Consider the following 55458-nt stretch of genomic DNA (forward strand, 5'->3'; position numbering starts at 1 on the left):
CGCCTCCTCCAGGTAGGGCAGTACGGCTTCCGCGGCGAAGAAGTACGGGCCGTCCGTCCCGGAGACCGCGTCGGCCCATGCCTCGTCCGTCACCGAGCCGGCCACCATCGTCCTGCGCGGGGCGTCGCTGAAGAAGGACCGCCGCAGGTCGATGACGTCGGGCAGGTCCAGGTCGAACCATCGGGCGCGGCCGTTGTCGACGCGTTCGAAGCGAGTGTTGAGGCCGGTGCCGATCTCCACCACGGTCCCGGTGGGATGGGCGGTGAGGAAGTCCGTGATCCAGTGGTCGAACAGGCTCGTGCGCAGGACCGAGCCGAAGAGGCTGGGCTGGTTGTCGAAGCGGCTGAAGTCGTAGTCGATCGATGCGACGATCTCCTCCGCCCTAGGGTCGCGCAGGGCGGGTTCCGGCTTGCGGTTCTCCACCGCCCGGCCGTACAGGGGGATCAGGAGCGTTTCCTGGACGGTGCCCAGGCGCACGGCGTGTTCCGTCATGGGGCGACCTCCTCGTGGGTGGGTCCATGACTCTATATGAAAATGGGATCCATTATTAAGAGTCGGGGTTCGGCAGCCTCGACCTCTCCTGGTCAGCGAGGCCCAGCAGTCGCGTTGCGGTCGAGCTCTTGATGGTGGTGGCCTGTTCGGGCGTGAGGCCCGGGCAGCGTTCGATGAAGCCGACCGGGTCCGGGTCGCCTACCGGGTAGTCGCTGCCCAGGACGATCCGGTTGGCCCCGACGCGGCCGACGAGCGCCGTGAGCACCTCGGGGTCGTACACGCAGGTGTCGTAGTACAGGTCGCGCAGGTACTCGCTCGGCAGTCGGGTGATGTTGCGGGCGCTGTGAGGCATGTTGTGGACGTTGCGGTCGAGGCGGCCGCAGTAGTGGGGCAGGTAACCGCCGCCGTGGGAGACGACGATCTTCAGGGTGGGCAGGTGGTCGAGCAGGCCCTCGTAGATCATCGAAGACAGGGCGCGTGCCTCCTCGACCGTCTGGCCGATGGAGTTCCACAGCCCGTAGTCGAGGTACCAGGGGTCCTTGACCCCGTGCGGATGCATGAAGACGACCAGGTCGCGTTCGGCGATGGCCTCCCACACCGGCCACGTCTGACCGGAGCGGAGCTGGCCCGCCGTCTGACCGTCACCCCCCCAGGCGGTGGCGTCCCTGGTCGCCCGCCTGGAGAGCAAGGGCCAAGTGGAGCGCCACGCCCACCCACGCCACCGTCACGTCCAAGAACTCCACCTCACGGACACGGGCCGCGATGCGCTTCGTGCGGCCGACACCGTGATCACCCAGATCGAGCGGAAGGTCACGGACATCCTGGGCGCGGACGACGCCGCCCAACTGAAGGCCCTGCTCGACCGGGTGACAGAAGCGACTCGCGAACCACGCCCGTAAATCCGTCGCCGGGCGGCGCCCCTGTGGAGCCCGGAACAGATCTGCCAGGCTCTACGGGCCCAGTCCCCCGGCCGACCGGAGATGCGCGTGACCCACGAGACGATCGACCAGGCCCTCTACCTCCAGGGCCGCGGGGGAACTGCGCCGAGAGCTCGCCCGTGTCCCATGGTCATGATCAGCGAACGGCCCGCCTAGGCAGAGGGCCGAAGGGTGCCGACGGCGGAAGCACTGTCCTTGCCGATGATCAGGTCACCTTCCCAGCGGCCGGGCACCGCCCCGGCTCCAACGAGAACACCAACCGCCTGATACGGCAGTACTTCCCCAAGGGCACCGATCTCTCCACCCACAGCCCCGAACACCTGACCGCCGTCGCCGCCGAACTCAACGGACGCCCACGCAAAACGCTCGACTGGGAAACCCCAGCCGAGCGCCTGCACAAACTGCTCGCCGCCTGACCAACACGACCACGTGTTGCGACGACCCCTAGAAACCGCCCCCAGACCCCGGCGCAAAATACGCCAGGGTCTGGGCGTATCCGATCAGTGCCAGTCAGTGGGGGGCTCGGAGCACCGCGCCACCTGCACGTGAGCCCTGCCCCGGCAGCCGCCCTCGCATCCCGTTGCGACTGCAGCCCGATGTGACGTCGTCGTTCTGGGCAGCGGCGGACCAGAACGCTATGTTATTTCAGGTAATGACATGTGGCTTGGACGTATACGCCATAGCTGAGGTAGCCGGTGTTGCCTCCGCTCACTCGATGCAGGTCCGTAATCCCCCCGCCGGGGCATTTCTTGAACGCATCTGCACGGGCTGCATCGTACGCCTTGGCTTCAGTCTGACCGACGCCATAACCCGTTACCGTCTTGACGCGGTAGCCATAGTCATCGGCGCTGGCGCCGCCCGCCGAACCCAGCAGTGCGGCCAATCCGAGTATTCCGACCGCAAGCGCCTTGCCGGTCATGATCTTTGCTGTCACTTGCATATTCCGTTCATCTCCGGACTCCTTCCGACAACACGAAGATCCCGCGACATCGGGACTCGCGCCATCGTTGCGTGGGGGGTAGGTCCAGCTTCCTGGGCAAGCCGGAACAGTGCACCGTTCCGGTCGGTGGAACGCGCGGACGACTCGTTGTAGGTCCCCCGCGGTTCCGTGTACAACTATCGCCGCTGGTCAGGTGTTGGGGAATAGGAGATTGCCGATGCCGCGCATAGACGAGACCGATACCCCAGGGCAGTTGCAAGTTTCCGGGTCGTACGGCTGGTCGGGTAACGACCGGTTTGGGCGCAAAGCAGAGCAGGCGCGGCCTTCATGATCATTGCGGTGTCTGATGCCCAAATGACGGTGCGGAACGAACATCGCGCGCACTATCGCCCGGTCCGTACGCCCCTCCGTGGGAGCAGGCAGCTCGGCCTCCCAGGTCAGAACGTGGTACTTCTCCCAGCCGCCGTTGTCGGCGAGGAAGCCTTCCAGCAGAGCTAGGATCCCGCCGCCTACCGGAACGAGGGGGGGCGACGGTGTGGCGGCCCCTGGCGGCGCTGTACCGGCTCAATCCGCAAACGCTCCGGCCGGCACGCCGCTGTTCGAGATGAGCGGCGGCATGGCGGAAGCCGTGGCCGCCGAAGGGAACTGCCTCTCGTCCGGCTCCGCGAGTACGTCGCAGCCTCACCGCGGTCCTTCCCTGAGCGGGGGCGGTGTCCGGAGATCGTCGCGCCCCTGGCTGCGACGGTTGCCCTTGCGTTGAAGCGCGCTTCAACTCGTACGGTCGTCGTGTGGCGACCGAACGGATCGACGGGACTCTGACCATTGCCGAGACGTCCGAGCTGACCGGGCTCAGCCCTTCCACTCTCCGCTACTACGAACGCATCGGGCTGATCGACGGCGTGGAGCGCGGGCCGGACGGACGGCGCCGTTATCAGGCAGCGGATCTGGCCTGGATGGCGTTTCTGCTGCGGCTGCGGACGACCGGGATGTCCATCCAGGGGATGGTGGCGTTCGCGGAGCTGCGCCGGCACGGAAACGCCACCCTGCGGGAGCGGCTGGAGCTGTTACGGAGACACCAGGCACAGGTCAGCAGGAGGTATGAGGCCGTCATGCGCAGCCTCGACGCCATCGACAACAAGATCGCGCACTACGAGCGACTGGTGGAGGAACGGGATGGGGACATCGGACGACAGGCGTGACACACGGCGGGGGGACGAGGCGGGCAGGGGCAGGCGGGACCTCCTGCGGTACGGAGCTGTTGCAGGGACCAGCGCGATGGCGGCCACCCTGACGAGGCCGGGCGTGGCGGTGGCCGACAGTGCGGATCGTGGACCGTCCAAGCGGTACGCGCGAGGCGCTGCCCGTATGAAGGAAATTGCTGGCGAGGATGCCCTCGCCACGGTGGAGGCGCTGGAGGACATCGCCCCGGACCTGGGGCGCTTCGTGGTCGAGTTCGCGTACGGGGATGTGCACGCACGGCCAGGACTCGACGTAAGGCAGCGGCAGTTGGTGACCATCGGCGCACTGACCGCCGCCGGGGACACCGCCCCGCAGTTGCGGTTCCACATCGGCGCGGCGCTGCATGTCGGACTGGACGCGGCGCAGGTGGTGGAGGCGCTGATCCACCTCGTTCCCTTCGCGGGGTTCCCGCGGACGCTCAACGCGCTGGCCGCCGCACGCACTGTGTTCGAGGAGCGAGGGGTACGCATCGAGCCGATCGAGGTGGAGCCCGGCGGGGACCGTCATTCCCGGGGCGAGGACAAACTGCGGGAGGTCGACGGCGAGCACGGCATCGAGGTGATCGAGTCGCTGAACGACGTGGCGCCGGATCTCGGCCGGTACATCGTCGAGTTCCCCTTCGGAGACATCTACACACGACCGGGGCTCGACCTGCGGCAACGGCAGCTTGTCACCCTGGGCGGACTGATCGCCTTCGGTGACACGGCACCCCAGCAAAAGGTGCACTTCAACGCCGCGCTCAGGGTGGGGCTCTCACCGCGGCAGGTGATCGAGACGGTCATCCAGGCCGTCCCGTACACGGGATTCCCCCGCGCGCTCAATGCCGTCGGTGTCCTGCGCGAGGTCTTCGAGGACCGCGGGATCCGCCCCGTCTGACCGGTATGGGCACGAAGGAACGGATGGCGGGCCGCCCGGCTCATCGACACAGCCCATTTGCCCGAACACGAGGCCGTGGCTGACGGTCGCGGCCCGCCTGTCGATGTGCTGCACCCGGTCCGATCCCTTCCCAGGGCGTCCAGCCGAGCTTGTCGGGGATGGGCGGCGTGCGGGCGCGGGCCAGTTGGCGCTGGCCGTGGATCTGCCGGGCCCGGGTGTTGGTGTCCTCGGCGGGCACGGTTGCCTCGTGGGTGATGTTGGGGGTCAGGTGTGCGTGGCGTCGAGGCGGGCGAAGGCGCGCGGTGCCATCAGTTCCTGCCAGGTCGTGAGATCGTGGACGGCCCACATGTCGTGCTCTGCGGGATCGAGGCGGATCCGGCAGAGCTGGGTCGCGGTCAGCTGCCCTCCGTCGAAGATGAGCCCCACCTTGTTCAGCGGCTGGCGTGGCCCGGCGTGCAGGAAGTGCGTCAGGAGCAGCTTCGGCGTGTCCAGGGCGAGGTCGAGGCCGGTTTCCTCGACTGCCTCGCGCCGGGCGGTCTGCAGCGGGTCCTCGCCCGTGGCGTCGAGGTTGCCGCCCGGGAACTGCCAGAGTCCCGAGCCGTAGACCGAGCGGAGCTGGACTGGCCGGTCGTGCTCGTCGCGGATGTACAGGCAGCCGTACACCGTGTGGTGGGGGACGGTCTGTGCGTACTGCGTGGGCGTCATCGGCAGGGGGCGGCCGGGCCGGGCGGGGCGGTGGTCGAACGCGAGGGCGAGAACGCCGAGGGCTTCCTTGGCCGGCGGGTAGATGCTGCGGAGGTTGGCGAGCAGCTGTCCGGGCGGCCCGTCCGGGTCGATGCGCGCGTGTCCTCCGAGCTGAGCAGGTCCTCGAAGGAGGGGTACGGGGTGATCCGCTGCACGATGATGTCAAGTTCCCGTCCGGTGTCCCGGTCGTGGAAGACGACCGTGTCACCGACTGCGATGGCGCGCTTCTGCGGGGTGGCCACCCTCACTTCGATCGTCTTGCGACGGACGGAACACATCGAACGGAGGCACGCGTGCCTGACGACACCCAGCAGGCGATCCCAGCCGTCCCGGTCTTGGGATCGCAGGAGCGCCAGGGTGCGGTGCCCGCGCTCCTGTGTGTCCGGATCGGCGTGGGTGGCGAGGAAGTGGACGAGGCTGCCGGCGCTAGGGCAGTTGGATCGGTCCGTAGCGCGCGTGCGGCTCCTGCCGCATCAGCGCGTCGTACCGGTCCGCTGTCGAGAAGTGCCAGAACTCGGTCGCATAGTTGGTGAAACCTGCGTTCTCCATGGCGTTGAGCAGCAGCGTGCGGTGGTATCGCGCGCGATCGCTGAGGCCCGGGGCGTGGGTGAAGCAGGCGCCGTCGCTCTCCTCGGGGGAGGCGTTGACGCGGGTGCCGAGGTCGAGTTCGTGGCCGTCCTGGTCGGTGAGGGTTACGTCCACGGCCGCGCCCGCGGAGTGGGGCGCGATCTCCGGTGGTGACACGTACCGGCTGGCGGCCTGGTGCAGTTGCTCAGCTGTCCAGTCGGGGTGAGCGGTGGCCAGCTCGTCCCGGTACGCGGTGAAGTAGTGCCGCTGTAGGGCCAGCGGCCGGTAGCCCTCGATGAACAGCAGGTCGGTGCCGGCGGGCAGGAGCGAGCGGGCGTGCTGCAGCCGGGCGAGGACGCCCTCGCGGACGTGGGCGAAGGCGCCCAGCAGATCTTGCTTGCGGGGATCGACGCGGAAGTTGTGGTCACGCACGTCGACGAGCGGCTCCCCGCACTCGCGCACCGGGATCGCGGCGACCCGCGGATCGGACATCAACACCAGAGGGTTCATCGAGTCTCCCTGTGACGGCTTGCACTGCGGTGGCGGGATGGGGGAGGCACAGGCCAGGCCGGTTTCGCCCAGGATTCGCGCGACGGTGTCCTGCAGCGTGCTGTCGGCCGGGATCACGGTCTCCAGACCGCCGGGCAGCAGATCCAGTTCGCGGTACCAGGAGACGCGGTGGCTGTCGGTGATTTGCTCCAGGTACGCGGCGTCCGCCTTCGACGCGTGTCGGACAAACGTCGTTTCGAGCGGCACGTCCACGTAGTGGCAGCTGGAGACGCCGCGGTGGTCCCGTACCAGAGACGTGATCATGTAGGTGCAGTGGACAGACGACGGGCGCCGCTCGGTGTGCCGGTCACGCGGGCCAGCCCGTCTCGCTGTACAGCTCCCCGTTCTGGATCTTTGAGATGGCTTGGCGGGTGTAGGGGACGACGTTGTCGGGCAGCGCGGCGGGGTCCCAGAATTTCCACTGGGTGCACTTGTCCGGCTCGCGTAGTTCGGGCTCGCCGCTCCAGGTCCGGGCGCGGAAGAACAGGCCCATGCGGGGCCGGTCCCCGGCCTTGTCGATGTGGTGGACGACGTGGACGAGTTCGACATCCTGGCGCTCGATGTGCAGGCCGGCTTCCTCGCGTGCCTCCCTGATCAGGCAGGTGACGGCGTTCTCCTGTTCGCAGTGGCCGGCCAGGGCGTGCCAAGTGGATGGGGCGAACGTGGAGTCGGGGTGGCGCAGCCCGAGCAGCACTTTCCCGTCGGGCCGCTCCAGGTGGAGGTGGACGCCGATGACGTTGAGGACCGTGCCGTGTGGCGAAGCTGGGTGGCGCTCGTCGTGCGATGAGGGCCCGCTCTGCGGCGCGGTGCCGACGGGGTGGCCGGCGGCGTGGCGCCGTACGAGGTCGCTGGTGGAGGGCGCGATGCGCAGGCGGTGGAGGTCGTCGGGGGCGAACCAGGCCAGCATTACCCCTTCCGTCAGGTGGAGTTCGCGAGGGTCGCCGTTCCAGCGGCCGGCGTAGATGCCGATGGACACGGTCGCGCCGGCGTCGTCGGAGGCGTATTCGGTGCCGAACGGGGTCAGGTCGGCGATGTGAAGGCCGGCTTCCTCGGCCAGTTCGCGCCGCACGGTGTGTTCCAGGGTGGCGTCCTGGGGCTCTCGGCCGCCGCCCAGCAGGGACCACATGCCCGGCTCCCAGATCCGGCCGGGGAAGTAGTCACGCAGGTGGAGCAGGTACTCGCCGCGGTCGTTGTAGATCAGGGCGGAGGCGTTGGCCTTATCCGGTTCGGTCTCCGGCGGGAGCCTGAGCAGCTTCTCGCGCAGGGAAGGGGAGGTCACTCTGTCCACGGACCGCCATTCGATGCCGCCGACCTCTTCTTCCCGCAGTACCACCGGCGCCTCGGCGGCGGTGTGCAGGCGGAAGAGGAAGCGAAGGTCGAAGTGCTGGTGGCCGGGTTCGCCTTTGCCCGGGTGGGCGTCGATGTCGTGGATGTCGATGTCGAACGGCACCGTCTCGTAGCCGGGCCACGGCGTGACCGCCTGGGGCGGGATCCCGGTCTCCTCGTGCAGCTCCCGCAGCGCTGTCTCTGTCAGGGACTCGTCGGCGGGCTCGGTGTGTCCGCCGGGGGTGAGGACCCTCCCGCCGGCCAGGTGCAGCACGTGCAGGACGCGGCCGAGCGGGTCGACGACGATCGCGCCGCAGGTGACGTGTCCGGTGAAGGTGAAGCGGCTGGCGATGTCGGTGGGACGTTCGAGGGCGTCCAGGAGGGCGCCGAGCTGCTCGCGCTCGGGAGGGTGGCGAGCGAGGTAGGTCTCGACGGTGGTGCGGATGTGGTCGTGCGACAACGGCATGGGGCTACCTCACAGGGGCGTGGAGCGGGACGAATCGAGACGGGGCGGGTCGGTCGGTCAGGACAGCCGCATCCCCTCCGCCGGGATCTCCTCGATGGCGGCCGCGCGAGCGGTGGGCAGGTCCCACCTCATGTGTGCCGTCTCCACCGCGAGCTGGGCTTGCCGCGCGCCGGGCGGGCCCCAGCCCAGCAGGGCGGCTGCCTGGGCCGGGGTGGCGAGCAGGCGGGCGAAGGGGTGGCCAGTGGCGGGGTCGACGGCCGCCGGCCCGATGGCGGTGACCCGGGCGGCCAGACGGAGCCGGGCGTTGGGCCCCACACCGCCGTAGACCTCACCGGTCTCGTCCAGCACCCAGCCCAGTCGCACCGGATCGGTCAGGGTGAGCTGGGCTTCCTCGGCGGCTTCGCGGTACAGGGTGTCCTCGGGCGTCGCATCGGTGTCCTCCACGGTGCCGCCGGGCAGCATCGGCAGCGCGCCCCGCGGGCCGGGGTCGGCCACCACGACGACCCGGCCGTCGGGCACGAAGCACCACGCCCAGGCTTGCCGCACGGGCAGCCGGTCGGGGACGGGACCGCGGTGGAGAGGGCTGTCCCACAAGGGCCGGTAGCGGACATGGACGTCGTTCCGGTCCAGCGCCGGAACGTCGAGGATGTGCCGGCCGTCGGCAAGGTGAGCGGTGGCGGTGTTCCCGAGCCGGGCACGGTAGGCGGCGAGCATGATCTGCCCGTCCACGGGCCGCAGCCGCTGTACCGCGTCCCGGGTCTCCAGGAAGGCGTACTCGGACAGCTCCTCATGCGGCAGGCGGATCGACTCCACCTGGTCGGGGGTGAGGGTTCCCCCGTCGAAGACGAACCGGACCTCTCCCGGGCACAGGGTGCCGGGCTGAAGATCGGGGTGGTGCGCGGAGAAGGAGTGGACCGCGAGCACGGCCGACAGGGGCAGATCCAGGCCGAGTTCCTCGGTGATCTCGCGCCGGCACGTGACGTGTGGGTGTTCACCGGGTTCGACGACGCCTCCGGGCAGCAGCCACGAGTCGTCCTTGCGGTAGGTGGGATGCACCAGCAGGACCCGGCCGACATCGTCGGTGATGATCGCGGCGGCGCCGAGCCACGCCGCATGCCGGGATGCGGCGTACCGCGCTGCCGGTACTGCGGCACGCGGTTTGACGTGATCCGAAGGGGAGACGGGAGGGGGCACGTACTTCTGCCTTTCGCGACGGTGGACGGGCGAGTGGGCAGCGCGGAACGGCTGAGGGTGATCAGGGGGTGTCGCCGCTCATCCGGCGCTGCAGCTCCCACAGGGTCCGGAAGAGACCTGGCTGCTGGGTGAGCTGGGCGTATGTGCCTTCCTGGACGATCCGCCCTTGGTCCAGGACCACGATCCGGTCGGCGACGGCCACGTTGGTGAGCCGGTGCGTGATCAGCAGGATGGCGCGGTCCTTGGCCAGTTCCCGCAGGCCGGCGAAGATCCGGTGCTCCGCGCGGGCGTCGAGGGCGGCCGTGGGTTCATCCATCACCAGCAGTGCCGCCTGCCGGTGGAACGCGCGGGTAAGGACCAGGCGCTGCCACTGCCCGCCGGACAGCTGCTGTCCGCCGAACCACTCACTGGTCAGGAGGGTGTTGAGGCCGGAGCGCAGGCCCGGCAGCATCTCGGCGGCACCGGACGCCTCGCACGCGGCGAGCACGGCCGCGTCGCTGGTGTCGCCCTGCCCGAACGTGATGTTGTCGCGCATCGTCAGCGGCAGGTAGGTGAACTTCTGCGGCACCAGCGCCACGTGTTCCCACGACCCCCACGGGTCCAGGTCCGCGGTGGAGGCGTGGTCCCAGGCCACGTCGCCCTGGGTGGGCAGGAGCAGGCCGCACAGCAGGCGGGAGAGGGTCGTCTTGCCGGAGCCGTTCTCCCCGACCAGTGCCACGATCTCGCCGCGCCGTACGTGGAGGGAGACGTTGCTCAGGCTGTCCTCCGGGGCGCCGTCGTAGCGGTAGGTGACATCGCGGACCTCGAAGCGCTCCGGGGCCGCGGGCAGGGAGGCGGTGCCGCGGGAGTCGGTCATGGCCTGGCCGTGGGCGTTGTCGAGGAAGTTCTGCCAGTCCTGCACGTACCAGCCGGTGCGTACCAGTCGGGCCCCGCCGTTGATGATGCCGCGCACCGAGCCGGTGGCCGTCTGAAGCGCGAAGACGGCGCCGCCGCCGGCCGCCAGACTCATGCGGCCGGAGGCCAGGAGCCACAGCAGCGCCGCCCACACCGCGGTCGAGGCGATCCCGCCGGCGACAGCGCCGGCCAGTCCCATCCAGGCGCCCGTGTTCGCGGCCTTGCGTTCGGCCGCGTTGACCGAGGCGGCCAGCTTTCGGTACCGGCCGATCAGGAAGGGACCGGCCAGGCAGGCGCGCATCTCCTCGCTGGACTCCATGTAGGCCATGTGCCAGCGCAGCTTGCTCAGCATCCGGCGCCGCCCGGAGGTCTCCAGACCGGCGAGGTAGAGCACGCGTGCGGAGCGGACGTAGGCGGCGGCCTGCGGCAAGCACGCGAGGAAGAGAAGGGGAAGGAGCAGCGGGTGCAGGACGGTCAGGACGGCGGCGCCGGCCGTGAGCGTCGCGGTCGCCGCGAGTACGTCCTGTGCTTCCTCCACAAGGTCGGGGGTGACCTGGGCGCCGCGGTCGGCGATGTCGTAGGCGTCGTTGTAGCCGGGCTTGTTGTTGGCGGCCAGTTCGGCGCCGAGCGCGGCCTCGATCATCGTCAGCTCCGCTGCCCGGCCGAGAACCGGGCGCAGACGGCCGGTCAGCCAGACGACCGTGATGCCCAGCAGCGCGCGCAGGCCGGTGGCCGCGGCGATGACAGCCAGCTGCGGAGCGGCATTCCACAGCCGCTCGGTGATGTTCCCTGAGGAGATCAGCGCGGTGATCGTTCCCGTGACGGCCAGCAGGCCGAGAGCCGCGAGGACGCCCGTCGCGAGCTGGCACACCAGCAGCCCGGTGGTCGCACCGCGGTCCACCCGCCAGGCCATCTGCACCGAGCGCCGTACGAGCGCGGGCAGGCGCCGCGCCATGGTGCGGGAGGTCAGCAGGGAGCCGGCCTGGAGCCGGGACTCATCGCGGTAGAGGTATTCCTCCTCTCGAACACCGGCCTCCTGCGGTTCGTCGTCCGGCGCGGCCCCCCTTGGCGGTTGCGGCGGCTGGTCCTGCGTGATGGCCGAGGTCATCGTTCCCCCTAGGACGGTCGCTGCGGCAGAGTCGTGAGTTCTAACGACTTGGCTGCGATATCGAACACACGTCATTCGGTCGTGCTGGGGAGCCTGATATTTCCTGAGTCAGGGAACGCCGCGGGCGCGGGATCCCTGGTCTGGCTTGGAGCGGCCGCGGGCAGGTAATGGCCGAAACGCCGACACTGCCGAACAGCGTGGGCAGCACGGCGGGCCCATCCCGGTCGCCTCTCCTAGCCGGGATCTGGTTCGGCCTGTAGCAGTTCGGCCGCGGCGATCACCGCGTTCAGCGCGTCTGTCGCCCGGTCGCCCAGGGCGGCCGCGGCGACGGCGTGGTGCGGTGCGTCTCGTGCGGCGTAGGCGTTGAGTCGGGCAACGCTGACGAGGAGTCGAGTACGCGGGCGACATGGCGTCCGGCGCGGTCCAGTTCCAGGGCTGACAGGCCCGTCCGGGTCTGGAAGGCGGCGGTCGGCGGATCGGGATGGTCGAGGAGCTGGACGGCTGCCTCGACGGTGCGGTCGAGGTCGGGTTCAGGAACAGGCGTGTCTTCGGGCCGGCAGTGGGCGTGCAGGAGCAGGGCGATGGCTCCCTCCCACGACGAGGGCGAACTATGCGCGATTTATCGAGCTGCATCTGGGGCCGCAACTCGGAGGAAAGACTCTGGGAAGTGTCACTGGACGGGAAGGCTGTGAGGGATATTGCCGAAAAGATCCGCCCTGATTGGGAGATCTCTGTCTGGCTGATGGCGGGATGCGGTCTGCGGATCGGGGAAGTTCTCGCCGTTCGGCAGGCGGACTTCGAATCTGGCATGCTGCGACTTCGTCGTCAGTTTGTAAGGGTGAAACGGGCTGGTGGATACAAAGCCGAATTGGCGCCTCTGAAGGCTCGTGATGAAGGGGAGTGGCGCGACGTTCCTGTGCCCTCTTACTCGGCGAGGTGCTCGACTCGAACTATCGGACCGATTTCAAGGCAGCGGTCAAGAAGGCGGGATACGGTGACGAGCCGTGGACTGCGCACACGCTGCGTCACTTCTTTGCGAGTAGTGCCATCGCGGGTGGCGTCTCTCTCCTCGAAGTGTCGCGGTGGCTCGGCCACGCAACCATCCAGATCACCGCGGACATCTACGGCCATCTGACGCCGGATGCCGGTGCAAGACCGAGGTCCGTGATGGATCAGGTACTGACAGGCGTTAGCGTGGTCGGTGCCGACAGCGAGGACCGTGCTGGTTCGGTGCTGAGTCCAGGGGCGGAGTAGAGGGAAACATGCAGGTCGGAGCGGCGTCTTGAGAATTCTGCACACGTCCGACTGGCATCTCGGCCGGGCGTTCCACCGGGTGAACATGCTCGGCGCCCAGGCCGAGTTCATCGCCCACCTCGTCACCACCGTGCGGGAGCGGGCCGTGGACGCGGTCGTCGTGTCCGGGGACGTGTACGACCGGGCGGTGCCGCCGCTCGCCGCGGTCGAGCTGTTCGACGACGCCCTGCACCGCCTCGCCGACCTCGGTGTGCCCACCGTCATGATCTCCGGGAACCACGACTCGGCCCGCCGTCTCGGCGTCGGAGCGGGCCTGATCGGCCGGGCCGGCATCCATCTGCGGACCGAGCCCTCGGCGGCCGGCACCCCGGTCGTACTGTCCGACGCCCACGGAGAGGTCGCCTTCTACGGGCTGCCCTATCTCGAACCCGCCCTGGTGAAGGACGAGTTCGGGGTGGAGAAGCCCGGGCACGAGGCCGTGCTCGCGGCCGCCATGGACCGGGTCCGCGCCGACCTCGCCGCCCGTGCGCCCGGCACGCGCTCCGTCGTCCTCGCGCACGCCTTCGTCACCGGTGGCGAACCCAGCGACAGTGAGCGGGACATCACCGTCGGCGGCGTCGCCGCGGTCGCCGCCGGCGTGTTCGACGGCGTCGACTACGTGGCGCTCGGGCATCTGCACGGCTGCCAGACCCTCACCGACCGCGTCCGCTACTCCGGCTCCCCGCTGCCCTACTCCTTCTCCGAGGCCGCCCACCGCAAGAGCATGTGGCTCGTCGACCTGGCCGCCGACGGCTCGATCGACGCCGAACGCGTCGACTGCCCGGTGCCGCGCCCCCTGGCCCGGATCCGCGGCACGCTGGAGGACCTGCTCGCCGACCCGGAGCTGGCCCGCCACGAGGAGGCGTGGGTCGAGGCGACGCTCACCGACCCGGTCCGCCCGGCCGACCCGATGGCCCGGCTCACCGAGCGCTTCCCGCACACGCTCAGCCTCCTCTTCGACCCGGACCGGGACCGGGAGGAGACCGAGGTGTCGTACGCCCGCCGCCTCGCCGGGCGCAGCGACCAGCAGATCGCGGAGGACTTCGTCGCCCATGTGCGCGGCGCCGGACCCGACGCGCGCGAACAGGGCGTGCTGCGGGACGCGTTCGACGCCGTGCGGGCCGACGAGACGGTGCGGGAGGTGGCCCGGTGAGGCTCCACCGGCTCACGCTCACCGCCTTCGGGCCCTTCGGCGGCACCCAGAGCGTCGACTTCGACGAGCTGTCGGCGGCCGGGCTGTTCCTGCTGCACGGCCCCACCGGCGCCGGCAAGACGTCTGTCCTGGACGCCGTCTGCTACGCCCTGTACGGCTCGGTGCCCGGCGCCCGGCAGAGCGGCGGACAGGGCGCGACACTGCGCAGCGACCACGCCGCCCCCGGGACCCGCACCGAGGTCACCCTGGAACTCACCGTCGCCGGGCGGCGGCTGGAGATCACCCGGCAGCCGCCCTGGGAGCGCCCCAAGAAGCGCGGGACGGGCACGACCCTGGACAAGGCGCAGACCTGGCTCCGCGCCTACGACGCGACGGCCGGCACCTGGAAGGACCTCAGCCGTTCCCACCAGGAGATCGGTGAGGAGATCACCCAGCTGCTGGGTATGAGCCGGGAGCAGTTCTGCCAGGTCGTGCTGCTGCCGCAGGGCGACTTCGCCCGGTTCCTGCGCGCCGACGCCGAGGCCCGCGGCAAGCTGCTCGGCCGCTTGTTCGACACCCGCCGTTTCGCCGACGTCGAGAAGCGCCTCGCCGAGCGCCGCCGCGCCACCGAGGCACAGGTGCGGGAGGGCGACGCCGAGCTGCTGGCCGACGCCCACCGCATGCAGCAGGCCGCCGGCGACGCCATGGAGCTGCCGGACCTCGCCCCGGGCGAACCCGGACTCGCCGAGGCCGTGCTGAGCGCGGCCGCCGTCGCCCGCAGCACCGCCCGGGAACAGCTCACCGTCGCCGAATGCGGGCTCGCCGCCGCCGAGTCCGCGCACGCCGCGGCCGCCCGCGCCCTGGACGACGTACGCGAACTCGCCCGGCTGCAGCGGCGGTTCACCGAGGCCCGGGAGCGGGCCGCGCGGCTGGAGGAGGGAGCCGAGGCGTACCGGGAGGCGCAGGCCCTCATGGAGCGGGCCCGCAAGGCCGAGGCGGTCGCGCCCGCCCTGGACCTGCGCGAGTCCGCCGACGCCGAACACCGGCGCACGGCCGCGGCCGAGGCACGCGCGCGTGCCCTGCTGCCCGAGAGCTTCGCCGACGCGGGCGCGGCCGGACTCGCGACCGCCGCACGCCGCGCCGCCGAGGAACTGGGCGGACTGGACTCGGCCCGCCGCGCCGAACGGCGACTGGCCGACCTCCTCGACGAGCGCGCCGGCCTGGACCGCCAGGAGCGCGCCGACGCCGACCTCCTGCACGAGGCCGAGGCCTGGCTCGACGGCTGGGAGGAGAGGCGCACCGCCCTCCAGGCCCGGGTCGACTCCGCGCAGCAGGCCGCCTCCCTGGCCGAGCAGCTCGCCGTACAACGCGAGCCCGCGCAGCAGCGGCTCAAGGCGGCCCGGCTGCGCGACCAGCTCGCCGAGGACACCAACGAGGCCGTCGACCAGGTCAGCACCGCGCGGGAACAGGCCCTGCGCGCCAAGCAGCACTGGCTCGACCTCAAGGAACAGCGCCTGACCGGCATCGCCGCCGAGCTGGCCGCGCACCTCACGGACGGCGAGCCCTGCGCCGTCTGCGGCGCCACCGAGCATCCGGCACCCGCCCGCAAGGTCGCCGGGCACGTCGACCGCGAGGCCGAGGAACAGGCCCTCGCCGCCTTCCAGCGGGCCGACGAACAGCGCGCCGAGTCCGAGCGGCGCCTCGGCGTCGTACGGGAGGCGCTGGCGGCCGCCACCGCCGAGGCCGGTGACACCCCCACCGACCGGCTCGCCGCCGAGGCCGAGGAACTGGAGCAGCGGTACGCGCACGCCCGCGGCGCCGCCGCCGAGCTGCACGCCGCGCAGGAGCGGCTGCGGCAGGCCGGGCACGAGCACGAACGGCGCGTCGCCGCCCGGCAGGAGGCCGCCGTGCGGGCCGCCTCCCGGGTCGGTCACCGGGAGCGGCTGGACCGTGAACGGGCCGCCCTGGAAGAGGAACTGGACCGGGCGCGGGGCGCCCTGGACAGCGTCGCCGCGCGGGCCGCGCAACTGCAGCGGCAGGCCGCGCTGCTCACGGAGGCCGCCGACGCCGCCCGTGCCGCCGAGGACGCGGCGCAGCGGCTCAAGGACGCCGACGCCCGGCTCGCCGACGCCGCCTTCCGCGCCGGCTTCGACACCCCGCAGGCCGCGGCCGCCGCCCTCCTCGACGCCGCCGCCCACCGTGAGCTGCAACGGCGGCTGGACGCCTGGCAGAGCGAGGAGGCCGCCGTACGGGCCGTCCTCGCCGAGGCCGACACCGCGGCCGCCGCCCGGGAGCTGCCCGCCGATGTCGACTCCGCCCGGCAGGCGGCCGACGACGCGGCCCGCCGCCTGCGCGACGCCGCCTCCGCCCATGACGCCGCCGGGCGGCGCTGCGCCGAACTCGACCGGCTGTCCGCCCGGGCGGCCGCCGCCGTGCGCCGGCTGGCGCCGCTGCGCGAGGAGCACGACCGGGTCGCCCGTCTGGCCGGCCTCACCGCCGGCACCTCGGCGGACAACGAACGCCGGATGCGCCTGGAGTCGTACGTGCTGGCCGCCCGGCTGGAGCAGGTCGCCGCCGCCGCGACGGTACGGCTGCGGCGCATGTCGTCCGGCCGCTACACCCTCGTCCACTCCGACGACCGCACCGGACGCGGCCGCAGCGGGCTCGGACTGCACGTCGTCGACGCCTGGACCGGCCGCGAACGCGACACGGCGACGCTGTCCGGCGGCGAGACGTTCTTCGCCTCCCTCGCGCTCGCCCTCGGCCTCGCGGACGTCGTCACGGACGAGGCGGGCGGGGTGCGGCTGGACACCCTCTTCATCGACGAGGGCTTCGGCAGCCTCGACGACCAGACCCTCGACGAGGTCCTCGACGTCCTCGACTCTCTGCGCGAACGGGACCGCAGCGTCGGCATCGTCAGCCACGTGCCCGACCTGCGGCGGCGGATCCACGCCCAGCTGGAGGTCGTCAAGGGCAGGTCGGGGTCGGTGCTCCGGCAGCGCGGCACCGGCTGAGTCAGCGGCCGAGGGGGCGGCGGGGGAGGGGCGAGGAGTACACGACGCTCGTGGTGACCGAGCCCAGCGCCCCGATCCGCCCCGCCACCTCCTCCAGGTGCCGCATCGAGCGGGCCGTCACCTTGATGACGAAGCAGTCGTCGCCCGTGACGTGGTGCGCCTCCAGGATCTCGGGCGTGACGGCGACGAGGTCGTGGAAGGGCTTGTAGTTGCCGTTCGGGTAGCGCAGCCGGACGAACGCGAGGATCGGCAGCCCGAGGCGCTCCGGGTCGACCACCGCCGCGTAGCCCTGGATGACCCCGGCCTCCTCCATGCGCCGCACCCGTTCGGTGACCGCGCTCGCCGACATGGAGACGGCCCGGGCCAGCTCGGCGAAACTCGCCCGGCCCTCCCGCTGGAGGACGTCGAGGATGCGCCAGTCGGTGGCGTCCGGGGAATACTCGGTCATCACCGAGGAATAGCAGGGAAATCCCCGGCGGATCAAGCAGAACGCCGGGGAACGCCACTTCAGGAGGGCGGTCATCGGCCGTAGCTTTTCGGCATGACCACCACCGTGAACCCCGTGCTGCGCGTCGCCCCCGCCGCCCCGGCCGAGGCCGCCGCCCACTTCCGCGCCGGTCTCGCCTTCCACACCGACGTGTCCGACGTCGCGGCCGCACTCGCCGCGGGCGGCGACCCGGGCTTCGTCCTCGTCGACTCCCGCTCCACCGAGGCGTGGGACCAGGGCCACGTCCCCGGCGCGCTCCACCTGCCCACCACGCTCGTGACCGAGCAGGCCGGGCAGCTCCTGGACCGGTCGGTGCCGGTGGTGACGTACTGCTGGGGACCCGGCTGCAACGGGGCCGCCCGCGCCGCACTGGCCCTCGCCGAACTCGGCTACCACGTCAAGGAGATGCTCGGCGGCTTCGAGTACTGGGTGCGCGAGGGCCTCGAGTTCGAGACGTGGCGGGGCCGGGAGCGACGGGCCCCGGATCCGCTGACGGCTCCCGTGGACGCCGCCGACTGCGGCTGCTGAACCCCCGGTTTTTGGCCGCGAGTTGACCCTGTAGGTTCTTGCGCCATGGTGCGATACGCGGAGCCGGGCGTCGTGGAGTGGGTGGAGTCGGGCGGCGGGCCGCTGATAGCGGTACCCGAGACCGTCCTGCCGTTCTGGGCGGGCGCCGACGGCGAGGAGACGGCGTCGGACTACGACCGGGCCTGCGAGGTGGACGGACACGTCGGACTCCTCCCGGTCGGCGACTGCACGGCGCTGGTCCTGGGCGACGAACCCGCCTCGACGGCCTATCTGCCCGACCACGCGATGTTCGTCCGGTGGCGCGCAGGCAACTCCGAGGACGAGCTGCTGGCGAGCGTGCCGTCGGCCGTCGACACGGCCGAGTGGGAGCCGGAGGTGCACTGGGAGGTGCCCGGATCCGTGCTCCTCTTCGACGCGGCGTGGCCCGGGTCCGGCCCCTCGGGGAGCGAGGGCGTGCGGGTGGTCCTGGAACCCGGGCGCTACGAGGTGCGGGCGGCTCGGGTCCAGCCCGGGCCGGAGACCTGGCTGGACCTGGTGCGGCTCCGGCTGCTGGCGCCCAGGTGACCGTGGGCTGCCGGCTGTTCGGCGGGCGGGGGTTTCCGGCCGCTGGTCAGGCCCGAGCCCCTGGAGGGCGATATTCGCGTGCGTCCCTCATGAGGCCCGGACCACCATGATCTGTATGCCTCGACTTCCCCACCCCACCCCCGCGGAACTGCGCCGCGATCCCCTGCCCCTGCGCGGCCGGACGGCCCTCGTCACCGGTGCCAGCCGGCGCGCCGGTATCGGCCACGCCGTGGCCCGGCGGCTCGCCGCCTACGGGGCGAGCGTCTACCTGCACCATCACGTGCCGCACGACGCCGACCAGCCCTGGGGCGCGGACCGCCCGGAGGACGTCCTCGCGTCGGTGCGCGACGCGCTCGGCGACCCCGGGGCCCGGGTCGTCGCCGGCCCCGGCGACCTGGCCGATCCGGCCGTGCCCGCCGAACTCGTCGCCAGGGCCGCCGACGCGCTCGGCGGACGCCTCGACATCCTCGTCGCCAACCACGCGCAGAGCGGCTTCGACGGCACCCTCGACGAGATCGACGCCACGATGCTCGACCGGCACTGGGCGGTCGACACCCGGTCGGTCGTGCTGCTGATCCAGGCCCACGCCCGGCTGCGGCCCGCCGGCCCCGGAGGGCGCGTCGTGATGATGACCTCCGGACAGGACATCGCGAGCGGCATGCCCGGCGAGATGGCCTACGCCCTCCAGAAAGGCGCCCTCGCCTCGATCACCCGCTCCCTGTCGACCGCGCTCGCCGAGCAGGGCATCACGGTGAACACCGTCAACCCCGGCCCGGTCGACACGGACTACTTGAGCGGCGCGGACTACGAGGCCGTCGCCGCCGGCTTCCCCACCGGACGGTGGGGCATGCCCGACGACCCGGCCCGCCTCATCGCGTGGCTCGCGACCGACGAGGCGGGCTGGATCACCGGCGAGGTCATCAACTCCGAGGGCGGCTTCCGGCGCTGATCAGAGGGCGGACAGCTCGTCCACCAGGTCGTCCAGGCCCAGGGAGCCCTGCGACAGCGCCGCCATGTGCCAGGCCTTCGGGTCGAAGGCGTCCCCGTGCCGGGCGCGGGCCTTCTCGCGGCCCAGGAGCCAGGCCCGCTCGCCGAGCTTGTACCCGATGGCCTGGCCCGGCATCGACAGGTAGCGGGTCAGCTCGCTCTCCACGAAGTCCGACGGCCGGCTGCTGTGCGCGTCGAAGAACTCCTGCGCCAGCGCGGGCGTCCAGCGCTCGCCGGGGTGGAAGGGCGAGTCGTCCGGGATCGTCAGCTCCAGGTGCATGCCGATGTCGATGATCACCCGCACGGCCCGCATCATCTGGGCGTCCAGGTAGCCGAGCCGGCGCTCGGGGTCCGTCAGGAAGCCCAGCTCGTCCATCAGCCGCTCCGCGTACAGGGCCCAGCCCTCGGCGTTGGCGCTCACCATGCCGACGCTCGCCTGGTAGCGGGAGAGGTCCTGCGCCACGTGCTTCCACTGGGCCAGCTGCAGGTGGTGGCCGGGCACGCCCTCGTGGTACCAGGTCGACACCAGGTCGTAGACCGGGAAGCGGTCCTTGCCCATGGTCGGCAGCCAGGTGCAGCCCGGGCGGGAGAAGTCGTCCGACGGCGGCGTGTAGTACGGGGCCGCGGCGCTGCCCGGAGGCGCGATGCGCGACTCGACCCGGCGCACCCGCTCGGCCAGGTCGAAGTGGGTGCCGTCGAGCGCGTCCATCGCCTCGTCCATCAGGCCCTGCAGCCAGTCGCGCACCTCGTCGACGCCCTCGATGTGCGTGCCGTGCTCGTCGAGGTGCGCCAGCGCCACCCACGGTGTGGCCGCGCCCGGCAGGATCTTCTCCGCCTCGGCCTTCATCTCGCCGAGGAGACGGTGGTATTCGGACCAGCCGTAGGCGTACGCCTCGTCCAGGTCGAGGTCCGTGCCGTTGAAGTACCGCACCCAGCGCGCGTACCGCTCCCGGCCCACCACGTCCGGCGCGCCCTCGATCGCCGGCGCGTACACGTCCCGCATCCAGTCCCGCAGCGCCACCACGGCCCCGGTGGCCGCGCGGGCCGCCGCGTCCAGCTCCGTCCGCAGCGACTCGGGTCCGGCGGCCGCGTACTGCTCGAACCAGCCGTGGCCCTGGCCGTCCGCGTCGGCCCACTCGCCGAGCTGGTCCACGAACGTGGCCGTGGCGCGGGGCCCGGCGTACAGCTTCCGCTCCAGGCCGAGCGCCAGGGACTCCCGGTAGCCCTCGAGCGCGGCCGGGACCCCGCGCAGCCGCTCGGCGATCGCCCCCCAGTCCTCCTCCGACTGCGCCGGCGTCACCGTGAATACCTGCCGCACCGCGTGCGCGATGGAGCTCAGGTTGCTGACGGAGCGCAGGCTCTCGTCGGCCTCGTGCACGGCGAGTTCGGCGGTGAGCCGCTCGCGCAGCAACCGCGCGCACCGGCGTTCGATGTCGCTGTCCGCGCCGGGCTGCCGCTCGGCCTCGTCCAGCCGGGCCAGCGTCCGGCGCGCCAGCTCCGCGAGCGCCTCCTGGCCCGCGGGCGAGGTGTCGGGCAGCCTGCTGGAACTCTCCTTCACGCCGAGGTACGTGCCGGTGATCGGGTCGAGGGCGACGAGCTCGTCGACGAAGGCGTCGGCGACCTCTCGGGGCAGCGGGCTCTTGATCTCAGACATGCGGCCATCCTCGTACGACGGGCCGCGCGCGTCACGCGGATTGAGCCGTGGGCGAAGGCGGCAGCAGCGGCCCGCACTCCCACTGCTGGAAGATCAGCCGGGTCTCCACCCGGGCCACCTCCCGCCGGGCCGTGAACTCGTCCAGCACGAGCCGCTGCAGATCCGCCATGCCGGCGACCGCGACATGGACCAGATAGTCGTCCGGACCGGTCAGATGGAAGACTGTCCGCGACTCCGGCAGTGCCCGGATCCGCTCCACGAACGGCCCGACCAGCTCCCGCCGGTGCGGCCTGACCTGCACCGACAGCAGCGCCTCCAGACCGCGCCCCAGCTTGGCCGGATCCAGCTCCAGCCGGTGCCCGAGAATCACCCCCGAGCGGCGCAGCCGGGCCACCCGGTCCAGACAGGTCGACGGCGCCACCCCGACCTGCGCGGCGAGATCCCGGTAGGTCGCCCGGGCGTCGTTCTGCAACAGCCGCAGCAGATGAAGATCAACCGGGTCCAGTACGACAGATTCGGCCATCGGCCGAACGTAGCACGGGGTTCGCCCCCGGCGACCCGGCCGCTGTTCACCCTTCCGTCATGGACACAACGAGCACGGGCGCCTACGACGACGTACGCACCGCACCGCGAGCACTCGCCACCGAGGCCGTGCACGCCGGCCGGGACGACCTGGCCCGGCAGGGGCTGCACGCCCCGCCGATCGACCTGTCCACCACGTATCCCTCGTACGACAGCCGCGGCGAGGCGGCCCGGATCGACGCGTTCGCCGCCACCGGCGCCGAGCCGGACGGCCCGCCCGTGTACGGGCGGCTGGGCAATCCGACCGTGGCCCGCTTCGAGACCGCGCTGGCCCGCCTGGAGGGCACCGAGGCGGCGGTCGCCTTCGCCAGCGGCATGGCAGCGCTGAGCGCCGTCCTCCTCGTCCGCGGCGCGATGGGCCTGCGCCACGTCGTCGCCGTACGCCCCCTCTACGGCTGCAGCGACCATCTGCTGACCGCCGGGCTGCTGGGCTCGGAGGTGACCTGGACCGACCCGGCCGGTGTCGCCGACGCGCTGCGCCCGGACACCGGCCTGGTCATGGTCGAGTCCCCGGCCAACCCCACCCTCGCCGAGGTCGACCTGCGGGCCGTGGCGCACGCCTGCGGCTCGGTGCCGCTGCTCGTGGACAACACCTTCGCCACGCCGGTCCTCCAGCGCCCCGCCGAGCAGGGGGCGCGGCTCGTGCTGCACAGCGCCACCAAGTACCTCGGCGGGCACGGGGACGTGCTGGCGGGCGTGGTCGCCTGCGACGAGGAGTTCGCGGGCCGGCTGCGGCAGGTGCGCTTCGCGACGGGCGGCGTCCTGCACCCCCTGGCCGGCTATCTGCTGCTGCGGGGACTGTCCACCCTCCCCGTCCGGGTCCGGGCCGCCTCCGCCACGGCGGCCGAACTCGCCCGCCGCCTCGCCGCGGACCCGCGCGTGACTCGGGTCCACTACCCCCGCATCGGCGGCGCCATGGTCGCCTTCGAGGTCGACGGCGACCCGCACGAGGTCATCGCCGGGGTACGCCTGATCACCCCGGCGGTGAGCCTCGGCAGCGTCGACACCCTCATCCAGCACCCGGCGTCCATCAGCCACCGCATCGTGGACGCGGAGGACCGCAGGGGGGCGGGGGTGAGCGACCGGCTGCTGCGCATGTCCGTGGGCCTGGAGGACGTCGAGGACCTCTGGTCGGATCTCGACCGGGCCCTGAAGCGCCCCGGAAGGGGCGCGGGGCTGTGCTGATATGCGGCTCCGCCGCGTGGGCGCGACCAGCCACCACGCACCCGCGCCCGCCCACTGACGCACGCCCCTACGGCGCGGAGGCGCTGCCCAGTTCCTCCGCATCGGTCGTCAGCACGGATTCATCCAGCCGTGCCGTGATGACCAGCGTCCCCTCCTCGACCTGGTAGTCGAGCGGCAACCCGAGCCCCCGCATCGCGGCGACCATCCCCGTGTTGGACGCCTGCGTCACCGCGTACACACTCGCGCAACCGGCCTCGCGGGCCAGCGCGACCAGCCGTCCCAGCAGCTCCGCGCCCACGCCCCGGCGCTGCCACGCGTCCTCCACCAGCAGCGCGACCTCCGTCTCGTCCCCGTCCCACAGGAGGTGGCCGAGCCCGACGAGCCGCCCGGAGGCGGTCTGCACGGCGAGGGTGCGCCCGAACCGCGGGCTCAGCAGGTGGTTGAGATACCGGTCGGCATCGCCGACCGGCCCGTGGTAGCGCAGCTTCAGCGTCCGCGCCGAGCACCGCTCGTGCATCGCCCGCGCGGCCTGGAGATCACGCGTGTCGGCCCGCCGCACGGTGATGTCGCTGCCCTCGGCGAGGGTCAGCACGTCCCGGCCGCGCGGGACGCGCGGACCGAGCCGGGCGTCCAACTCGACCAGGGCCCGGGCCCGGGCGAACTCGGTCGGGGTGAACGGCAGATAGGGCCGCTCCACGGTGATCACCCCGCCCTCGGGGGCGCGCAGCCGCATCACCGTGTCGTCGAGGGCGCCCTCCACCGGAAGGCTCCCCGGCACACGGTCGCCGCCGGCCGGCGCCGGCTGTGAACGGATGGTGCAGCGGCCCAGCAACTGGCGCAGCGCCAGCGGGAGTTCCGCCGCGTCCAGGGCTGTGCGGGCGGCGAGGCCGAGGACCCGGGTCGGCGCGTCCACCAGGTCGTGCGCGTCGGCCCGCTCGATCCAGGTGTCGGAGCCGCCGGCCGACCGGACGGCCGTGGTGATCGCGGACGCCGACAGCTCGCCGGGGGCCCGCAGCAGGAACTCGTCCACCGTGCCCTCGGCCAGCGGATGCGTCTGGAGGCTGAGGATGTCGACCCGCTGCACGGCGAGGGCCGTGCACAGCGCCGCCAGCGACCCCGGCTCGTCCTTCACCGTGGTCCGCATCCGCCACAGCGTGTTCGCCCCCGGCACCGGCTCCGGTGCCGGGGACCCGGTATCGCCCGTCGGCGGCGCGTGTTCGTGGCGTCGTGTTCGCCAGGCCCGGAACGCCGCCGAGAGCCGCTGCCGACGGCCCGCCCGGCCGCCGTCCTCGAGGTGCGTCACTTCCGTCACTTCTCGCGTCATGCACCCACTGTGACGGAACGGTGTTGCGTGATCACGAACGCCTTGTGACTGGCGGGTAAAAAGGGCACCCTGCCCTCTTTATCGCCCCTTCAAACGTTGCGCTCCGTACCTACTGGCCGACCCGGCCCGGCTGGAGCACCTGGGTGAAGAGCACGGTCCCGTCCTGCTCGCGCAGACGCACCGTCAGCTCGCCGCTGCCGCCGTCGATGTCGACCTCGCCGAAGAACTGGTAACCGCCCGCGGGCGAGACATTGGCGGTGGTCGGGGCCTTCACGAAGACGCGCTCCGGGCCGAAGGTGCCGTCGAGCGTGTTCGCCGGGAAGGCACCGGCGTTGAGCGGGCCGGACACGAACTCCCAGAACGGCTCGAAGTCGGTGAAGGCGGCCCGCGACGGCTGGTAGTGCTGCGCCGAGGTGTGGTGCACGTCGGCCGTCAGCCACACCGTGCCCGTGATCCGCCGGTGCTTGATGAACCGCAGCAGCTCGGCGATCTGCAGCTCACGCCCGAGCGGCTGGCCGGGGTCGCCCTGGGCGACCGCCTCGATGTTCGTGCCGTCCGGCACGACCAGGCCGAGCGGCATGTCGGAGGCGATCACCTTCCACACCGCCCGGGAGCGGGACAGCCCGCGCTTGAGCCACTCCAGCTGCTCGCGGCCGAGGATGCCCTGCGGATCGGTGGGCTGGTCGTCGGGGGAGTTGGCGTTGCGGTAGGTGCGCATGTCCAGGACGAAGACGTCCAGCAGCGGCCCGTGGTGCTGCACGCGGTAGACGCGGCCGCCCGGGCGGCGCAGTGTCGAGATCGGGAAGTACTCCGAGAACGCCTGACGGGCGCGGGCGGCGAGCACGTCGACGTTCTTCTCCGTGTACCGGGTGTCGCCGAGGATCTCGCCCGGGTACCAGTTGTTGGTGACCTCGTGGTCGTCCCACTGGATGATCGAGGGGACCTGGGCGTTGAAGGCGCGCAGGTTCTCGTCCAGGAGGTTGTAGCGGAAGTTGCCGCGGAACTCCGCCAGCGTCTCGGCGACCTTCGCCTTCTCCTCGGTGGTGACGTTCCGCCAGGTCCGGCCGTCGGGCAGGGCCACGGTCGAGGTGATCGGGCCGTCGGCGTAGATGTTGTCGCCGCTGCAGAGGAAGAAGTCCGGGTCCAGGTCGGCCATCGCCCGGTAGATCCGGTAGCCGCCCAGGTCCGGGTTGATGCCCCAGCCCTGCCCGGCCAGGTCGCCGGACCAGACGAACCGTACGCCGTCACGGCGCTTGGCGGACGCGGTGCGGAAGGTGCCCGTGACCGGCTCGCCGGTGCGGCGCGGGTCGTCCGGGTCGGCGAGCAGCACGCGGTAGTGGATCTGCTCGCCGGGCGGCAGGCCGCGCAGCGGGGTCGTGCCGGTGAAGTCCGTGCCCGGGCCGAGCAGCGGGCCGTGCCATCTGCGCGGGTTGCGGAACGACTCGGTCGCCGAGGTCTCGACGATCATCCGGGCGGGCCGGTCGGAGCGCACCCACACCAGCCCGGAGTCGCAGGTCACGTCTCCGGCCTGCACCCCCCACTCCGCCTGCGGACGCCCGGACCGGGCGAAGGCCGGCGCCGCGCCGAGCGCGGTGGGCAGGGACAGGGCCGCCGACGCGGCGAGGGAGCCGCGCAGGACGCTACGGCGCCCGGGGAACGGACGGTGTGACATGGATACGCCTCCAGGGACGGGATCCGGCCAGTGTGCAGAGCCACAACTACTGGCACGCCGCAGCGCACACACGAACCCCAAGTGAACAACTGACCGCGGGGTGAGGGAACCGGGCCGGCACGCCGGTCACGCGGTGGCCGCCTCCGCCATCAGGCGGACGCCCTCGGCGATCCGCGCCGGAGGTACGTGCGCGTAGCCCAGGACGAGCCGCACCTTCTTCGCCCCGGCCGGGTCCTCGGGCCGCGTGTGGGTGCAGGAGGACAACGGGCGCACCGCCACCCCGGCCGCCGTCACGCGCGCGAGGAACCGCTCCTCGGGGCCGTACCGCTCCGGCAGCGTGGCGATCACGTGCAGGCCCGCGGCGATCCCCGACACCTCCGCGCCCGGGAAGTGCTCCTCCAGGGCGGCCACCAGCGCGTCACGCCGCTCGCGGTAGGCGCGCTGGCAGCGGCGCAACTGGCGGTCGTAGTCCCCGCGTTCCAGGAAGCGGGCGAACAGCGCCTGGTCGAGGGCCGGGTGGCCGAGATCCATGGTGCGTTTGCGTTCGACGATCTCCGCCGCCCAGGACTCGGGCACCAGCAGCCAGCCCAGGCGCAGGCCCGGGGCGAGGGACTTGCTGACCGAGCCCGTGTAGGCGACGTGGTCGGGGTCGAGGCCCTGGAGCGCGCCGACCGGGGCGCGGTCGTAGCGGAAGTCGCCGTCGTAGTCGTCCTCCAGGACGATGCCGTCCACGGACCGCGCCCAGTCGAGCAGTTCGGCGCGCCGGCGGGCCGAGTAGGCGATGCCCGTGGGGAACTGGTGGGCCGGTGTCGTCACGACGGCCCGTACGCCCGACTCCCGCAGCGGCCGGATCGCGATCCCCTCGCCGTCCAGGGGCAGCGGCACGGCCGTGACCCCGGCCGCGGCGTACAGGGCGTCGTGCTGGGGACTGCCGGGGTCCTCCACGCCGACGGCGCGCACCCCGCGCGCGTGCAGCGCGAAACCGAGCAGGGTCGTCGCCTGGGCCACCCCGGAGACGATCACGATCCGCTCCGGGTCGGCCACCACGCCCCGCCGCCGGGCGAGCAGTCCGGCCAGCGTGGTCCGCAGCCCGGGCAGCCCGCGCGGATCGGGGTACCCCAGGTCCTGGTGCGGTACGTCCGCCAGCACGGCGCGCTGCGCGGCGGCCCACGCCGAGCGCGGGAACAGCGACAGGTCCGGCGTCCCGGGCACGAAGTCGGCGCGGGCACCGGGCGCGCGCGGGGCGAGGTCCTGCGCGCGCGGCCGGGCGGCCCGCACGGCCGCGCCCACCCACGTCCCGGCGCCCCGGCCGCTGCGCAGATAGCCCTCCGCCGTCAGCTGCTCGTACGCCTCCGTGACCAGCCCCCGCGAGACCCCCAGGTCCGCCGCGAGGTCCCGGCTCGACGGCAGCCGCGTGCCCGGTGCCAGCCGGCCCGAGCGGACCGCCTCGCGCAGCGCCGCCTGGAGGGCACGGCCACGCGTGCGTGGCGGCGCGGAAGCCGCCGGGAGCAGCAACTCCCAGGCGGCGGACGCGGCACCCCTGCCCGGATCGCTCTGCGATGGCCTCATGAGGGGAGACCTTAGAACGCCCCTGCCGGTAGCGGCAGTTCCGGTTCAGCGGCTGCCGTCGAGCACCACCCGGGCGACCAGCGCCGGGTCGTCGTTCATCGGGACGTGGCCGCAGCCGGGCAGCTTCACCAGCCGGGCCCGCGGAATGACGCCCTTGGCACGCACGCCCTGGCGGGGGATCAGGAGCCGGTCGCGGTTGCCCCAGGCCACGGTGACCGGCGTGCCCACGATGTCGTCCGTGAACTGCACGGTCCGGCCGGAGCGGAGCGTCTCGGAGAACCCCTGGGCCCGGGCCAGCGCGAGCGTCTCGGCGATCACGGCCTCGGGGGAACGGCGGCCGGGGCGGGCGTAGATGGTGCTCGTCAGCAGGGTGCGGCCGAGCGCCGGGCGGGCCAGCCGCTCGACCACGGGCAGCGGCATCCGCTGGGCGATCTGCCGCATCGTCATCAGCACGGCGAAGGCGTAGCGGCGCTCGGCCGCGTTCCAGAACCCGGCGGGGGACAGGGCGGTGACGGAGCGCACGACGCGCGCCCGGGCCAGGTCCAGGGCCAGCAGGCCGCCCAGCGAGTTGCCCGCCACGTGCGGGCGGTCCAGCTCCAGCGCCTCGCACAGGGCCGCGAGGACGGCGTTCATCGTCGGCAGGTCGTGCGCCATGCCGTCGGGGAGCGCCGGCGACTCACCGCATCCGGGCAGGTCCACGGCGATGACGTCCCGCTCGGCCGCCAGCGCGGGGAGCACCGGGTCCCACACCTGCCGGTGGTGGCCGATGCCGTGCAGCAACAGCAGCGGTTCGCCGCTGCCCTCGCGTGTGTACGACAGGCTCACGTGCTGCTCGCCGCGCGGAGTGGCGACGTCGAAGGAGACGGTGGCGGACATGGGGTGCTCCTCGGCTGTGCTGGCTGACGGACGCTGTAGACAGCTTGTCAGCAATTGCTACCGCCGGGTAGCCCCAGGTTGTCGCCGCCTCCCGCCCCCTGCCGCTCACCGGGCCCGGCGCACCTCCAGGTTGAACTCCGCGTGCCCGAACTTCTGCAGCAGGCCGACCCACAGCGGCAGCCACATCTCCACGGCCCGGGCAGCCCGGATGCCGCCGAGGTCGAGCACCCGGTCCGCCGGCCAGCCGAACTCCCCGAGCAGCGCCGTCACCTGCTCCTTGGCGCCCGGGTCGTCCCCGCAGACGAAGACGTGGTGCCCGCCGGGCACCCGCGCCGGTTCCACCATCACCCGGCAGTTGACCGTGTTGAGCGTCTTCACCACGCGCGCGTGCGGGAAGGCCCGCTGGATCTGCTCGCCCACGCTGTCCGACTCGACGGGGGAGAGCCGCAGCTCGCCCTCCTCGAACGCCAGCGGGTTGGAGACGTCCACCAGCACCTTCCCGCCGAGGTTCTCCGCCCCCGCCGCCGCCAGCGCGGCGAGCGCCACCCGCCCGCCCACCGCGTTCACCACGACCTCCCCGAACGCCGCCGCGTCCGCGAACGTCCCCGCGTGCGCCCCGGCACCCGCCCCGGCGGCCCACGCCACCGCGGCCGGGTTCTCCCTCGTCCGCGAGCCGAGCGTCACCTCGTGACCCAGCTCCACCAGCCGGCCGCCCAGCGTGCGCCCGACTTCCCCCGTTCCCAGCACCGCGTACCGCATCGCCACCTCCGGGAGCCGCGCCGCCGATCACCGGCGTCCTGCCGGCCATTGTGTCCGGCGCGGGGAGAATCCGCCTGGACAGCGCCCCGGTGGTGGGCTGGGATGGAGCAGTGACCACCGACACCGCCACCGACGTCTTCGAAACACACCGCCCCGTCCTGCTGGGTGTCGCCTACCGCATGCTGGGGCGCGTCGCCGACGCGGAGGACGTGGTCCAGGAGGCGTGGCTGCGCTGGTCCGGCGCCGCCCGCGACGACGTCCGCGAACCGCGCGGCTATCTGGTGCGGATCACCACCCGCCTCGCCATCGACCGGCTGCGCCAGATCAAGGCCCGCGGCGAGACGTACATCGGCCCCTGGCTGCCCGAGCCGTACATCACCGACTTCGGCGACACCGTGCCGGACACCGCCGAGCGGGCCGTGCTCGCCGACTCCGTCTCCCTCGCCGTCCTCGTCGTCCTGGAGTCGCTGTCACCGCTGGAGCGGGCGGTTTTCGTGCTGCGCGAGGCCTTCGGCTTCCCGTACGGCGACATCGCCGCCATGCTCGACCGCGGTGAACCGGCGGTGCGCCAACTCGCGGGCCGGGCCCGCAAGCACGTGGAGGAGCGGCGGCCGCGCTACGAGGTCGACCCCGCCCAGCGCCGCGACCTCACCGAGCGGTTCCTCGCCGCCGCGGCCGACGGCGACCTGGAGGGCCTGCTGGCCCTGCTCGCCCCGGACGTCCGGCTCGTCGGCGACAGCGGCGGCAAGGCGCGGGCGCCGCTGCGGGTCCTCGAGACCGCCGACAAGGTGGGCCGCTTCCTCGCCGGCGCCGCCCGGAAGAGCCTCCCGGACCTGTCCGTCCGCTTCGTGGAACTCAACGGCGGCCCCGCCGTGCTGGTCCTGTCCGGCGACGAGCCCGACGCCGTCTTCCAGCTCGACATCGCCGACGGCCGCGTCCAGACGGTCTACGTCATCAGGAACCCCGACAAGCTGCGGCCGCTGGCCGGCCTGTAGACACCTCGGAGTAGTGCGGCCGAGGGGTCGTACGCATGTCCCGTGAACGTTCCCGGCCATTGGTATTGACCAAGGATCAGGGCCGCCTTATGGTCGCAGAGAAGTGCAACAACCTTTAATAAACAAGGGCGCGAAATAGCCGCCGACCACGGCGATTGCGGAGGACAGGGTGGGGACCACGCAGCTGGAATCGGTGCCGGAACCGAAGTACTGGCATCTCAAGACCGTGCTCAGTCAAGCGCTCGACTCGGAGTTCTCCGTGGGGGAGATCCTGCCCAACGAGCGCGACCTCGCGGCCCGCTTCGGCGTCGCCCGCGCCACGCTCCGCCAGGCCCTGGAGCAGCTCGAACTGGAAGGCAGGCTGCAGCGCCGCCGCGGCGTCGGCACGACCGTCGCGCCGCCCCGCATGGGCGTCTCCCTCGGCACCGGCCCGCACACCTGGCCGGGCGGCCCCGAGGACGCCTGGCAGCCCGTCGACTGCTCGGCGGCGGTGCCGCCCGCGGCCGTCGCCGACGCGCTGGGGACCGGCGACGAGCCCGTGCACATCGTGCGCCGCTCCCGCGTCTCTGCCGGCCGGCCGGTGGCCGCCGAGCTGCTGTACGTCCCGCAGTCCTCGGTGCCGGAGCTCTCCGCGATCGACGCGCCGTCCGGAGCGGCACGCGCGCGTGCGGTGCTGCGCGAGTTGCAGCGGGTGGAGCTGGAGCGGCAGGAGAACGCGGTGGAGCTGGGTTCCGCCGGGGCGGATGACGCGAAGGAGCTGGACCGGCTGCCGGGGGCGCCTGTTCTTGTCGTCACGACTCGGTTTGTCGCGGCCGGGCGGACGGCTGCGCTTTCGGTTGCCACGTATCGCGCTGACACGTGCCGGTTGACCTTCGGCGACTCGGGTGATGTGGAGATTCACGCCGGGGCGCAGCGGAGGGCGTCTTGACCTTGGCGCCGTAGGGGGATCGGTGCGTGGGGGGGCTGCGGGTGCGTTGTGGCTGGTCGCGCCCACGCGGCGGAGCCGCAAATCGAAACAGCCCCGCGCCCCTAAAGGGGCGTTGTTCTGCCCTCCACCGTGAAGAGTTGTTCCTCCACGTGGTCCAGGGCCAGGCGTAGGGCGCCCGTTGCCACTGCTGCGTCGCCGAGGCGGGAGAGGGTCACCTGTGGGGGGCGCAGGCAGTAGCGGGCGAGTTCTCGGCGGAGGGGGTCGAGGACGCCGTCGAGGCCCGCGGCCCAGCCGCCGATGACGACCAGCTCCGGGTCGAGCGCGAGGGCGAGGGCCGCCACGTCGTGGACCAGGCGCTGGATGAAACGGTCCACGGCGGCGCGGGCCCGCTGGTCGCCCTCGCGGGCCTGGGCGAAGACCTCGGCGACCGCCTGCTCGTCGAGGGGGTGCAGGGGCTCGTCCGTGGTGGACAGCAGCGTCTCGGGCGTCACCTCCCGGCCCAGCAGGTGCAGTGCCCCGATCTCGCCGGCCGCTCCGCCGTAGCCCCGGTGCAGCCGCCCCCCGATCAGCGCACCGGCGCCCGGGCTGAGCCCCGCCAGTACGAACACCACGTCGTCCGACTCGCCGGCCGCGCCCTTCCAGTGCTCGGCGACGACCGCCGCGTTGGCGTCGTTCTCGACCAGCACCGGGCACTTGAAGGACCGGCTGAGCCGCTCGCCCAGCCGCAGCCCCGTCCACCCGGGCAGCGCCGTGCCCAGCCGGACCGTGCCGTCCGCCTCGACGATGCCGGGCGTCGCCACACCCACGGCCCGCAGCGAGCCGCGTGCGACCCCGGCCCGCCGCAGCAGCTCGGCCACGGTCCCCCGCACCCGCTCCAGCCGCTCGTCGGCCCCCGCCGTCTCCGCCACGTCCTTGGCCTGGGAACCGATCACCCGGCCGTCCAGGTCGGCCAGCAGTGCCGCCACCCGGTGCGCACCGATCTCCACGCCCAGCAGATGCCCGGCCTCCGCCCGGAACCGGAACCGCCGCGCCGGCCGGCCCTGCCGCCGGGCCGCCCCCTCCTCGGCCGCCTTCTCGACGACGAGCCCCGCCTCGATGAGCCCTTCGACGACGCCCTCGACGGTCGGCCGGGACAGCCCCGTCACCCGGGTGATCTCGGTCAGGGTCGCGCAGTCCGTGGCACGCAGTGCGTGCAGCACCACCGCGGAGTTGATCCTGCGCAGCAGCGAGGGATCCCCGCCGGTCAGCCGCCCCACCGTCCGTCCTCCCAGGTCGTGCGCGTGTTGGCCGGATCGTACTTCGGCGCGGCGTACCACGGCGAGGGGCAGGGCCGGCGCCGCCGATCAGCCCGGCGCCACGAACCCCGACTCGTACGCGGCGATCACCGCCTGGGTGCGGTCCCGGGCGCCCAGCTTCGCCAGCACGGAGCTGACGTGCGACTTCACGGTCTCCGTCCCGACGACCAGCCGGGCCGCGATCTCCGCGTTCGACAACCCCCGGGCCATCAGCCGCAGCACCTCCGCCTCGCGCTCGGTCAGCTGGGCCCGCTCCATCGCGGCCCGCGCCGCGCGGTTCCCGCCGCCCTCGCCGTACTCGGCGGCCAGCTGCCGCACCGAGGCCGGGAACAGCAGTGACTCGCCCTCGGCGATCAGCCGCACCGCGTGCACGATCTCGGCCGGCCGGGCCCGCTTCAGCAGAAACCCGTCGGCACCCGCGCGCAGCGCCTCGTACACGTACTCGTCGTTCTCGAAGGTCGTCACCACCAGGATCCGCGGCGGCTCGTCGACCGTCCGCAGCAGCGCCCGGGTGGCCTCGATACCGTCCAGCAGCGGCATCCGGACGTCCATGGCGACCACGTCCGGCCGCAGCTGCCGCACCAGCGGGATCACCGCCGCACCGTCCGCGGCCTCCCCGACGACCTCGATGTCGGGCTGCGCCTCCAGCACGGCCCGCAGACCGGCGCGCACGAGGGGTTCGTCATCGACGAGGAGAACGGTGACCGGCATCGGCCCAGCGTAGATCAACTCAACGGCAGCTCGACATGCACCTGCCAGTCGCCCTCGTCGGGGCCGGTCCGGGCCTGGCCGCCGAGCAGGGCCGCGCGCTCCCGTATGCCGCGCAGGCCGCTGCCGCGACCGGGGCCCGGTGTCCCGGCCGGGCACGGATTGCGGATCGCTAGGACGAGAGAGCCGTCGGCGACGTGCACGCGCACGCGTACCGGGACCGCCCCCGCGTGCCGCAGCACGTTGGTCAGCGACTCCTGGAGGATCCGGTAGCCCTCCCGGGAGACCGGCCCGGGCACGGTGTCCACCGGCCCGGTCACCTCGGCGTCGACCTTCGCCCCGGAGGCGCGCGCGGACTCCAGCAGGCGGTCGGCGTCCGCGAGGGTCGGTCTGCCGCTCACCGGTTTCTCCGACTCGCGCAGGATGCCGAGGACGCGCTCCAGGTCCTCCAGGGCGGCCCGGCCGGTCTCCTCGATGGCGCCCAGCGCCCGGTCGGTGAAGGCCGGATCGCCCGCCGCCCGCGCGGCCCCCGCCTGCACCACGGCGACCGTGAGCGCGTGCCCGATGGAGTCGTGCAACTCGCGGGCGATCCGCGTGCGTTCCAGAAGCTGCTCCGTGCGCTCCTCCAGCGCGGCGAGCCGCTCGGCGGGGGAGGGGCCCAGCAGCCGCAGGGCGAGCCTCGTGGCGAGGTGCCCCGAGCCGACCACGAGGGCGGCCGTCAGCACCAGGAGCAGGGGCGCGAGCGGCACGTACCACCAGTGGTGGCCCCTCACGGGAATCCAGGAGCCGCCGGCGCGCTCACCGCTGAGCGCCATCGACACGAGGTCCACCGAGAGGAACAGCAACTGGAAGGTGAAGTGGGACACCACGGCGCCGAGGAGCAGCCGAAGCTCCAGCCACACCACCGTCCGTCCCCGGTCGGCCCACGTGGCCGAGGGAGAGACCATGATCTCCCTGCTCGCGCGCTCGTCCCGGGGCCCGAACAGCAGCAGCCGGGCCTGGAAGCCCTCCACGACCCGCGCTGCGGGGATCAGGCCCGCGAGCCCGAGCAGCACGACCGCGGTGACCGGAGTCCACCACGCCTCGTCGATGAACAGCCACAGCGCCGGCCACACGATGGCCATCGCGAGATGCAGCCACCGTGTGTACGTCACCGCCCGGCCGAACGGGCGCAGCATGCGGACCATTGCGTCATCGTGCCAGCCACCACTGACGACGAGCCTCCCCCGCACGGGGGAGACGATCTCCACCGCCGGGGGAGGCCCGGACCCCGCCCCGGCGGTCACGCTGTCGCCATGACCAGCATCGACGTCCAGAACCTCACCAAGGAGTTCGGCGGCCGGCGAGCCGTGGACGACCTCACGTTCCGCGTGCTGCCCGGCCGCGTCACCGGCTTCCTCGGCCCCAACGGCGCCGGGAAGTCCACCACCATGCGGCTGGTGCTCGGCCTCGACCGCCCGACGGCCGGCCGCGCCACGCTCGGCGGCCGCGCCTACGCGACCCTGCGCGAACCCCTGCGCCAGGTGGGCGCCCTGCTCGACGCGCAGGCCGCGCACGGCTCCCGCACCGCCCGCGACCACCTCCGGGTGCTGGCCGCGAGCAACCGCATCCCGGACCGCCGGGTCGACGAGGTGCTGGAGCAGACCGGCCTGGCGTCGGTGGCCCGCCGCCGCGTGCGGACCTACTCCCTGGGCATGCGCCAGCGGCTGGGCATCGCCGCCGCCCTGCTGGGCGACCCCGAGGTCGTCATGCTGGACGAGCCGTCCAACGGCCTCGACCCCGAAGGCATCGTGTGGATCCGGCAGCTGCTGCGCCGGCTCGCGGACGAGGGCCGCACGGTCCTGGTCTCCAGCCACCTCATGAACGAGACCGCGTCCTTCGCCGACCACCTCGTGGTGCTCGGCCGGGGCCGGCTGCTGGCCGACACCCCGATGCGGGACTTCATCCACGCGCGCGTGCAGCCCCGCGTCCGCGTCCGCACGAGCGACCCCGTCGCCCTCAAGAGCGCCCTCGAACGGCACGGCCACGACGCCGTGGAGCACGAGGACGGCCACTGGACCGTGCACCACGCGCGCGTGGACGACATCGGCCGCATCACCTCCGCGGCGGGTGTGCCGGTCCTGGAACTCGCCGCCGAGGAGGGCACGTTGGAGCAGGCCTACTTCGACCTCACCGGCGCCGAGACCGAGTTCGCCGCCCAGCCCCAGGAGGCCTGACCATGGAATTCACCCCCGTACTCCGCTCCGAGTGGCTGAAGATCCGCACGCTCCGCTCGCTGCCGGGCACCCTGCTGGCCCTGTTCGCCGCGACCACGGCGTTCTCCGCGATCGCCGGTGCCTCCGACACCTCGGACCCGGGCTTCGACCCGCTGTTCACGGCGTTGTCCGGCGTCATACCGGGGCAGATCGCGGCCGTCGCCTTCGGGGCCATGGCGGTGTCGTCCGAGTTCCACTCGGGCGCGCTGCGGATCACGCTGGCGGCGGTCCCGCGGCGCGGCCGGTGGTTCGCGGCCAAGGCGGCCGTCATCGCCGTACCGGTCCTGGTGGTCGGCCTGGTGACCGCACTGACCGCGTTCCTGGTGGCGCGGGCCGGGCTCGGCACGGCGGCCGACGGGCTCAGCTCCGGTGAGCAGGTGCGCGGTGTCGTGGGCTGCGGCGTCTACCTCATGCTGATGGCCCTGTTCGCCGCCGGGCTCGCCGCCCTGCTGCGCAGCGGCGTGGCCACACTGTCCCTGATGATCCCGTTCATCCTCGTCGTGTCGTTCGTGATCGGCGACGCGACGGGCACCGTCGCCGACTTCCTGCCCGACAAGGCGGGACAGCTCGTCCTCCACGAGACGTACGAGGGAACCCTCGGGCCGTGGTCGGGGCTCGCGGTGACCGCGCTCTGGACGGCCGCCGCCCTGCTGGTGGGAGCCTGGCGCCTGCGTCGCCGGGACGCCTGACCGGAACCGGGCTGATGCCCCGCCAAGTGTCAGTGGCGGCGGGTTTACTGGACCCATGAACATCGCACAGCACATCGCCCTCATCGACGAGCTGTGCTACCGCCCCTTTCCGGCGGAGCACGGCCCGTCGGACGTCGGCGTCTCGGGTCCCGGCCACCACGTCGCGGTGTTAGAGGCCGCCGCGGACGACGACCCGGCGCGGTGGGCGGTGGTGGTCGACCAGTTCGAGAAGGACCGGGACGCCGTCTACGAGTTGCTCGCCTCACGCTGGGGCGACACCCCGCCCTACAACCTGCAGACCGTCCTCCTGCGCACCGAGCGCGAGGAGATACCCCGGCCGTGGGCCGAGCTGAGCGAGCGCGCGAACGTCGCCCACCTGTGGGAGGTGGAGGGCACGGGTCGCTGGGTCGCCGTGGCGGTGACCGACCGGGACGCGTCGCGGGAGGTCCAACTGCTGGCCCTGGTGACGGAGTTCGACCCGCCCTGAGCGATCAGCCCCCGGCGGCTTCCCGCAGCCGACCGAACTCCTCGGCCATCGTCTCGGCCGTCCAGTGCGCGTTCAGCCCGCTCGGGTTGGGCAGCACCCACACGCGCGTGTCCCCGATCGTCCGCGCCTGCGGCCCGACCTGGGCCTTCCGGTCGTCGAACGCGGCCCGGTACGCGGTCACGCCCACCACGGCCAGCCAGCGCGGCCGCAGCCGCCCCACCTTCAGTGCGAGCAGCCGCCCGCCCTCCCGGTACTCCTCCGCGCTCAGCTCGTCGGCCCGGGCGGTCGCCCGCGCCACGACGTTGGTGATGCCGAGCCCGTACGACAGCAGTTCCCGCTGCTCGGACGGCTTCAGCAGGCGCGGTGTGAACCCGGAGCGGTGCAGCACCGGCCAGAAGCGGTTGCCCGGGCGGGCGAAGTGATGGCCCGTCGCGGCTGTCATCAGACCGGGATTTATGCCGCAGAACAGCACCCGCAGACCGTCCGCGACCACGTCCGGCACGACACGGTCGCGGGCGGCCTCCAGCTCCTCGGGCGTGAAACGGGGCATCGCGCGCGGCGCGTCAGAGGATCGCGCCGGGCGTGTAGCCCGCGGCCTGGGGGTGCTGCTTGACGATCTCCTCGACCCGGGCGACGACGGCGGCGACCTGGTCGCCCGCGGCACCCGTGAAGGACAGCTTGTCGGCCATCAGCGCGTCCAGCTCGGCGCGGTCGAGCGGGATGCGCGCGTCGGCGGCCAGCTTGTCGAGCAGTTCGTTGCGCTCGGCGCCCTGCTCGCGCATGGCGAGCGCGGAGGCGACGGCGTTCTCCTTGATCGCCTCGTGTGCGAGCTCGCGGCCCACGCCCGCGCGCACGGCGCCCATGAGGACCTTGGTGGTGGCGAGGAACGGCAGGTAGCGGTCCAGCTCCCGGGCGACGACCGCCGGGAACGCGCCGAACTCGTCGAGCACCGTCAGGAACGTCTCCAGCAGGCCGTCCAGCGCGAAGAACGCGTCCGGCAGCGCGACCCGACGCACCACCGAGCAGGACACGTCGCCCTCGTTCCACTGGTCGCCCGCCAGCTCGCCGGTCATCGAGGCGTAGCCGCGCAGGATCACCATCAGGCCGTTGACGCGCTCGCAGGAGCGGGTGTTCATCTTGTGCGGCATGGCGGAGGAGCCGACCTGGCCGGGCTTGAAGCCCTCCGTGACCAGCTCGTGCCCGGCCATCAGCCGGATCGTCTTCGCCAGCGACGACGGGGCCGCCGCCAGCTGCACCAGCGCGGTGACGACCTCGTAGTCCAGCGAGCGCGGGTAGACCTGGCCGACCGAGGTGAACGCCTGCGAGAAACCCAGGTGCGTGGCGATGCGCTGCTCCAGCTCGGCGAGTTTCGCGGCGTCCCCGCCCAGCAGGTCGAGCATGTCCTGCGCGGTGCCGACCGGGCCCTTGATGCCGCGCAGCGGGTAGCGGCCCAGCAGCTCCTCGACGCGGCCGTAGGCGACGAGCAGCTCGTCGGCGGCGGTCGCGAAACGCTTGCCGAGGGTGGTGGCCTGCGCGGCCACGTTGTGCGAGCGGCCGGCCATGACCAGCTCGCCGTACTCGCCGGCCAGCTTGCCCAGGCGCGCCAGGACCGCCACCGTGCGGTCGCGCATCAGCTCCAGCGACAGCCGGATCTGCAGCTGCTCGACGTTCTCGGTGAGGTCGCGGGAGGTCATGCCCTTGTGTACGTGCTCGTGCCCGGCGAGGTCGTTGAACTCCTCGATCCGTGCCTTCACGTCGTGCCGCGTGACCTTCTCGCGCTCGGCGATGGAGGCCAGGTCGACCTGGTCGAGGACACGCTCGTAGTCGGCGAGCGCCGCGTCCGGCACCTCGATCCCGAGGTCCTTCTGGGCGCGCAGCACGGCGAGCCAGAGCTGCCGCTCCAGCCTCACCTTCTGCTCGGGCGACCAGAGCGTGGCGAGCTCGGCGGAGGCGTACCGTCCGGCGAGGACGTTCGGGATGCGGGGCTTGGCGGGAGCGGAAGTCACGTGGACGGATTCTACTGGCGATTCGTGCAGGCCAGCGCCGCGGGTGTCCTTGTCGGAACCTACGAGAGCGGCCGATCCGTCCCCACCTGCGGCTACGCGAGGTCCTCGTACGGCAGGAGCTCCGGCCGCTTCGGCGGCAGGCCGTCGCCCGAGGAGCGGCCCGTCAGGCGGCGGCCGATCCACGGCAGCAGGTGCTGCCGGGCGAACCGTATGTCCGCCGCGCGCCGCATCACCCAGCCCGGCGGCAGCGTCGCGGGCATCGGCGTGCGCCACTCGGTGTCCTCGGGCTCGTAGCCGAGTTCCTGCCACACGGCCTCGGCGACCCGGCGGTGGCCCTCGGCGGTCAGGTGCAGCCGGTCCACGTCCCACAGCCGCGGGTCGCTCAGGGACGGCGCGCCGTACAGGTCGACGACGATCGCGCCGTGCCGCGCGGCCAGCTCGTCGACGCAGGCGAACAGCTCCTCCATGCGCGGCCGGAACCGCTCCAGCACCGGACCCTGGCGGCCCGGGCTGCGCATCAGCACGAGCTGCCGGCACGAGGGGGCCAGCTTCTCCACGGCCTCCTCCAGCAGCCCGCGCACCCGGCCCATGTCGCACTTGGGCCGCAGGGTGTCGTTGAGCCCGCCCACCAGCGTGATCACGTCGGCGCCCATGGCCGCCGCGACGTCCACCTGCTCGTCGACGATCTGCCGGATCAGCTTGCCGCGCACCGCGAGGTTGGCGTACCGGAAGCCGGGCGTACGGGCCGCCATCCGCGCGGCGAGCAGGTCGGCCCAGCCCCGGTAGGTGCCGTCGGGCAGCAGGTCCGACATGCCCTCGGTGAAGGAGTCGCCGACCGCTACCAGGCTGCTGTAGGTGGGGTTCGTGTCCATGGCGGCGGAAATGATATCCCGTGCACATACCCAGCGGTCGGTCACCCGCTGGCGAGCACCGGCGGCCGGTCCCTCACGCCCGCTGACCGAACAGCTCCCGCAGCACGTCCTCCATCGTCACCAGCCCGGCCAGCCGCCCGTCCGCCCCGAGGACCGCCGCGAGGTGCGTACGGCTGCCCCGCATCGCCGTGAGGACGTCGTCCAGCGGCGTGCCCTCCCGCACGCGCGCGATGGGCCGCATGTCCCGCAGCCGGAACGGCACCTCGCGCCCGGCGGCGTCCAGGGCGTCCTTGACGTGCAGATAGCCGACGATCCGCCGCCCCTCGTCCACCACCGGGAACCGCGAGAACCCGGACTCCGCCGACAGCCGCTCCAACTGCTCCGGAGTGACGCCCACGCGCGCGTAGACCACGCGCTCCAAGGGCAGCACCACGTCGCGCACCGGGCGGCGGCCCAGCTCCAGCGCGTCGTGCAGCCGCTCCTGGGCGCGGTCGTCGATGAGCCCGGCCTCGCTTGAGTCCTTCACGATCTGCGCGATCTCCGCGTCCGAGTAGGAGGCGGCCACCTCCTCCCGGGCCTCCACCCGCAGCAGCTTCAGCAGCGTGTTGGCGAAGGCGTTCACCGTGAAGATCACCGGCCGCAGCGCCCGGGACAGCGCCACCAGGGGCGGTCCGAGCGTCAGCGCGCTGCGCACCGGCTCCGCGAGCGCGATGTTCTTCGGCACCATCTCGCCGAGCAGCATGTGCAGATACGTCGCCAGGGCCAGCGCGATCACGAAGGACACCGCATGCCCCGCGCCCTCGGGCACGCCCACCGCGTGGAACACCGGCTCCAGCAGGTGCGCGATCGCTGGCTCGGCGACCACGCCCAGCACCAGCGTGCACAGCGTGATGCCGAGCTGCGCGGCCGCCATCAGCGCGGACACGTGCTCCAGGCCCCACAGCACACTCTTCGCACGCCGGTCGCCCTGGTCGGCGTACGGCTCGATCTGGCTGCGGCGCACCGAGATCAGCGCGAACTCGGCGCCGACGAAGAAGGCGTTGACGACCAGCGTCGCCAGACCGATCAGCAGCTGTACGGCGGTCACAGCTCGACCCCCTTCTCGTCGGGCTTCTCGTCGTCGAGGGGCGCGCACAGCAGGACCCGGGCCGCCCGGCGGCCCGTGGCGTCCAGGACCTCCATCCGCCAGCCGGCGACCTCCAGCCGGTCACCGGCGGCCGGTATCCGGCCGAGCACCGTCGCCACCAGCCCGGCGAGCGTCTCGTACGGCCCCTCCGGCGCGCGCAGCCCGACGCGCTCCAGGTGGTCCACGCGCGCGGAGCCGTCCGCCGAGTACAGGGCGTGGCCGGACTCGTCCGTGCCGGCCGGCGCGAGGTCCGGCAGTTCGTGCGGGTCGTGCTCGTCGCGCACCTCGCCGACGACCTCCTCGACGATGTCCTCCAGGGTGGCCACACCCGCCGTGCCGCCGTACTCGTCGATCACCACGGCCATGGTGCGCTTGCCGGAGAGCCGGTCCAGGAGGCGGTCGACGGTGAGCGTCTCGGGGACCAGCAGCGGCTCGCGCATCAGCTCGGAGACGAAGACCCGGGTCCGGCGCTCGGCCGGAACCGCCAGCACGTCCTTGACGTGCGCGGTGCCGACGACCGAGTCGAGCGTGCCGCGGTAGACGGGGAACCGGGACAGGCCGGTGGCCCGGGTCGCGTTCGCCACGTCCTCCAGGGTCGCCTGCACCTCCAGGGCGACGACCTGCACCCGCGGCGTCATCACGTTCTCCGCGGTCAGGTCGGCGAGGTTCAGCGTCCGCACGAACAGCTCGGCGGTGTCGGCCTCCAGGACGCCCTCCCTGGCGGAGTGCCGGGCGAGCGCCGCCAGCTCCTGCGGCCCGCGCGCCGAGGCCAGCTCCTCGGCGGGCTCCACGCCGATCCGGCGCACGACCCGGTTCGCCGTGTTGTTCAGGTGCGTGATGAAGGGCCGGAACGCGGCGCTGAACCAGCGCTGCGCGTTGCCCACGGTCTTGGCGACGGTCAGCGGCGAGGAGATCGCCCAGTTCTTCGGCACCAGCTCGCCGACGACCATCAGGAACACCGTCGACAGCGCCGTGCCCAGCACCAGCGCGAGGCTGTGCGACGCCGAGCGCGAGACGCCGAGGTCCTCCAGCGGCCCGGCGATCAGCGCGGCGATCGACGGCTCGGCGAGCATGCCGACGACCAGGTTCGTGACGGTGATGCCGAGCTGCGCCCCGGAGAGCTGGAACGTCAGGTTCCGTACGGCCTTCAGCGCACCCTGCGCGCCCCGTTCGCCGCGCTCCACCGCCCGCTCCAGCTCGGCGCGCTCGACCGTGGTGAGGGAGAACTCCGCCGCCACGAAGGCGCCGCAGGCGAGCGAGAGCAGGATCGCCGCGAGGAGGAGGAGCACTTCGGTCATCGGTTCACCCCCGTTCCATGGTTGTCCAGGACGGGGCCGGACGCGCGGTGTCGCGGACTGGGAGGCTCGCCCATGGGCGGACGCTCACAACCTTTCATAGGGAACCGAGTGGCCATCCCAGGGTAAAGGATGGGCAAAGTCCTGCGGCCGGTGTGCTCAGTGGGAGTCGGCGGGGGCGGGGACGAGCCGGTACGCGCCCTCGTGCGCGACGACGTGCCCGGCGGTGGGCGGTGCGAAGTGGGTGCCCAGGAGGAGGGTGTCCGTACCGGCGAGCGCGCCGAGCAGCTCGCGACGTGAGGCCTCCGACCGCCCGGGGTCGATGTCGACGCAGGCGCCGATACCGGGGTGGGCGAGCTGGACGGGGTGGTGGAGGCAGTCGCCGGTGATCAGTGCCGTCCGGCCGCGGCTGGTCAGTTCGACGGCGACATGGCCGGGGGTGTGCCCGGGCGTCGGGAGCAGGCGCAGTCCCGGGGCGACTTCGAGGTCCTCTGCGGGGACGTCGAGGAGGTCCAGCAGCCCCGCCTCCTCCACCGGGATCACGGAGTCGCGGAACATCTGCCGGCGCGCCTCGTCCATGGCGTACCCGGCCCAGAACTCCCGCTCGGTGCGCGAGGTCAGGTAGCGGGCGTTCGGGAAGGTGGGCACCCACGCGCCGTTCACCTCCCGGGTGTTCCAGCCGACGTGGTCGGCGTGCAGATGGGTGAGGATCACCAGGTCGACGGAGTCCGGGGGGAAACCGGCGGCGGTGAGGTGCCGGAGGTAGTCGGTGTCCAGGTCGTGCCAGCCGGGGTTGGCCCGCTCCTTGCCGTTGCCGATGCCGGTGTCCACCAGGACGCGCAGCCCGTCGGCCGTGAAGGCGAAGCTGTGGCTGTCGGCGCGCAGGACGCCTTCGTCGTCGGCGAAGTGGGGGCGCAGCCAGTCCTGCCCGGCGACGACGTCCGGGGTGGCGTCGGGCAGCAGCCAGGCTCCGGTGGCGGGCGGCAGCGGGATCTCGTCGATGCGGTGAACGGTGATGTCGCCCACGGTCCAGGAAGCGGGTGTCGGCAAGGGCCCTCCTCGGTGCGCTTAACGCAATCTGTTTGCGTTAAGGCGACGGTAGATCCTAAAGTCTCGTAACGCAAACAATTAGCGTTTACAGGGGAGCCTCATGTCCTGTCCCGCACTCACGCCACCCGAAACGGCCCGCTGGGCCCATCGCGCCGGGCTCGTGCTGCCCGCCGACCGCCACGCGGCGGTCGCGGCCACCGCGGACCACATCCACTCCGTCGTGGCGGTCCTGCGGGAGCTGGACTTCGGGGACACCCCGCCCGCCCCCGCCTACCGCGTGGCCGTCGCGAAGGGCACGCACGATGCAGCCGTATGAACTGACGCTCGCTGCCGCCGCCGACGCGATCGGGGCACGCCGGCTGTCCCCCGTCGAGCTGACCGACTCCGTACTGGAGCGCATCGAGCAGGTGGAGCCCCGCCTCCGGGCCTACGTCACCGTCGACGCCGAGGGCGCGCGCCGGGCGGCGCGCCAGGCCGAGAACGACATCGCGGCCGGTCGCCACCGCGGTCCGCTGCACGGCATCCCGATGGGCCTGAAGGATCTGATCGACGTCGCCGGTACGGCCACATCGGCCGGTTCCCGGGTGCGGTCCGGCCACCGCGCGCAGGCCGACAGCACCGTCGCCGCACGCCTGTCCGTGGCCGGAGCGGTCCTGCTCGGCAAGACCCACACGCACGAGTTCGCCTACGGACTGACCACCCCGCAGACCCACAACGCCTGGGACCCCGGCCGGGTCGCGGGCGGCTCCAGCGGCGGATCGGCCGTCGCCGTCGCCGCCGGCACCGCCACCTTCGCCCTGGGCACCGACACCGGCGGATCCATCCGGGTGCCCGCAGCGCTGAACGGGGTCGTCGGCCTCAAGCCGACCTACGGCCTCGTCCCGCGCCACGGCGTCACGTCCCTGTCCTGGTCCCTGGACCACGTCGGCCCGATCGCCCGCACCGCCGAGGACGCGGCCCTGGTCCTCGCGGCCCTGGCCGGCCACGACCCCCGCGACCCCGCGTCGCTGACCGCATCCCCGGCGCACTACCGGCCGGGCCCGGACCCGGATCTGACCGGCCTGCGGATCGGTGTGCCGCGCACCTACTACTTCGACCACGTCGACCCGGAGGTGGCAGCCGCCGTCCGGAGCGCGATCGACCGGCTCCAGGCACTCGGTGCCCGTCTCGTCGACGTCGACATCCCCATGACCCGCTACATCCAGGCCACCCAGTGGGGCCTGATGGTGCCCGAGGCCACCGCCTACCACGAGGGCAGCCTGCGCACGGTCCCCGAGCTCTACCAGGCCGACGTCCGGATCCTCCTGGAGGCCGGAGAACTGATGCCCGCCGGGGACTACCTGCGGGCCCAGCGCTCGCGCACCCTCATGAGGCGGGAATGGGCGCGGCTGCTGCGGGAGGTCGACCTGATCGCCGCCCCCAGCGTGCCGATGACCGCCGTCGCGGCCGGCCAGGAGACGGTCACCTGGGCCGACGGCACCGTCGAGGGCGTCTCCGACGCCTATGTGCGGCTCTCGGCCCCGGCCAACATCACCGGCCTGCCCTCCCTCTCGATCCCGGTCGCCCACGACACGGCGGGGCTGCCGATCGGCATGCAACTCCTCGGGCCACCGCTCGGCGAGAGCCTGCTGCTGCGGGTCGGGCACGCCTGCGAACAGACAGGACCGGCCCACGGTCTCGCGCCCGCGACCCGAGCAGCGCTGCGCTAGAAGCAATGGGTTCGCTTTAGGGTGGGTTCCGTGAGCAGGCAGATGGTGCGCCCCGGCGGGCGCAGCGCCCGGGTCCAGGCGGCGGTGCACACCGCCGTGCGCGAACTCGCCTCGGAGGTCGGCCGCGACGCCCTGACGGTGCCGATGGTCGCCCAGCGCGCGGGCGTGACGCCGTCCACGATCTACCGCCGCTGGGGAGACCTGCAGGTGCTGCTGTCGGACGTGGCGGTCGAGCGGCTGCGGCCCGACACCGAACCCGGCGACCACGGCACCCTGGCATCCGACCTGACGGCCTGGGCCGAGCAGTTCCTCGACGAGATGTCCTCGCCCGCCGGCCGCGCCTACATCCGCGACGCCCTCCTCGGCGACCCGGACGGCGGCAACGCAGGCCAGTGCTCCGCCTACGCCGCCGAGCAGATCGACGTCATCCTCCGTCGCGCGTCCGAGCGGGGGGAGCCGGCCCCGGGTGCCGAGACGGTCATCGACCAGGTCGTCGCGCCCATGATGTACCGCATCCTGTTCCGGCCGGACGGGCTCGACGCCGCCTACGCCCACCGGCTCGTGGCAGGAGTCCTCAGCCGATGAGGGGCTTCACCCAGCGCCGCCACCGCTCCTCGGGCGCGTAGCCGGCGGCACCCCACGCCCGGTGCGCGGTCTCGTTGCGCGTGAGCACCATCGCGTCCGCGCGCCGCCCGCCGAGCCGTACGAACCGCTCCTCGGCCGCGGCGAGCAGCGCGGAGGCGACGCCCCGGCGACGGTGGTCCGGATGCACGGCCAGCCGGTAGAGATGGCAGCGCCAGCCGTCGAACCCCGCGATCACCGTGCCGGCCAGCTCGCCGCCCCGCTCGGCCAGGAGCAGGGCCTCGGGGTCGCGCGCGACCAGCCGCTCCACGCCACCGCGGTCGTCGCTGATGCTCGTGCCCTCGGCGGCCACCTTCCAGAAAGCCAGCACGGTGTCGAGGTCCTCGGGCGTCGCGGCCCGGATGCGCAGCTCCGTCATGCCGTGATCACATCACGCACTACCGGCCGGGACAGGCCGTTCCACCATGCGGACGTCAGGCCTCGCGCACCCGGGCCATGACCGGAGCGAACGCCTCCATATAGGGCTCCAGGACCGTGAAGTACGTGAAGCCGTAGCGCTTGCGCCGGGCCAGGACCTGCTCCGCCAGCTCGTCCGGCGTGCCGACCAGGGAGACGGGAAGGTCCAGCACCTGCTCCACCGTCAGGTCCGGCACCAGTTCCAGGAACGGCTGGACGGCGGCCTCCCGGTCCTCCGTGCCGATCACCAGCTGCAGCAGCAGGTTGAGCTCGGGCTGCTCCTCGCGGTGCCGCGCGAACTCCAGCCACCGCGCCACGCGTTCGTCGAGCTCCTCCGCGGTGATCGGCGTCAGCTGCCCGGTCGTGCTGCCCGGCACCGTACGCGCCCCGGTGAACGCCGCGATGTCGGCGTGCTCGGCGCTCAGCCGCAGCATGCGGTCGCCGTTCCCGCCGATCAGCAGCGGCACCCGGGGCCGCTGCGCCGCCTGCGGCCGGTGCTCCTGCGAGCCCAGCAGCCGCCCCAGCTCCTCGACCGTGCGCCGCAGATGGTCCACCCGCTCGCCCGGCGAGCCGAACGGCAGCCCGGCCGACTCGTGCTCCGCCCGCACATAGCCGGTGCCCAGGCCGAGCTCCAGACGGCCGCCCGTCAGCGCGTCCGTCGTCGCCACCTCGCGGGCCAGCAGCGTCGGGTTCCAGAAGCCCGCGTTGAGCGTGAAGGTGCCCAGCCGCGGACGCTCGGTGGCCTCCGCCGCCGCCACGAGCGCGGGAAAGGGCGCGGGCATGCCCAGATGGTCGGGGACCAGGATCACGTCGTACCCCAGCTCCTCGGCCCGGCGGCACTTGGCGCGCCACTCCCCGGCGGACGCGGGTTGCAGCAGGTTGACCCCGAAGCGGAACGGACGCGACATGAACTCTCCTCACACAGAAGCGACTTGAGTACCCGCCGCGATTCCATCACTCGTGTGCGATGGCCGCCAGTACGTTCATGCGGGAGGCACGCAACGCCGGCAGCAGCGCCGCCACGACCCCGATCACCGCCGAGCCGATCACCACGGCGACGATCGTGACCCACGGGATCGCGAGGGCCGTCATCCCCTGGAGCGCGAGCACCTGCTGCGTGCACACGCCCCACACCAGCCCCAGCGCGAGCCCCAGGACCGCGCCGAACACGGCGATCACCACCGACTCCAGCCGGATCATCCGCCGCAGCTGACGCCGGGCCAGGCCGATCGCCCGCAGCAGCCCGATCTCCCGGGTGCGCTCGACGACCGACAGCGCGAGGGTGTTGACCACTCCGAGCACCGCGATGATGATCGCCAGTCCCAGCAGCGCGTACACGAGGTACAGCAGGACGGCGATCTGGTCGTGGACGAGTTGCTTGTAGTCGGCCAGGTCCCGCACCTGCACCTGCGGATACGGGTCGAGGGCCGCCTCCAGGCGCGCGCGCAGCTCGTCGTCGCCCGTGCCCGGGGCGGCGTTGACGTACAGCGCGGAGTCCTGCCCGCCCGGCGCGTACCGCTCCAGCGTGCCGAGACCGAAGTAGAGCCCGCCCTGCGTGCCGAACCCCTCGGCGGAGTCCTGGTCGGTGAGGGCGCCGACCGTCAGCTCGGCCGAGCGTCCGCCCTGGAACTCCACCGGGACCGTGCTCCCTGCCCGTACGCCGTGGTCGCGGGCGAAGTCCCGGTCCATGGCCAGGCGTCCGTCCGCGAGCGCGGCCGCCGAGTCCCCCGCCGTGTAGGTGATGTTGGCGACCTCGTCGAGCCGCGGGTCGTAGCCCGCCGCGGTCGTCTCCACGCGGTCGCCGTCCGGCAGCCGCACCGCGACCGGCGTGAACCGCCCCCGCACGACGAGGCCCACACCTTCGGTGCCGCGCACCTCGTCGGTGACCTCCTTGGGGAACGGCAGGAAGTTGGTGTTCTGGATGACGAAGTCGGCACCCAGCGTCCTGTCGATCTGCCGGTCGAACGACGCGGTCATCGACTCGCTCGCCACCGACATGCCGCCGACCAGGGCGAGACCGACCATCAGGGCGGCCGCGGTGGCTCCGGTACGGCGGGGATTGCGCAGGGCGTTGCGCTGGCTCATCCGGCCGACCGACCCGAACAGCGCGGGGAAGGCCCCGCCGAGCACGCGGATCACCGGGCGTACCAGCAGCGGACCGGCGATCACCGTCGCGATCAGGGTCAGCACGACCCCGAGGCCCAGCAGGGACGCCGCCGACGCCGTCCGCTCGGACACGGCGCACCCGGCGAGCGCCGCCGCCCCGGCCGCCCCGACGACCGCGCCCGCCACCGCGCGCACCCGCAGCGGCCGGCCCACCCCGGCGACCTCGGCGTCCGACAGCGCCGCCATCGGCGAGACGCCCGCGGCCCGCCGCGCCGGCAGGTACGCGGCGACGAAGGTGACGCCGAGACCGACGACATACGCCGCCACGGGCGTCACCCAGCCGATGACCATCTCGTCGGCGTCGATGTTCATGCCGAGCAGACCCATCAGCTCGATGAGCCCGGCGGCGAGCCCGATGCCCACGGCGAGCCCCAGCGTGGAGCCGGCCAGGCCGAGCAGGAGGGCCTCGGTGAGTACCGAGCGGCGGACCTGGCGCCGGTCGGCGCCGAGCGCGCGCAGCAGGCCCAGCTCCCGGGTGCGCTGCGCGATGAGCATGGAGAAGGTGTTGACGATCAGGAACACGCCGACCAGCACGGCGATCCCGGCGAAGCCGAGCATCACGTACTTGATGACGTCGAGGAACCCGCCCAGCTGCTCGACGTCGGACTCGGCCTGCTCGTCGGCCGTCCGGAAGTCGTAGGTGTGCGGGCCGAGCGCGGCGGCCACGCGCTGCTTGAGCTGCTCGTCGCCGACCCCGTCGGCCGCGTCGACCGAGATGCTGGTGGCGGCCCGCGGGTCGCCCAGCAGTTTCGTCCGCGCGGTGGACGGGTCGAGGAAGACCAGCGCGGCGCCCGGGTTGGTGGTGGTGAACGTGACGATGCCGACCACCCGGACCTCGAACGACCCGGGCGGCGCGATCACGGTGAGGGTGTCGCCGATCGCCACGTCCTTGCGGTCGGCGGTCTCCGAGTCGAGCAGCGCCTGGCCGGGTCCGCGCGGAGCGTGGCCGGAGGTCAGCTCCACGGGGCTGCGCTCGTTCGGGTTCCAGGCGTTGCCGAGCGTGGGTGCCCCGGTGGTCGGGCCCACCGGCTCGTTGTTCTCGTCGGCGACCGTGAGGCCGTTCACGTCCACCTCGGCCCGTGCCGCCGCGACCCCGTCGATCTGCCGCACCCGTTCGGCGAGCGCGGCCGGCAGGGTCGCCGTCCGGCCGGAGGGCACCGCCTCGTCGAGGTCCTCCTTCGGGCTGACGGTGACATCGGCGGCGGTGGAGGCGAACAGCCGGTCGAAGGTGCGGCTGACGGTGTCCGAGAAGATCAGGCTCCCCGTGACGAACGCGACGGACAGCAGGACGGCGAGCGCGGAGAGCAGCAGCCGCCCCTTGTGCGCCAGGAAGCTCCTCAGGGTCGCCTTGAGCACGGGATCAGCTCTCCTCGAAGCGCGTGCGGATCACGTCGAACCTCTTCATCCGCTCCAGCACCGCTTCCGCCGTCGGCCGCGGCATCTCGTCGACGATCCGGCCGTCCCCGAGGAAGAGCACCAGGTCCGAGTGGGCGGCGGCGCCCGGGTCGTGGGTGACCATGACGACGGTCTGGCCGAGCTGGTCCACCGCCTCGCGCAGGAAGCCGAGCACCTCCAGACCGGCGCGCGAGTCGAGGTTGCCGGTCGGCTCGTCCGCGAAGATCAGCTCGGGCCGCGAGGCCAGCGCCCGCGCACAGGCCACGCGCTGCTGCTGACCGCCGGAGAGCTGGGAGGGCCGGTGCCCGAGCCGGTCCCGCAGACCGAGCGTGTCGATGACCTGGTCCAGCCACTTCTCATCGGGCTTCCTGCCCGCGATGTCCATGGGCAGGGTGATGTTCTCCAGCGCGTTCAGGGTGGGGATGAGGTTGAACGACTGGAACATGAACCCGATCCGGTCCCGGCGCAGCCGGGTCAGCTCGCGCTCCCGCAGCCCGGTGATCTCGGTGTCGCCGAGCCACACCCGGCCCGCCGAGACGGTGTCGAGCCCCGCCAGGCAGTGCATCAGCGTGGATTTCCCGGAGCCCGACGGCCCCATCACCGCGGTGAACCGGCCGCGCACGACGTCCACGTCCACCGAGTCGAGCGCCAGCACGGTCGTCTCGCCCGAGCCGTACGCCTTGGTCAGACCGCGGGCGCGGGCCGCGATCCCGTCGGCCGGCGCGAGGCCGGGGGCGTGCTCCGCAGCAGGTGTGGACAAGGCCGCCTCCTTGAGGGTCTGCGTCGGGACCTCCTGGCTCTACCCGAGGGTAATGTGACCCGGCCCACACTCGGCATCCTCCGTGGGTCGGACTCCCGCCCTTGCCGGTGCTAGCGTCCGCGCGCTAGCTTCGAGGTATGGCGAAGACCCAGCTGAACGTGCGCGTCGACGAGGGCACCGCCCGCGCCGCCCGCGAGCGCGCCCTGGCCCGCGGGATGAGCGTCAACCGCTACATCGAGGAGCTGGTCAGACAGGACACCGGCGAGGTGGGCCACACGTTCGTGGAGGCCGCCGCCGACTTCATGAAGCAGTACGAGTCCGTCTTCGCCGAGGAGTTCGGCCCGGACCGTGAGGGCACGCGCGAAGGTCGCCACTGAACCGTTGAACAACCTCGAGATCGACCTCGCCTGGCTGCTGATGCTCGCCGAGCAGAAAACCCCCGGCGACCCGCAGGTCACCGACTGGGGAGCCCTCGTCGCCGCCGTCGCCCGCCACCAGGCCCGGATCTTCGACGTCCCCGTCTACGACGGCCCGCACGCCCGCGCCGCCGCGCTGCTCCAGCTCCTCATCCACGTCCCCGCACTGGAACGCTCCAACGCCCTGTTCGCCTCCGCCGTCGCCTACGCCTACCTCGTCGCCAGCGGCGCCAAGGTCGTCACCTCGCCCGAGCAGGTCCGCGACCTCGCCCGGCTGATCAAGAGCGGCGAGGCGTCCGTACGGGACATCGAGCGGGAGCTGCGCCAGTGGAGCCTGTGACTACGCGCCGGCCCCCGGGCGCCAGGCCGTGCCCATGACGCAGTACGAGGTGGGCAGCACCGGCCCCTGCTCCGGCATCATCACCCGCCGGTAGGGGCCGAGCTCGAACCCGGCGTCCCGCAGCGCCCGCACGGGCTCCCGCGACAGATGGCAGCCGCCGTTCAGCACCGGCCACAGCGTCCGGTCCAGCGCGTGCTGCGTACAGGTCATGACCCGGCCGCCGCCCCGGCCGTGCTCGAAGAACCGCACCTCACCGCCCGGCCGCAGCACCCGCCGCAGCTCCCCGAGCGCCCGGGGCACGTCCCGCACACTGCACAGCACCAACGACACCACAGCCGCGTCGAAGCCCTCGCTCTTGACCGGCAGCGCCTCGGCCGCCCCCGGCACCACGTCCACCGGGACGTCGGCGCGCAGGGCGGCCTCGACGGCCAGCCGCCGCAGCCGCCGCTCCGGTTCGATGGCCACGACCTCCGCGACGGTGCCCGGGTAGTGCGCGAAGTTCAGCCCGTTGCCCGCGCCGATCTCGATCACCCGCCCGGACAGCCCGCCGAGCAGCCTCTCGCGCACCCGGCCCATGCCCAGCCGGGTCTCGGCGTGCACGCTGACCCGGGCGTAGTAGCGGGCGAACAGCGGATGGCGCACGGCATCCCGCGGCACCTTGCCGGAGCGGAGCGGCATGGGGACCTCCCTGACGAGGCGGGCTACCGCGATTCTCCCCCGCGGGGACCCGGCGCACCCCTGCCCGCCGGGGACGCCGACGATCCAGGTGGCCCGCGGCGGCCCCTCCTCGACCCGCCGGTCAGGCGAGTTCCGCCGCCAGCAGCTCCGCCGTCCCGGCCACCAGCGGGTTGTCGGCCGGGGCGTCCTCCTCCGGCTGGGTGGTCAGGACGGACATCACGACCGGGGGACCGTCCGGCGGCCAGGCGATGCCCACGTCGTGGTTGCCGCCGTACCGCCCGCCGCCGGTCTTGTCGGCGATCAGCCAGTCGGCCGGCAGGGCCTTGCGGAACTTCTCGGCGCTCGTGGTGTTGCGGAGCAGCCAGTCCGTCAGCCTGGCCCGGTCCCGCGGCTGAAGCGCGTCCCCGAGCACCAGGCGGGCGTAGGTCAGGCCGATGGCGCGCGGGGAGGTCGTGTCGGTCACGCGCCAGGGTTCCGCGCTGTTGAGCTCGGGCTCCCATCGGTCGAGCCGGGTGACCCCGTCACCGATCGAGCGGGCGAACCGCGTGATCGCGGTCGGTCCGCCCAGCTCCTTCAGCAGCAGGTTGCCCGCGGCGTTGTCGCTGAACCGGATGGTGGCGTCGCAGAGTTCGGCGACGGTCATGCCGGTCGCGACGTGGTCCTCGGTGACGGGGGAGTACCCGGAGTCCGTGACGTACTCCTGGGTGTAGTGGATGCGCCGGGCCAGGAACCCGCCGTCGCGGTCGAGGTCGCGCAGGACGGCCGCGGCGGCGAGCGTCTTGAAGACCGAGGCCATGGGGAAGAGTTCGTCGGCCCGGTACGCCACCGTCCGGCCCGTGCGCAGGTTGCGGGCGTACACCCCCAGGCGGGCGGTGTGTTCCTGCTCCAGTTGCCGCAGCCGCGCGGTGACGCCGCCGGTGCGCGGTGAGGCCTGGGCCGTGCCGCCGCCCCACGAGAGAGCGGCGGCCGCGCCCAGCACGAGGGCCGCGCGGCGGGACGGGCGTGAGTGTCGGGTGTGCACGGTGTTCCCTTCGGGAGGTGATCACGTACGTAGGTCAACACGTGAGGAACGTCCGCGCCGGTTTCACCGCACGGCCGCGGGACTCTCAGGAGGCCGGCGGCGCCTCCCGCACCCGGAACGCCTCCGCGTCCCACGTGCCGTCCAGGCGGGGCGCCAGCCAGTGCGGCGCGGCCGCCCGGAAGGCGGCGGGGGCGAGGGCCCCCGACCCGGCGGGCACCGAGCCCAGCAGCGGCGCCCCGGCCACGTCCGGCAGGTCCGCGAGATTGCAGCGCGCGGCGAGATCCGGTTCCGCGGGCCAGCTCCCGATCACCACACCCGCGGGCTCCAGCCCCCGGGAGCGGAGTTCGCGTGCCGTCAGCTCCGTCGTGTTCAGCGTGCCGAGCCCGGCCGGTGCCACGATCAGCACCGGCGCCGACAACAGCCCGGCCGCGTCCGCCAGCGTGCCGCCGGCCGCGTCGAACCGTACGAGCAGCCCGCCCGCCCCCTCCACCAGCACCAGGTCGTGCTCGGTGGCCAGCTTGGCGGCGGCCTCCGCGACCTCGTGCGGATGTACCGGGGCGCGACCGGCCCGGCGGGCTGCCGTGGCCGGCGCCAACGGGTCCGGATAGCGGTCGAGTTCGGCCGTCGTCACCGCTCCCGCGAGACGCGCGACCTCCGCCGCGTCCCCCGGTTCGTCCGGGCGCACGCCCGTCTGCGCGGCCTTCAGCACGGCCACCGAACGGCCGGCCGCCAGGGCCGTCGCGGCGACGGCGGCGGTCACCACCGTCTTGCCGACCTCCGTGCCCGTGCCCGTGATCACCAGTACCGGCATGTCATCACCCCGCTCATCCTTCCCGCGCCGCCGCGCACACCGCCCGCGCGATCCGCGCCAGGTCCGCGTCGCCCGTGACGTACGGCGGCATGGTGTAGATCAGATCGCGGAACGGGCGCAGCCACACGCCCTCGCGCACGGCCGCCGCCGTCGCCGCCTCCATGTCCACGGCGTGGTCGAGCTGCACGACCCCGATGGCGCCGAGGACCCGTACGTCCGTCACGCCCGGCAGGCCCGAGGCCGCCGCGAGCCCGTCCCGCAGTCCCGCCTCGATCCGCTTGACCTCCGCGAGCCAGTCCTGGCCCAGCAGCAGCTCGATCGAGGCGCAGGCCACGGCCGCCGCCAGCGGGTTGCCCATGAAGGTCGGCCCGTGGGCGAGCACCGGGACCTCGCCCCGCGAGATGCCGTCGGCCACCCGCGCGGTGCACAGCGTCGCCGCCATCGTCAGGTAGCCGCCGGTCAGCGCCTTGCCCACGCACATCACATCCGGCGTCACCGCCGCGTGCTCCGCCGCGAACAGCGCGCCCGTGCGGCCGAAACCGGTGGCGATCTCGTCGAACACCAGCAGCACGCCGTGCGCGTCGCACGCCTCCCGCAGCACCCGCAGATAGGCGGGGGAGTGGAACCGCATCCCGCCCGCGCCCTGCACCACCGGCTCGACGATCACCGCCGCCAGCTCGTCGGCGTGCCGCCCGATCAGCGACCGCAGGTGCTCGGCGTACGTCTCGTCGTACTCCGCCGGGGGCGGGTCCGCGAACACCTGGCGCTGGAGCACCCCGGTCCACAGCTCGTGCATCCCGCCCTCGGGGTCGCACACCGACATCGGCTGCCAGGTGTCGCCGTGGTAGCCGCGGCGCCAGGTCAGCAGCCGCTGTTTGCCGGGGTGGCCCAGCGAGCGCCAGTACTGCAGGCACATCTTGACCGCGACCTCGACCGACACCGACCCGGAGTCGGCGAGGAAGACGTGCTCCAGGCCCTCGGGCGACAGGTCGACCAGGAGCTTCGCCAGCCGTACGGCGGGCTCGTGGGTGAGCCCGCCGAACATCACGTGGCTCATCCGCCCGAGCTGCTCGCGCGCGGCCTCGTTCAGCACCGGGTGGTTGTAGCCGTGGATCGCCGACCACCAGGACGACATGCCGTCGACCAGTTCCCCCGAGCCGTCGGCGAGCCGCAGCCGCACCCCGCTCGCCGACTCCACGACGAGCGGTTCCTGCCGGCCGGGCATCGGCCCGTACGGGTGCCACACATGCCGCCGGTCGAGCTCCAGCAGCTCGGGCACCGTCAGTTCGGGCACCGTCAGCTCAGGCACCGTCTGCTCGGGCACCGTCCGCTCAGGCATTGGGCGCGAGGTCCGTCCCGGCGCCCCGGCGGCGTACGGCGACCAGGTCGGTACGGGGCTCACCGGCCTGCGCGGCGACCTGCGGGCCGGCCTGAGAGGCGGTCTGCGACGCGGCGTCGGAACCGCGCGCCCCGTCACCCCCGGAGCCGCACACGCCGCCACCGTCGTGGCAGCCACCGGCGGCCCGGTGCTCCGGCAGCGTCACCTGGTCGGTGCCCTCCACCTCGAACCCGGCGTCCGCGATCATCTCCAGGTCGGCCTTGCCCGCCTGGCCCTCGCTGGTGAGGTAGTCACCGAGGAAGATCGAGTTGGCCAGGTGCAGGGCGAGCGGCTGCATCGTGCGCAGATGGACCTCGCGCCCGCCCGCGATGCGGACCTCCACGTCCGGGCAGACGAACCGCGTCATCGCCAGGATCCGCAGGCACCGCTGCGGCGTGAGGTTCCACTCCTTGCCCAGCGGGGTGCCCTCGAACGGGATGAGGAAGTTGACCGGAACCGAGTCCGGGTCCAGCTCACGCAGCGAGAAGACGACGTCGACCAGGTCCTCGTCCGTCTCGCCCATGCCGGCGATCAGCCCCGAGCAGGCGGACAGGCCCGCCGCGTGCGCCTTGTTGACCGTGTCGACGCGGTCGGCGTACGTGTGCGTGGTCGTGATGTCCCCGTACGTCGCCTCGGACGTGTTGAGGTTGTGGTTGTAGGCGTCGGCGCCCGCCTCGCGCAGCCGCTCGGCCTGGCCGTCGGAGAGCAGCCCGAGGCAGGCGCACACCTCGACGCCCTCGTTCTTCTCCTTGATCGTCCGGATCGTCTCGGAGACCCGGTCCACGTCCCGGTCGGTCGGGCCGCGCCCGCTGGCCACCAGGCACACCCGCTTGGCGCCCCCCGCCACACCGGCCGCCGCCGCGTCGGAGGCCTGGTCGGGTTTGAGCCAGGTGTACTTCAGGATCCCGGCCTCGGAGCCGAGCCGCTGCGAACAGTAGGAGCAGTCCTCGGGGCACAGACCGGACTTCAGGTTGACGAGATAGTTGAGTTTCACCCGCCGGCCGAACCAGTGCCGGCGCACCTTCCCGGCCGCGGCCACCACATCGAGCAGGTCGTCGTCGGACGTCGCGAGGACGGCCAG

Annotated in this window: 54 protein-coding genes and 1 pseudogene (2 of these 55 only partly in view); 21 read left to right on the forward strand and 34 right to left on the reverse strand. The window is 72.8% G+C overall.

The annotated features are described in order from the left end of the window. Both ABZ386_RS05715 and ABZ386_RS05720 read right to left on the reverse strand, forming a co-directional pair. Positions 1-492, reverse strand: partial view of a class I SAM-dependent methyltransferase gene (locus ABZ386_RS05715; RefSeq protein WP_351344797.1) — the 5' portion only. The gene continues 333 nt to the left of window position 1, outside the view; the window shows 492 of its 825 coding nt (coding positions 1-492); its start codon is at positions 490-492; its stop codon lies off the left edge, out of view. Between the two features lie 55 nt (positions 493-547). Further along, positions 548-1090, reverse strand: coding sequence for an amidohydrolase family protein (locus tag ABZ386_RS05720; protein WP_358963781.1), 543 nt, complete (start codon positions 1088-1090; stop codon positions 548-550). 58 nt (positions 1091-1148) lie between these two features. On the opposite strand from ABZ386_RS05720, the gene ABZ386_RS05725 reads away from it, so the two are divergent. Together ABZ386_RS05725 and ABZ386_RS05730 are read left to right on the forward strand one after the other, a co-directional pair. Further along, the gene (locus ABZ386_RS05725) at positions 1149-1391 is read left to right on the forward strand and encodes a MarR family winged helix-turn-helix transcriptional regulator (RefSeq protein ID WP_351344791.1); all 243 of its coding nucleotides are present in this window, start codon (positions 1149-1151) and stop codon (positions 1389-1391) included. Between the two features lie 281 nt (positions 1392-1672). Then, positions 1673-1846 (forward strand): annotated as a pseudogene (locus ABZ386_RS05730) (IS30 family transposase); the annotation flags it as partial. 224 nt (positions 1847-2070) lie between these two features. Here ABZ386_RS05730 and ABZ386_RS05735 read toward each other — a convergent pair. Then, positions 2071-2364 carry a hypothetical protein gene (locus ABZ386_RS05735; protein WP_351344788.1) on the reverse strand — a complete coding sequence of 98 codons (294 nt, stop codon included), beginning with the start codon at positions 2362-2364 and terminating at the stop codon, positions 2071-2073. A gap of 794 nt (positions 2365-3158) precedes the next feature. On the opposite strand from ABZ386_RS05735, the gene ABZ386_RS05740 reads away from it, so the two are divergent. Then, complete coding sequence (locus tag ABZ386_RS05740; RefSeq protein WP_351344785.1) at positions 3159-3569, forward strand: MerR family transcriptional regulator; 411 nt, start codon at positions 3159-3161, stop codon at positions 3567-3569. Positions 3570-3735: 166 nt separating this feature from the next. Further along, a complete protein-coding gene (locus tag ABZ386_RS05745; protein ID WP_351344782.1) occupies positions 3736-4485 on the forward strand; it encodes a carboxymuconolactone decarboxylase family protein in 750 nt (249 codons plus the stop codon). Positions 4486-4749: 264 nt separating this feature from the next. Here ABZ386_RS05745 and ABZ386_RS05750 read toward each other — a convergent pair whose 3' ends face one another. From ABZ386_RS05750 to ABZ386_RS05770, 5 genes are all read right to left on the reverse strand, one after another. Continuing rightward, the gene (locus tag ABZ386_RS05750) at positions 4750-5190 is read right to left on the reverse strand and encodes an NUDIX hydrolase (protein ID WP_358963783.1); all 441 of its coding nucleotides are present in this window, start codon (positions 5188-5190) and stop codon (positions 4750-4752) included. Positions 5191-5655: 465 nt separating this feature from the next. Next, entirely contained in the window at positions 5656-6609 is a 954-nt protein-coding gene (locus ABZ386_RS05755) for a M15 family metallopeptidase (RefSeq protein WP_358963785.1), read from the reverse strand. A gap of 43 nt (positions 6610-6652) precedes the next feature. Then, positions 6653-8137: an NUDIX domain-containing protein gene (locus tag ABZ386_RS05760; RefSeq protein WP_358963788.1), complete on the reverse strand. Its 1485-nt coding sequence runs from the start codon at positions 8135-8137 to the stop codon at positions 6653-6655. Positions 8138-8194: 57 nt separating this feature from the next. Beyond that, positions 8195-9331: an NUDIX hydrolase gene (locus ABZ386_RS05765; RefSeq protein ID WP_358963791.1), complete on the reverse strand. Its 1137-nt coding sequence runs from the start codon at positions 9329-9331 to the stop codon at positions 8195-8197. Positions 9332-9392: 61 nt separating this feature from the next. Further along, positions 9393-11333 (reverse strand): ABC transporter ATP-binding protein, encoded by a 1941-nt coding sequence (locus ABZ386_RS05770; RefSeq protein WP_351344767.1) that lies wholly within the window; start codon positions 11331-11333, stop codon positions 9393-9395. Positions 11334-12269: 936 nt separating this feature from the next. Here ABZ386_RS05770 and ABZ386_RS05775 point away from each other — a divergent pair. From ABZ386_RS05775 to ABZ386_RS05785, 3 genes are read left to right on the forward strand one after another with little or no spacing between them, the layout of a single operon-like run. Beyond that, positions 12270-12587, forward strand: a complete 318-nt coding sequence (locus ABZ386_RS05775) for a tyrosine-type recombinase/integrase (protein WP_351344764.1) — start codon at positions 12270-12272, stop codon at positions 12585-12587. A gap of 28 nt (positions 12588-12615) precedes the next feature. Then, positions 12616-13779: an exonuclease SbcCD subunit D gene (locus tag ABZ386_RS05780; protein ID WP_356617872.1), complete on the forward strand. Its 1164-nt coding sequence runs from the start codon at positions 12616-12618 to the stop codon at positions 13777-13779. Further along, the gene (locus ABZ386_RS05785; protein WP_358963794.1) at positions 13776-16772 is read left to right on the forward strand and encodes an SMC family ATPase; all 2997 of its coding nucleotides are present in this window, start codon (positions 13776-13778) and stop codon (positions 16770-16772) included. The genes ABZ386_RS05780 and ABZ386_RS05785 overlap by 4 nt, the downstream gene beginning before the upstream one ends. Position 16773: 1 nt before the next feature. Here ABZ386_RS05785 and ABZ386_RS05790 read toward each other — a convergent pair whose 3' ends face one another. Beyond that, entirely contained in the window at positions 16774-17220 is a 447-nt protein-coding gene (locus ABZ386_RS05790; protein WP_114250739.1) for an Lrp/AsnC family transcriptional regulator, read from the reverse strand. A 93-nt stretch (positions 17221-17313) separates the two neighbouring features. Between ABZ386_RS05790 and ABZ386_RS05795 the strand changes: the two genes are divergently transcribed. The 3 genes from ABZ386_RS05795 (at position 17314) to ABZ386_RS05805 (ending at position 19300) form a co-directional block, all read left to right on the forward strand. Next, positions 17314-17787 (forward strand): rhodanese-like domain-containing protein, encoded by a 474-nt coding sequence (locus ABZ386_RS05795; protein WP_358963797.1) that lies wholly within the window; start codon positions 17314-17316, stop codon positions 17785-17787. Positions 17788-17832: 45 nt separating this feature from the next. After that, positions 17833-18351: an immunity 21 family protein gene (locus tag ABZ386_RS05800; RefSeq protein ID WP_351344751.1), complete on the forward strand. Its 519-nt coding sequence runs from the start codon at positions 17833-17835 to the stop codon at positions 18349-18351. A 115-nt stretch (positions 18352-18466) separates the two neighbouring features. Next, positions 18467-19300, forward strand: a complete 834-nt coding sequence (locus ABZ386_RS05805) for an SDR family oxidoreductase (RefSeq protein WP_356500605.1) — start codon at positions 18467-18469, stop codon at positions 19298-19300. On the opposite strand, the gene ABZ386_RS05810 is transcribed toward ABZ386_RS05805, so the two are convergent. Continuing rightward, positions 19301-20992, reverse strand: coding sequence for a DUF885 domain-containing protein (locus ABZ386_RS05810; protein WP_356500607.1), 1692 nt, complete (start codon positions 20990-20992; stop codon positions 19301-19303). Between the two features lie 31 nt (positions 20993-21023). Next, the gene (locus tag ABZ386_RS05815; protein ID WP_355722324.1) at positions 21024-21515 is read right to left on the reverse strand and encodes an Lrp/AsnC family transcriptional regulator; all 492 of its coding nucleotides are present in this window, start codon (positions 21513-21515) and stop codon (positions 21024-21026) included. A gap of 59 nt (positions 21516-21574) precedes the next feature. On the opposite strand from ABZ386_RS05815, the gene ABZ386_RS05820 reads away from it, so the two are divergent. Next, the gene (locus ABZ386_RS05820) at positions 21575-22759 is read left to right on the forward strand and encodes a PLP-dependent transferase (protein ID WP_356617874.1); all 1185 of its coding nucleotides are present in this window, start codon (positions 21575-21577) and stop codon (positions 22757-22759) included. 67 nt (positions 22760-22826) lie between these two features. Here the strand turns inward: ABZ386_RS05820 and ABZ386_RS05825 are convergent, their stop codons facing one another. The 5 genes from ABZ386_RS05825 to ABZ386_RS05845 all read right to left on the reverse strand — a co-directional run bounded on the left by ABZ386_RS05825 (position 22827) and on the right by ABZ386_RS05845 (position 28959). After that, positions 22827-24083 carry a GNAT family N-acetyltransferase gene (locus ABZ386_RS05825; RefSeq protein ID WP_358963802.1) on the reverse strand — a complete coding sequence of 419 codons (1257 nt, stop codon included), beginning with the start codon at positions 24081-24083 and terminating at the stop codon, positions 22827-22829. Between the two features lie 109 nt (positions 24084-24192). Then, on the reverse strand, positions 24193-25755 hold the full coding sequence (locus ABZ386_RS05830; RefSeq protein ID WP_358963805.1) for an alkaline phosphatase D family protein: 1563 nt from the start codon (positions 25753-25755) through the stop codon (positions 24193-24195). 126 nt (positions 25756-25881) lie between these two features. Further along, entirely contained in the window at positions 25882-27324 is a 1443-nt protein-coding gene (locus ABZ386_RS05835; RefSeq protein WP_358963808.1) for a PLP-dependent aminotransferase family protein, read from the reverse strand. A gap of 45 nt (positions 27325-27369) precedes the next feature. After that, positions 27370-28200 carry an alpha/beta fold hydrolase gene (locus ABZ386_RS05840; protein ID WP_358963811.1) on the reverse strand — a complete coding sequence of 277 codons (831 nt, stop codon included), beginning with the start codon at positions 28198-28200 and terminating at the stop codon, positions 27370-27372. Positions 28201-28305: 105 nt separating this feature from the next. Further along, complete coding sequence (locus ABZ386_RS05845) at positions 28306-28959, reverse strand: NAD(P)-binding domain-containing protein (protein WP_351344724.1); 654 nt, start codon at positions 28957-28959, stop codon at positions 28306-28308. A gap of 110 nt (positions 28960-29069) precedes the next feature. On the opposite strand from ABZ386_RS05845, the gene ABZ386_RS05850 reads away from it, so the two are divergent. Beyond that, positions 29070-29954: an RNA polymerase sigma-70 factor gene (locus ABZ386_RS05850; RefSeq protein WP_358963813.1), complete on the forward strand. Its 885-nt coding sequence runs from the start codon at positions 29070-29072 to the stop codon at positions 29952-29954. 169 nt (positions 29955-30123) lie between these two features. Further along, a complete protein-coding gene (locus ABZ386_RS05855) occupies positions 30124-30882 on the forward strand; it encodes a GntR family transcriptional regulator (RefSeq protein WP_351344718.1) in 759 nt (252 codons plus the stop codon). A 101-nt stretch (positions 30883-30983) separates the two neighbouring features. Here ABZ386_RS05855 and ABZ386_RS05860 read toward each other — a convergent pair whose 3' ends face one another. The 3 genes from ABZ386_RS05860 to ABZ386_RS05870 all read right to left on the reverse strand — a co-directional run bounded on the left by ABZ386_RS05860 (position 30984) and on the right by ABZ386_RS05870 (position 34072). After that, the gene (locus tag ABZ386_RS05860; protein ID WP_351344715.1) at positions 30984-32138 is read right to left on the reverse strand and encodes an ROK family transcriptional regulator; all 1155 of its coding nucleotides are present in this window, start codon (positions 32136-32138) and stop codon (positions 30984-30986) included. Positions 32139-32225: 87 nt separating this feature from the next. After that, on the reverse strand, positions 32226-32888 hold the full coding sequence (locus tag ABZ386_RS05865; RefSeq protein WP_351344713.1) for a response regulator transcription factor: 663 nt from the start codon (positions 32886-32888) through the stop codon (positions 32226-32228). A 14-nt stretch (positions 32889-32902) separates the two neighbouring features. Further along, complete coding sequence (locus ABZ386_RS05870) at positions 32903-34072, reverse strand: histidine kinase (RefSeq protein ID WP_351344710.1); 1170 nt, start codon at positions 34070-34072, stop codon at positions 32903-32905. A 108-nt stretch (positions 34073-34180) separates the two neighbouring features. On the opposite strand from ABZ386_RS05870, the gene ABZ386_RS05875 reads away from it, so the two are divergent. From ABZ386_RS05875 to ABZ386_RS05885, 3 genes are read left to right on the forward strand one after another with little or no spacing between them, the layout of a single operon-like run. After that, a complete protein-coding gene (locus ABZ386_RS05875) occupies positions 34181-35101 on the forward strand; it encodes an ABC transporter ATP-binding protein (protein ID WP_358963815.1) in 921 nt (306 codons plus the stop codon). Between the two features lie 2 nt (positions 35102-35103). Beyond that, positions 35104-35829, forward strand: coding sequence for an ABC transporter permease (locus ABZ386_RS05880; protein WP_356617879.1), 726 nt, complete (start codon positions 35104-35106; stop codon positions 35827-35829). 55 nt (positions 35830-35884) lie between these two features. Then, the gene (locus ABZ386_RS05885) at positions 35885-36316 is read left to right on the forward strand and encodes a hypothetical protein (protein WP_351344701.1); all 432 of its coding nucleotides are present in this window, start codon (positions 35885-35887) and stop codon (positions 36314-36316) included. A 4-nt stretch (positions 36317-36320) separates the two neighbouring features. Here ABZ386_RS05885 and mug read toward each other — a convergent pair whose 3' ends face one another. The 6 genes from mug to ABZ386_RS05915 all read right to left on the reverse strand — a co-directional run bounded on the left by mug (position 36321) and on the right by ABZ386_RS05915 (position 42665). Continuing rightward, entirely contained in the window at positions 36321-36866 is a 546-nt protein-coding gene (gene mug, locus ABZ386_RS05890) for a G/U mismatch-specific DNA glycosylase (RefSeq protein WP_351344698.1), read from the reverse strand. A gap of 13 nt (positions 36867-36879) precedes the next feature. Next, entirely contained in the window at positions 36880-38322 is a 1443-nt protein-coding gene (gene purB / locus ABZ386_RS05895) for an adenylosuccinate lyase (RefSeq protein ID WP_358963818.1), read from the reverse strand. A 92-nt stretch (positions 38323-38414) separates the two neighbouring features. After that, the gene (locus ABZ386_RS05900) at positions 38415-39194 is read right to left on the reverse strand and encodes an SGNH/GDSL hydrolase family protein (protein WP_351344692.1); all 780 of its coding nucleotides are present in this window, start codon (positions 39192-39194) and stop codon (positions 38415-38417) included. Positions 39195-39267: 73 nt separating this feature from the next. Then, the gene (locus tag ABZ386_RS05905) at positions 39268-40281 is read right to left on the reverse strand and encodes a hemolysin family protein (RefSeq protein WP_351344688.1); all 1014 of its coding nucleotides are present in this window, start codon (positions 40279-40281) and stop codon (positions 39268-39270) included. Continuing rightward, positions 40278-41618 carry a hemolysin family protein gene (locus ABZ386_RS05910; RefSeq protein ID WP_358963820.1) on the reverse strand — a complete coding sequence of 447 codons (1341 nt, stop codon included), beginning with the start codon at positions 41616-41618 and terminating at the stop codon, positions 40278-40280. Before ABZ386_RS05910 ends, ABZ386_RS05905 begins: the two co-directional genes overlap by 4 nt. A gap of 156 nt (positions 41619-41774) precedes the next feature. Continuing rightward, a complete protein-coding gene (locus ABZ386_RS05915; RefSeq protein ID WP_351344682.1) occupies positions 41775-42665 on the reverse strand; it encodes an MBL fold metallo-hydrolase in 891 nt (296 codons plus the stop codon). Positions 42666-42765: 100 nt separating this feature from the next. Here ABZ386_RS05915 and ABZ386_RS05920 point away from each other — a divergent pair, with 100 nt between their 5' ends. The 3 genes from ABZ386_RS05920 to ABZ386_RS05930 are packed head-to-tail and all read left to right on the forward strand — an operon-like array spanning position 42766 to position 44959. Next, a complete protein-coding gene (locus ABZ386_RS05920) occupies positions 42766-42981 on the forward strand; it encodes a hypothetical protein (protein WP_351344679.1) in 216 nt (71 codons plus the stop codon). Beyond that, positions 42968-44374: an amidase gene (locus ABZ386_RS05925; RefSeq protein ID WP_358963823.1), complete on the forward strand. Its 1407-nt coding sequence runs from the start codon at positions 42968-42970 to the stop codon at positions 44372-44374. Before ABZ386_RS05920 ends, ABZ386_RS05925 begins: the two co-directional genes overlap by 14 nt. A gap of 42 nt (positions 44375-44416) precedes the next feature. Next, the gene (locus tag ABZ386_RS05930; protein ID WP_351345085.1) at positions 44417-44959 is read left to right on the forward strand and encodes a TetR/AcrR family transcriptional regulator; all 543 of its coding nucleotides are present in this window, start codon (positions 44417-44419) and stop codon (positions 44957-44959) included. Here the strand turns inward: ABZ386_RS05930 and ABZ386_RS05935 are convergent. From ABZ386_RS05935 to ABZ386_RS05950, 4 genes are read right to left on the reverse strand one after another with little or no spacing between them, the layout of a single operon-like run. After that, entirely contained in the window at positions 44949-45374 is a 426-nt protein-coding gene (locus ABZ386_RS05935) for a GNAT family N-acetyltransferase (protein ID WP_114250714.1), read from the reverse strand. The two genes, ABZ386_RS05930 and ABZ386_RS05935, sit on opposite strands and share 11 nt — an antisense overlap. A gap of 55 nt (positions 45375-45429) precedes the next feature. Then, positions 45430-46320 carry an LLM class F420-dependent oxidoreductase gene (locus ABZ386_RS05940; protein ID WP_351344672.1) on the reverse strand — a complete coding sequence of 297 codons (891 nt, stop codon included), beginning with the start codon at positions 46318-46320 and terminating at the stop codon, positions 45430-45432. Positions 46321-46366: 46 nt separating this feature from the next. Then, entirely contained in the window at positions 46367-48934 is a 2568-nt protein-coding gene (locus ABZ386_RS05945; protein ID WP_358963825.1) for an ABC transporter permease, read from the reverse strand. Between the two features lie 4 nt (positions 48935-48938). Next, a complete protein-coding gene (locus tag ABZ386_RS05950; protein WP_351344666.1) occupies positions 48939-49733 on the reverse strand; it encodes an ABC transporter ATP-binding protein in 795 nt (264 codons plus the stop codon). Between the two features lie 137 nt (positions 49734-49870). On the opposite strand from ABZ386_RS05950, the gene ABZ386_RS05955 reads away from it, so the two are divergent. Both ABZ386_RS05955 and ABZ386_RS05960 read left to right on the forward strand, forming a co-directional pair. Beyond that, positions 49871-50110 carry a hypothetical protein gene (locus ABZ386_RS05955; protein ID WP_003988727.1) on the forward strand — a complete coding sequence of 80 codons (240 nt, stop codon included), beginning with the start codon at positions 49871-49873 and terminating at the stop codon, positions 50108-50110. 4 nt (positions 50111-50114) lie between these two features. Next, on the forward strand, positions 50115-50489 hold the full coding sequence (locus ABZ386_RS05960) for a fic family toxin-antitoxin system, toxin component (protein ID WP_351345082.1): 375 nt from the start codon (positions 50115-50117) through the stop codon (positions 50487-50489). On the opposite strand, the gene ABZ386_RS05965 is transcribed toward ABZ386_RS05960, so the two are convergent. The 5 genes from ABZ386_RS05965 to bioB form a co-directional block, all read right to left on the reverse strand. Next, the gene (locus tag ABZ386_RS05965; protein WP_356500636.1) at positions 50490-51167 is read right to left on the reverse strand and encodes a class I SAM-dependent methyltransferase; all 678 of its coding nucleotides are present in this window, start codon (positions 51165-51167) and stop codon (positions 50490-50492) included. 121 nt (positions 51168-51288) lie between these two features. Next, complete coding sequence (gene bla, locus ABZ386_RS05970) at positions 51289-52188, reverse strand: class A beta-lactamase (protein ID WP_358963828.1); 900 nt, start codon at positions 52186-52188, stop codon at positions 51289-51291. An 85-nt stretch (positions 52189-52273) separates the two neighbouring features. Further along, positions 52274-52999, reverse strand: a complete 726-nt coding sequence (gene bioD / locus ABZ386_RS05975; RefSeq protein WP_351344656.1) for a dethiobiotin synthase — start codon at positions 52997-52999, stop codon at positions 52274-52276. 13 nt (positions 53000-53012) lie between these two features. Continuing rightward, on the reverse strand, positions 53013-54293 hold the full coding sequence (locus ABZ386_RS05980) for an adenosylmethionine--8-amino-7-oxononanoate transaminase (protein ID WP_358964444.1): 1281 nt from the start codon (positions 54291-54293) through the stop codon (positions 53013-53015). A gap of 37 nt (positions 54294-54330) precedes the next feature. Continuing rightward, on the reverse strand, positions 54331-55458 hold the 3' portion of the coding sequence (gene bioB / locus ABZ386_RS05985) for a biotin synthase BioB (RefSeq protein ID WP_356500640.1). It continues 66 nt past the right edge of the window; 1128 of the gene's 1194 nt are visible here — the last part of the coding sequence; its start codon lies off the right edge, out of view; its stop codon occupies positions 54331-54333.

It is taken from the genome of Streptomyces sp. NPDC006140, assembly GCF_040628815.1.
GTDB lineage: Bacteria > Actinomycetota > Actinomycetes > Streptomycetales > Streptomycetaceae > Streptomyces.

Excerpts from the sequence above, each read along its gene's own strand:
- ABZ386_RS05745 (WP_351344782.1), top strand. The coding sequence starts at position 3,736 with ATGAAGGAAATTGCTGGCGAGGATGCCCTCGCCACGGTGGAGGCGCTG.
- ABZ386_RS05750 (WP_358963783.1), bottom strand. The coding sequence starts at position 5,190 with ATGACGCCCACGCAGTACGCACAGACCGTCCCCCACCACACGGTGTAC.
- ABZ386_RS05755 (WP_358963785.1), bottom strand. The coding sequence starts at position 6,609 with ATGATCACGTCTCTGGTACGGGACCACCGCGGCGTCTCCAGCTGCCAC.
- ABZ386_RS05760 (WP_358963788.1), bottom strand. The coding sequence starts at position 8,137 with ATGCCGTTGTCGCACGACCACATCCGCACCACCGTCGAGACCTACCTC.
- ABZ386_RS05770 (WP_351344767.1), bottom strand. The coding sequence starts at position 11,333 with ATGACCTCGGCCATCACGCAGGACCAGCCGCCGCAACCGCCAAGGGGG.
- ABZ386_RS05790 (WP_114250739.1), bottom strand. The coding sequence starts at position 17,220 with ATGACCGAGTATTCCCCGGACGCCACCGACTGGCGCATCCTCGACGTC.
- ABZ386_RS05795 (WP_358963797.1), top strand. The coding sequence starts at position 17,314 with ATGACCACCACCGTGAACCCCGTGCTGCGCGTCGCCCCCGCCGCCCCG.
- ABZ386_RS05800 (WP_351344751.1), top strand. The coding sequence starts at position 17,833 with ATGGTGCGATACGCGGAGCCGGGCGTCGTGGAGTGGGTGGAGTCGGGC.
- ABZ386_RS05805 (WP_356500605.1), top strand. The coding sequence starts at position 18,467 with ATGCCTCGACTTCCCCACCCCACCCCCGCGGAACTGCGCCGCGATCCC.
- ABZ386_RS05810 (WP_356500607.1), bottom strand. The coding sequence starts at position 20,992 with ATGTCTGAGATCAAGAGCCCGCTGCCCCGAGAGGTCGCCGACGCCTTC.
- ABZ386_RS05815 (WP_355722324.1), bottom strand. The coding sequence starts at position 21,515 with ATGGCCGAATCTGTCGTACTGGACCCGGTTGATCTTCATCTGCTGCGG.
- ABZ386_RS05820 (WP_356617874.1), top strand. The coding sequence starts at position 21,575 with ATGGACACAACGAGCACGGGCGCCTACGACGACGTACGCACCGCACCG.
- ABZ386_RS05825 (WP_358963802.1), bottom strand. The coding sequence starts at position 24,083 with ATGACGCGAGAAGTGACGGAAGTGACGCACCTCGAGGACGGCGGCCGG.
- ABZ386_RS05830 (WP_358963805.1), bottom strand. The coding sequence starts at position 25,755 with ATGTCACACCGTCCGTTCCCCGGGCGCCGTAGCGTCCTGCGCGGCTCC.
- ABZ386_RS05835 (WP_358963808.1), bottom strand. The coding sequence starts at position 27,324 with ATGAGGCCATCGCAGAGCGATCCGGGCAGGGGTGCCGCGTCCGCCGCC.
- ABZ386_RS05840 (WP_358963811.1), bottom strand. The coding sequence starts at position 28,200 with ATGTCCGCCACCGTCTCCTTCGACGTCGCCACTCCGCGCGGCGAGCAG.
- ABZ386_RS05845 (WP_351344724.1), bottom strand. The coding sequence starts at position 28,959 with ATGCGGTACGCGGTGCTGGGAACGGGGGAAGTCGGGCGCACGCTGGGC.
- ABZ386_RS05865 (WP_351344713.1), bottom strand. The coding sequence starts at position 32,888 with ATGCCGGTCACCGTTCTCCTCGTCGATGACGAACCCCTCGTGCGCGCC.
- ABZ386_RS05870 (WP_351344710.1), bottom strand. The coding sequence starts at position 34,072 with ATGGTCCGCATGCTGCGCCCGTTCGGCCGGGCGGTGACGTACACACGG.
- ABZ386_RS05875 (WP_358963815.1), top strand. The coding sequence starts at position 34,181 with ATGACCAGCATCGACGTCCAGAACCTCACCAAGGAGTTCGGCGGCCGG.
- ABZ386_RS05880 (WP_356617879.1), top strand. The coding sequence starts at position 35,104 with ATGGAATTCACCCCCGTACTCCGCTCCGAGTGGCTGAAGATCCGCACG.
- ABZ386_RS05885 (WP_351344701.1), top strand. The coding sequence starts at position 35,885 with ATGAACATCGCACAGCACATCGCCCTCATCGACGAGCTGTGCTACCGC.
- mug (WP_351344698.1), bottom strand. The coding sequence starts at position 36,866 with ATGCCCCGTTTCACGCCCGAGGAGCTGGAGGCCGCCCGCGACCGTGTC.
- ABZ386_RS05900 (WP_351344692.1), bottom strand. The coding sequence starts at position 39,194 with ATGGACACGAACCCCACCTACAGCAGCCTGGTAGCGGTCGGCGACTCC.
- ABZ386_RS05910 (WP_358963820.1), bottom strand. The coding sequence starts at position 41,618 with ATGACCGAAGTGCTCCTCCTCCTCGCGGCGATCCTGCTCTCGCTCGCC.
- ABZ386_RS05920 (WP_351344679.1), top strand. The coding sequence starts at position 42,766 with ATGTCCTGTCCCGCACTCACGCCACCCGAAACGGCCCGCTGGGCCCAT.
- ABZ386_RS05925 (WP_358963823.1), top strand. The coding sequence starts at position 42,968 with ATGCAGCCGTATGAACTGACGCTCGCTGCCGCCGCCGACGCGATCGGG.
- ABZ386_RS05930 (WP_351345085.1), top strand. The coding sequence starts at position 44,417 with ATGGTGCGCCCCGGCGGGCGCAGCGCCCGGGTCCAGGCGGCGGTGCAC.
- ABZ386_RS05935 (WP_114250714.1), bottom strand. The coding sequence starts at position 45,374 with ATGACGGAGCTGCGCATCCGGGCCGCGACGCCCGAGGACCTCGACACC.
- ABZ386_RS05940 (WP_351344672.1), bottom strand. The coding sequence starts at position 46,320 with ATGTCGCGTCCGTTCCGCTTCGGGGTCAACCTGCTGCAACCCGCGTCC.
- ABZ386_RS05955 (WP_003988727.1), top strand. The coding sequence starts at position 49,871 with ATGGCGAAGACCCAGCTGAACGTGCGCGTCGACGAGGGCACCGCCCGC.
- ABZ386_RS05965 (WP_356500636.1), bottom strand. The coding sequence starts at position 51,167 with ATGCCGCTCCGCTCCGGCAAGGTGCCGCGGGATGCCGTGCGCCATCCG.
- bioD (WP_351344656.1), bottom strand. The coding sequence starts at position 52,999 with ATGCCGGTACTGGTGATCACGGGCACGGGCACGGAGGTCGGCAAGACG.